The sequence below is a fragment of the Enterobacter cloacae complex sp. 2024EL-00227 genome (assembly GCF_043945315.1).
GTDB classification, from domain to species: Bacteria; Pseudomonadota; Gammaproteobacteria; order Enterobacterales; family Enterobacteriaceae; genus Enterobacter; species Enterobacter roggenkampii.
Map to the genome: position 1 here is coordinate 170287 of NZ_JBIMQP010000007.1, position 57523 is coordinate 227809.

Annotated in this window: 55 protein-coding genes and 1 pseudogene (2 of these 56 running past the window's edge); 27 read left to right on the plus strand and 29 right to left on the minus strand. The window is 55.2% G+C overall.

Annotated features, from left to right (window positions below; all coding sequences use genetic code 11):
* The 7 genes from murA to mlaF all read right to left on the minus strand — a co-directional run.
* A protein-coding gene (gene murA / locus ACHH0Z_RS14260) for a UDP-N-acetylglucosamine 1-carboxyvinyltransferase (protein WP_008501459.1) crosses the window boundary here: on the minus strand, nt 1-367 show its start. 893 nt of this gene lie to the left of the window's left edge; the window shows 367 of its 1260 coding nt (coding positions 1-367); it begins with the start codon at nt 365-367; its stop codon lies beyond the left edge, outside the window.
* A 50-nt stretch (nt 368-417) separates the two neighbouring features.
* Nucleotides 418-672 carry a BolA family iron metabolism protein IbaG gene (gene ibaG, locus ACHH0Z_RS14265; RefSeq protein ID WP_008501458.1) on the minus strand — a complete coding sequence of 85 codons (255 nt, stop codon included), beginning with the start codon at nt 670-672 and terminating at the stop codon, nt 418-420.
* A 126-nt stretch (nt 673-798) separates the two neighbouring features.
* The gene (gene mlaB / locus ACHH0Z_RS14270) at nt 799-1092 is read right to left on the minus strand and encodes a lipid asymmetry maintenance protein MlaB (RefSeq protein WP_021242262.1); all 294 of its coding nucleotides are present in this window, start codon (nt 1090-1092) and stop codon (nt 799-801) included.
* Nucleotides 1092-1727, minus strand: coding sequence for a phospholipid-binding protein MlaC (gene mlaC, locus ACHH0Z_RS14275; RefSeq protein WP_021242263.1), 636 nt, complete (start codon nt 1725-1727; stop codon nt 1092-1094). The genes mlaB and mlaC overlap by 1 nt, the downstream gene beginning before the upstream one ends.
* Before the next feature lie 18 nt (nt 1728-1745).
* Nucleotides 1746-2294, minus strand: a complete 549-nt coding sequence (mlaD, locus tag ACHH0Z_RS14280; RefSeq protein ID WP_008501455.1) for an outer membrane lipid asymmetry maintenance protein MlaD — start codon at nt 2292-2294, stop codon at nt 1746-1748.
* Between the two features lie 4 nt (nt 2295-2298).
* The gene (mlaE, locus tag ACHH0Z_RS14285; RefSeq protein ID WP_008501454.1) at nt 2299-3081 is read right to left on the minus strand and encodes a lipid asymmetry maintenance ABC transporter permease subunit MlaE; all 783 of its coding nucleotides are present in this window, start codon (nt 3079-3081) and stop codon (nt 2299-2301) included.
* A gap of 7 nt (nt 3082-3088) precedes the next feature.
* Nucleotides 3089-3901, minus strand: coding sequence for a phospholipid ABC transporter ATP-binding protein MlaF (mlaF, locus tag ACHH0Z_RS14290; RefSeq protein WP_045407065.1), 813 nt, complete (start codon nt 3899-3901; stop codon nt 3089-3091).
* Nucleotides 3902-4128: 227 nt separating this feature from the next.
* Here mlaF and ACHH0Z_RS14295 point away from each other — a divergent pair, with 227 nt between their 5' ends.
* The 11 genes from ACHH0Z_RS14295 (at nt 4129) to npr (ending at nt 12048) form a co-directional block, all read left to right on the plus strand.
* Nucleotides 4129-5106: a calcium/sodium antiporter gene (locus ACHH0Z_RS14295; RefSeq protein ID WP_008501451.1), complete on the plus strand. Its 978-nt coding sequence runs from the start codon at nt 4129-4131 to the stop codon at nt 5104-5106.
* A gap of 13 nt (nt 5107-5119) precedes the next feature.
* A complete protein-coding gene (gene kdsD, locus ACHH0Z_RS14300) occupies nt 5120-6106 on the plus strand; it encodes an arabinose-5-phosphate isomerase KdsD (RefSeq protein ID WP_008501450.1) in 987 nt (328 codons plus the stop codon).
* A gap of 14 nt (nt 6107-6120) precedes the next feature.
* Nucleotides 6121-6687, plus strand: coding sequence for a 3-deoxy-manno-octulosonate-8-phosphatase KdsC (gene kdsC / locus ACHH0Z_RS14305; protein WP_008501449.1), 567 nt, complete (start codon nt 6121-6123; stop codon nt 6685-6687).
* Entirely contained in the window at nt 6684-7259 is a 576-nt protein-coding gene (gene lptC, locus ACHH0Z_RS14310) for an LPS export ABC transporter periplasmic protein LptC (RefSeq protein ID WP_021242266.1), read from the plus strand. Before kdsC ends, lptC begins: the two co-directional genes overlap by 4 nt.
* Nucleotides 7228-7782, plus strand: coding sequence for a lipopolysaccharide ABC transporter substrate-binding protein LptA (gene lptA / locus ACHH0Z_RS14315; RefSeq protein WP_008501447.1), 555 nt, complete (start codon nt 7228-7230; stop codon nt 7780-7782). The genes lptC and lptA overlap by 32 nt, the downstream gene beginning before the upstream one ends.
* A gap of 6 nt (nt 7783-7788) precedes the next feature.
* A complete protein-coding gene (gene lptB, locus ACHH0Z_RS14320) occupies nt 7789-8514 on the plus strand; it encodes an LPS export ABC transporter ATP-binding protein (RefSeq protein WP_008501446.1) in 726 nt (241 codons plus the stop codon).
* 47 nt (nt 8515-8561) lie between these two features.
* Nucleotides 8562-9995, plus strand: coding sequence for an RNA polymerase factor sigma-54 (gene rpoN / locus ACHH0Z_RS14325; RefSeq protein WP_008501445.1), 1434 nt, complete (start codon nt 8562-8564; stop codon nt 9993-9995).
* Nucleotides 9996-10017: 22 nt separating this feature from the next.
* The gene (hpf, locus tag ACHH0Z_RS14330; protein ID WP_008501444.1) at nt 10018-10305 is read left to right on the plus strand and encodes a ribosome hibernation promoting factor; all 288 of its coding nucleotides are present in this window, start codon (nt 10018-10020) and stop codon (nt 10303-10305) included.
* Between the two features lie 82 nt (nt 10306-10387).
* Nucleotides 10388-10879: a PTS IIA-like nitrogen regulatory protein PtsN gene (ptsN, locus tag ACHH0Z_RS14335; RefSeq protein WP_008501443.1), complete on the plus strand. Its 492-nt coding sequence runs from the start codon at nt 10388-10390 to the stop codon at nt 10877-10879.
* A gap of 45 nt (nt 10880-10924) precedes the next feature.
* Nucleotides 10925-11779 (plus strand): RNase adapter RapZ, encoded by an 855-nt coding sequence (gene rapZ / locus ACHH0Z_RS14340; protein WP_008501442.1) that lies wholly within the window; start codon nt 10925-10927, stop codon nt 11777-11779.
* Nucleotides 11776-12048 carry a PTS phosphocarrier protein NPr gene (npr, locus tag ACHH0Z_RS14345; protein ID WP_003861872.1) on the plus strand — a complete coding sequence of 91 codons (273 nt, stop codon included), beginning with the start codon at nt 11776-11778 and terminating at the stop codon, nt 12046-12048. The genes rapZ and npr overlap by 4 nt, the downstream gene beginning before the upstream one ends.
* A 41-nt stretch (nt 12049-12089) precedes the next feature.
* On the opposite strand, the gene mtgA is transcribed toward npr, so the two are convergent.
* The 5 genes from mtgA to lptF all read right to left on the minus strand — a co-directional run bounded on the left by mtgA (nt 12090) and on the right by lptF (nt 18349).
* Nucleotides 12090-12815: a monofunctional biosynthetic peptidoglycan transglycosylase gene (gene mtgA / locus ACHH0Z_RS14350; RefSeq protein WP_008501440.1), complete on the minus strand. Its 726-nt coding sequence runs from the start codon at nt 12813-12815 to the stop codon at nt 12090-12092.
* Entirely contained in the window at nt 12812-13465 is a 654-nt protein-coding gene (gene elbB / locus ACHH0Z_RS14355; RefSeq protein ID WP_045407068.1) for an isoprenoid biosynthesis glyoxalase ElbB, read from the minus strand. Before elbB ends, mtgA begins: the two co-directional genes overlap by 4 nt.
* Before the next feature lie 232 nt (nt 13466-13697).
* Entirely contained in the window at nt 13698-16031 is a 2334-nt protein-coding gene (arcB, locus tag ACHH0Z_RS14360) for an aerobic respiration two-component sensor histidine kinase ArcB (RefSeq protein ID WP_008501438.1), read from the minus strand.
* Between the two features lie 135 nt (nt 16032-16166).
* Complete coding sequence (gene lptG, locus ACHH0Z_RS14365) at nt 16167-17249, minus strand: LPS export ABC transporter permease LptG (RefSeq protein WP_008501437.1); 1083 nt, start codon at nt 17247-17249, stop codon at nt 16167-16169.
* Nucleotides 17249-18349: an LPS export ABC transporter permease LptF gene (lptF, locus tag ACHH0Z_RS14370; protein ID WP_021242268.1), complete on the minus strand. Its 1101-nt coding sequence runs from the start codon at nt 18347-18349 to the stop codon at nt 17249-17251. Before lptF ends, lptG begins: the two co-directional genes overlap by 1 nt.
* A 266-nt stretch (nt 18350-18615) precedes the next feature.
* On the opposite strand from lptF, the gene pepA reads away from it, so the two are divergent.
* The 5 genes from pepA (at nt 18616) to ACHH0Z_RS14395 (ending at nt 25273) form a co-directional block, all read left to right on the plus strand.
* Nucleotides 18616-20127 (plus strand): leucyl aminopeptidase, encoded by a 1512-nt coding sequence (gene pepA, locus ACHH0Z_RS14375; RefSeq protein ID WP_008501434.1) that lies wholly within the window; start codon nt 18616-18618, stop codon nt 20125-20127.
* A 117-nt stretch (nt 20128-20244) separates the two neighbouring features.
* Nucleotides 20245-20688 carry a DNA polymerase III subunit chi gene (holC, locus tag ACHH0Z_RS14380; protein WP_008502815.1) on the plus strand — a complete coding sequence of 148 codons (444 nt, stop codon included), beginning with the start codon at nt 20245-20247 and terminating at the stop codon, nt 20686-20688.
* Nucleotides 20688-23543 carry a valine--tRNA ligase gene (locus tag ACHH0Z_RS14385; RefSeq protein WP_023294670.1) on the plus strand — a complete coding sequence of 952 codons (2856 nt, stop codon included), beginning with the start codon at nt 20688-20690 and terminating at the stop codon, nt 23541-23543. The genes holC and ACHH0Z_RS14385 overlap by 1 nt, the downstream gene beginning before the upstream one ends.
* A gap of 123 nt (nt 23544-23666) precedes the next feature.
* Nucleotides 23667-24170, plus strand: coding sequence for a GNAT family N-acetyltransferase (locus ACHH0Z_RS14390; protein WP_008502817.1), 504 nt, complete (start codon nt 23667-23669; stop codon nt 24168-24170).
* A gap of 83 nt (nt 24171-24253) precedes the next feature.
* Nucleotides 24254-25273, plus strand: a complete 1020-nt coding sequence (locus ACHH0Z_RS14395) for an NAD(P)-dependent alcohol dehydrogenase (RefSeq protein WP_008502818.1) — start codon at nt 24254-24256, stop codon at nt 25271-25273.
* A gap of 43 nt (nt 25274-25316) precedes the next feature.
* Here the strand turns inward: ACHH0Z_RS14395 and ACHH0Z_RS14400 are convergent, their stop codons facing one another.
* Complete coding sequence (locus tag ACHH0Z_RS14400; RefSeq protein WP_045407072.1) at nt 25317-26957, minus strand: dihydroxyacetone kinase subunit DhaK; 1641 nt, start codon at nt 26955-26957, stop codon at nt 25317-25319.
* A 137-nt stretch (nt 26958-27094) separates the two neighbouring features.
* Between ACHH0Z_RS14400 and ACHH0Z_RS14405 the strand changes: the two genes are divergently transcribed.
* Nucleotides 27095-28597: a helicase HerA-like C-terminal domain-containing protein gene (locus ACHH0Z_RS14405; protein ID WP_008502820.1), complete on the plus strand. Its 1503-nt coding sequence runs from the start codon at nt 27095-27097 to the stop codon at nt 28595-28597.
* Here ACHH0Z_RS14405 and ACHH0Z_RS14410 read toward each other — a convergent pair.
* Nucleotides 28577-29518, minus strand: a complete 942-nt coding sequence (locus ACHH0Z_RS14410) for a TIGR01212 family radical SAM protein (RefSeq protein ID WP_102046729.1) — start codon at nt 29516-29518, stop codon at nt 28577-28579. The genes ACHH0Z_RS14405 and ACHH0Z_RS14410 overlap by 21 nt on opposite strands.
* 687 nt (nt 29519-30205) lie before the next feature.
* Between ACHH0Z_RS14410 and gltB the strand changes: the two genes are divergently transcribed.
* Nucleotides 30206-34666 (plus strand): glutamate synthase large subunit, encoded by a 4461-nt coding sequence (gltB, locus tag ACHH0Z_RS14415; RefSeq protein WP_045407076.1) that lies wholly within the window; start codon nt 30206-30208, stop codon nt 34664-34666.
* A 9-nt stretch (nt 34667-34675) separates the two neighbouring features.
* Complete coding sequence (gene gltD, locus ACHH0Z_RS14420) at nt 34676-36094, plus strand: glutamate synthase subunit GltD (protein ID WP_021242274.1); 1419 nt, start codon at nt 34676-34678, stop codon at nt 36092-36094.
* A 181-nt stretch (nt 36095-36275) separates the two neighbouring features.
* Here the strand turns inward: gltD and ACHH0Z_RS14425 are convergent, their stop codons facing one another.
* From ACHH0Z_RS14425 to zapE, 9 genes and pseudogenes are all read right to left on the minus strand, one after another.
* On the minus strand, nt 36276-36836 hold the full coding sequence (locus tag ACHH0Z_RS14425; RefSeq protein ID WP_023294675.1) for an outer membrane protein: 561 nt from the start codon (nt 36834-36836) through the stop codon (nt 36276-36278).
* Nucleotides 36833-39247: pseudogene (locus ACHH0Z_RS14430) on the minus strand (fimbrial biogenesis usher protein). The gene ACHH0Z_RS14425 and the pseudogene ACHH0Z_RS14430 overlap by 4 nt, the downstream one beginning before the upstream one ends.
* A gap of 15 nt (nt 39248-39262) precedes the next feature.
* A complete protein-coding gene (locus ACHH0Z_RS14435) occupies nt 39263-39967 on the minus strand; it encodes a fimbria/pilus chaperone family protein (RefSeq protein WP_008502827.1) in 705 nt (234 codons plus the stop codon).
* Nucleotides 39968-40087: 120 nt separating this feature from the next.
* Complete coding sequence (locus ACHH0Z_RS14440; RefSeq protein ID WP_008502828.1) at nt 40088-40765, minus strand: DUF1120 domain-containing protein; 678 nt, start codon at nt 40763-40765, stop codon at nt 40088-40090.
* 450 nt (nt 40766-41215) lie between these two features.
* Nucleotides 41216-41713, minus strand: coding sequence for a ClpXP protease specificity-enhancing factor (gene sspB / locus ACHH0Z_RS14445; RefSeq protein WP_025912562.1), 498 nt, complete (start codon nt 41711-41713; stop codon nt 41216-41218).
* Between the two features lie 5 nt (nt 41714-41718).
* Complete coding sequence (gene sspA / locus ACHH0Z_RS14450; protein WP_008502830.1) at nt 41719-42357, minus strand: stringent starvation protein SspA; 639 nt, start codon at nt 42355-42357, stop codon at nt 41719-41721.
* Between the two features lie 308 nt (nt 42358-42665).
* Nucleotides 42666-43058, minus strand: coding sequence for a 30S ribosomal protein S9 (gene rpsI / locus ACHH0Z_RS14455; RefSeq protein WP_003860436.1), 393 nt, complete (start codon nt 43056-43058; stop codon nt 42666-42668).
* 15 nt (nt 43059-43073) lie between these two features.
* Nucleotides 43074-43502, minus strand: coding sequence for a 50S ribosomal protein L13 (gene rplM / locus ACHH0Z_RS14460; RefSeq protein ID WP_003860434.1), 429 nt, complete (start codon nt 43500-43502; stop codon nt 43074-43076).
* Between the two features lie 299 nt (nt 43503-43801).
* On the minus strand, nt 43802-44926 hold the full coding sequence (zapE, locus tag ACHH0Z_RS14465) for a cell division protein ZapE (protein ID WP_023326179.1): 1125 nt from the start codon (nt 44924-44926) through the stop codon (nt 43802-43804).
* A 189-nt stretch (nt 44927-45115) separates the two neighbouring features.
* Here zapE and zapG point away from each other — a divergent pair, with 189 nt between their 5' ends.
* From zapG to degS, 3 genes are all read left to right on the plus strand, one after another.
* A complete protein-coding gene (gene zapG, locus ACHH0Z_RS14470; RefSeq protein WP_008502832.1) occupies nt 45116-45514 on the plus strand; it encodes a Z-ring associated protein ZapG in 399 nt (132 codons plus the stop codon).
* A gap of 171 nt (nt 45515-45685) precedes the next feature.
* On the plus strand, nt 45686-47053 hold the full coding sequence (degQ, locus tag ACHH0Z_RS14475; RefSeq protein WP_045407079.1) for a serine endoprotease DegQ: 1368 nt from the start codon (nt 45686-45688) through the stop codon (nt 47051-47053).
* A 91-nt stretch (nt 47054-47144) separates the two neighbouring features.
* Entirely contained in the window at nt 47145-48212 is a 1068-nt protein-coding gene (gene degS / locus ACHH0Z_RS14480; protein WP_008502834.1) for an outer membrane-stress sensor serine endopeptidase DegS, read from the plus strand.
* Nucleotides 48213-48268: 56 nt separating this feature from the next.
* Here degS and mdh read toward each other — a convergent pair whose 3' ends face one another.
* The gene (mdh, locus tag ACHH0Z_RS14485; RefSeq protein WP_008502835.1) at nt 48269-49207 is read right to left on the minus strand and encodes a malate dehydrogenase; all 939 of its coding nucleotides are present in this window, start codon (nt 49205-49207) and stop codon (nt 48269-48271) included.
* Between the two features lie 397 nt (nt 49208-49604).
* Here mdh and argR point away from each other — a divergent pair, with 397 nt between their 5' ends.
* The 3 genes from argR (at nt 49605) to yhcN (ACHH0Z_RS14500) (ending at nt 51089) form a co-directional block, all read left to right on the plus strand.
* Nucleotides 49605-50075, plus strand: a complete 471-nt coding sequence (gene argR, locus ACHH0Z_RS14490; protein ID WP_008502836.1) for a transcriptional regulator ArgR — start codon at nt 49605-49607, stop codon at nt 50073-50075.
* Between the two features lie 373 nt (nt 50076-50448).
* Entirely contained in the window at nt 50449-50712 is a 264-nt protein-coding gene (yhcN, locus tag ACHH0Z_RS14495) for a peroxide/acid stress response protein YhcN (RefSeq protein WP_008502837.1), read from the plus strand.
* 110 nt (nt 50713-50822) lie between these two features.
* The gene (gene yhcN / locus ACHH0Z_RS14500) at nt 50823-51089 is read left to right on the plus strand and encodes a peroxide/acid stress response protein YhcN (RefSeq protein WP_008502838.1); all 267 of its coding nucleotides are present in this window, start codon (nt 50823-50825) and stop codon (nt 51087-51089) included.
* 61 nt (nt 51090-51150) lie between these two features.
* Here the strand turns inward: yhcN (ACHH0Z_RS14500) and ACHH0Z_RS14505 are convergent, their stop codons facing one another.
* The 5 genes from ACHH0Z_RS14505 to aaeX all read right to left on the minus strand — a co-directional run bounded on the left by ACHH0Z_RS14505 (nt 51151) and on the right by aaeX (nt 56130).
* Complete coding sequence (locus tag ACHH0Z_RS14505; protein WP_008502839.1) at nt 51151-51423, minus strand: barstar family protein; 273 nt, start codon at nt 51421-51423, stop codon at nt 51151-51153.
* Nucleotides 51424-51468: 45 nt separating this feature from the next.
* On the minus strand, nt 51469-52923 hold the full coding sequence (locus ACHH0Z_RS14510; protein WP_023326180.1) for an NAD-dependent succinate-semialdehyde dehydrogenase: 1455 nt from the start codon (nt 52921-52923) through the stop codon (nt 51469-51471).
* A gap of 90 nt (nt 52924-53013) precedes the next feature.
* Nucleotides 53014-54981, minus strand: a complete 1968-nt coding sequence (gene aaeB, locus ACHH0Z_RS14515) for a p-hydroxybenzoic acid efflux pump subunit AaeB (RefSeq protein ID WP_008502841.1) — start codon at nt 54979-54981, stop codon at nt 53014-53016.
* A gap of 5 nt (nt 54982-54986) precedes the next feature.
* Nucleotides 54987-55919, minus strand: a complete 933-nt coding sequence (gene aaeA / locus ACHH0Z_RS14520; RefSeq protein ID WP_045409578.1) for a p-hydroxybenzoic acid efflux pump subunit AaeA — start codon at nt 55917-55919, stop codon at nt 54987-54989.
* 7 nt (nt 55920-55926) lie between these two features.
* Nucleotides 55927-56130, minus strand: a complete 204-nt coding sequence (gene aaeX / locus ACHH0Z_RS14525) for a p-hydroxybenzoic acid efflux pump operon protein AaeX (protein ID WP_003860416.1) — start codon at nt 56128-56130, stop codon at nt 55927-55929.
* A 179-nt stretch (nt 56131-56309) separates the two neighbouring features.
* Here aaeX and aaeR point away from each other — a divergent pair, with 179 nt between their 5' ends.
* Together aaeR and ACHH0Z_RS14535 are read left to right on the plus strand one after the other, a co-directional pair.
* Complete coding sequence (aaeR, locus tag ACHH0Z_RS14530) at nt 56310-57236, plus strand: HTH-type transcriptional activator AaeR (RefSeq protein ID WP_008502843.1); 927 nt, start codon at nt 56310-56312, stop codon at nt 57234-57236.
* 219 nt (nt 57237-57455) lie between these two features.
* Nucleotides 57456-57523 carry the 5' end (the start) of a YagU family protein gene (locus ACHH0Z_RS14535; RefSeq protein ID WP_023326181.1) on the plus strand. It continues 547 nt past the right edge of the window, so 68 of the gene's 615 nt are visible here — the first part of the coding sequence; the start codon lies at nt 57456-57458; its stop codon lies beyond the right edge, outside the window.

Here is a 57523-nt window from a genome sequence, read left to right on the forward strand (position 1 = left end):
CAACCGGACGCGCACCGATAGCGCAACCGCCCGGCAGCGAAACCTGACCCTGACCGAAACGCGCCACCAGCGGGCCAAGCGCCCAGATGGAAGCACGCATGGTTTTCACCAGATCGTAAGGGGCAGAGAAGTTATTCACCTTGCTGGCGTCGATCCAGACGGAACCGTTACGCTCGACTTTCGTGCCCAACTGGGTGAGCAGCTTCATGGTGGTGTCGATATCTTTCAGCTTCGGTACGTTCTGAATCTCTACTGGCTCTTCCGCAAGCAGCGCAGCAAAGAGGATGGGCAGCGCGGCGTTTTTCGCGCCAGAAATTGTGACTTCGCCCTGGAGACGCGTTGGCCCCTGTACACGAAATTTATCCATGGTGTGCTCTCTTATAAATTCAACCGTGCTGCGGGCCTGTCGCCCTCAGCTCAAAAACCGTTTAGTTTGCGATCGCGTGCCCACTCTTGCGGGGTGAACGCTTTAATCGACAGGGCGTGGATGCGGTTATCCGCAATATATTCCATCAGCGGCGCGTACACAGCCTGCTGTTTCTTCACACGGCTCATACCGTCGAACATCTCACCCACAGCAATAACCTGGAAGTGACTGCCATCGCCTGTGACGTGGGCTTCCTGAAGGGAGAGTGCATTCATCAGCACTGTCTGGATTTCATGATTTTCCATGGGCTCTTAATCATCTGATAGTGAAAACAAGCCCAACATCTTAGAGCAAAGTGGCGTCGTCTTAAACAAGCAAAAAGCCCCGACGATGAAACTGTCAGGGCTTTCGGAAGTAACGCACTGAAAATATTAACGAGGCAGTACGTCCTGAGGCAGATTGTAGAGCTGCGCCAGGGTCACGACATTCTCGCTCGCGCCGCGAAGCGTGACGCTCGCCCCCTGCTTTTTCCCTACCGCAACCAGATGGGCAAGCAGTGCAACGCCTGCCGTATCTACCCGCGTGACGTCGGTTAAGTCAATAACCGTCACGCCCTGCATGGCCTCATGGCGTTTATCCCATAAGGGGTTCAGCAGATCCTGATCCAGCTCACCGGACAGCTTTAATGTCTCGCCTTCACGCGACCAGCTGAGTTGCTGTGACATTACTTCTTCTCGTCCAGACTAATTTTCTGACGAGCGATGGACTGCAGCTGCGCGGTCAGGCCATCAATCCCCTTGGTGCGCAGCAGGTCGCTCCACTCGTTCTGTTTGGTGGTGATCATGCTTACGCCTTCGGCGATCATGTCATACGCCTGCCAGTGGCCGGTCTGGCTGTTTTTGCGCCACTGGAAATCCAGACGCACCGGCGGACGACCATTAGGATCGTTGATCGTTACGCGAATAGGGACGATGGTCGCATCACCCAGCGGCTGCTCCGGGGCGATCTGATAGGTCTGACCGTGGTACATCGCCAGCGCCTGACCATACGCCTGCTTCAGGTATTCACGGAAAGCGGCAAAATAGGCCTCACGCTGCGCCGGGGTTGCGTCTTTGTAATAGCGGCCCAGCACCAGGGCTCCCGCATATTTGATCTGCACGTACGGCAGCAGCTCCTGGTCAACCACGTCACGCAGGTAATCAGGATTAGCACGAATCTTAGGCTGCTCGTTTTTAAGACGATCGAAGGTTTTCTTCGCGGCTTCGTCCATCAGTTTGTACGGGTTACTCTGATCCGCCGCGTGCACCGCGGTGAGAGGGGCAATAACCAGCATGGCAACCATTAACAGTCGTTTAAACATGAATGACTTCTCCTGATATTAATTCGCAGCACCTGGGGTCGGCGCAGCATTGGTATGGTCTTCACTCTGCGCAGGGGCATTGTCAGACTTTTTATCATCCCCTTTACTGTTGTAAAGGAACTGACCAATCATATCTTCCAGTACCATGGCGGACTTGGTGTCCTGGATCACGCTCCCGTCCTTAAGGATAGTCGTTCCCAGCTCGGGGTCTTCAAAACCGACGTTAAGCGCCAGATATTGTTCGCCCAGCAGACCGGAAGTCCGGATAGAAAGGGAGCTGGTGTCCGGAATGTGGTTGTAACGCTCTTCGATATCCATCGCGACACGTGGCAGATAGGTCTTCTCATCCAGCGTAATGTCAGATACGCGTCCGATCACCACGCCGCCAATACGGACCGGTGAACGCGCCTTCAGCCCGCCGATGTTATCGAAGGTGGCATAGATGCGATACGTCGGCTCGGTGCGCACAGACGTGATATCCGCCGCTCTGAGGCAGATAAACAGCGCGGCCAGCAGCGCCAGCAGCAGGAATACACCGACCCAAATTTCATTTTTTCTCGTTTGCATGAACTCAATTCCCAAACATCAGTGCGGTGAGCACAAAATCCAGACCCAGTACGGCCAGCGACGAATGAACGACTGTACGTGTAGTTGCGCGGCTAATGCCCGCCGACGTCGGGATGGCATCGTAACCATTGAACAATGCAATCCAGGTGACCGTAATGGCAAATACCACGCTCTTAATCAGGCAGTTAATCAGATCCATTCGCAGATCGATGGCGTCCTGCATGGCAGACCAGAAGAAACCGGCATCAATGCCTTTCCAGTGCACGCCGACCAGCGAACCGCCCCAGATCCCCACGGCGACAAACAGAATCGTCAGCAGCGGTAAAGAGATGACCCCGGCCCAGAAACGCGGCGAGATCACGCGACGCAGCGGATCGACCGCCATCATCTCCATGCTGGAGAGCTGCTCGGTCGCGCGCATCAGGCCAATTTCAGCCGTTAAGGCCGACCCCGCGCGCCCGGCGAAAAGCAGCGCCGCCACAACGGGCCCCAGTTCACGCAGCAGCGAGAGCGCCACCAGCATCCCGAGGCTGGTTTCCGCACTGTAGGTTGTCAGCACCAGGTAGCCCTGCAGACCCAGCACCATACCGATAAACAGACCGGAGACAATGATGATGAGCATCGACAGCACGCCGACGTTATAAAGCTGACGCACCAATAGCGGCGCGTGCTTACGGAATTCCGGCTTGCCGACCAGCGCGTTGAATAACATCAATCCGGCACGCCCGAACGTCCTGATGGTTTTTATGCCACGGTGTCCGAGAGCGGCCAACGCATTTAACAGCATGAGTGGCTTAACTCCCTATTCCCAGTAAATCGTCACGATAGTCGCCCGCCGTGTAGCGGAACGGCACAGGGCCATCGGCAATACCGTCGAGGAACTGCCGCACGCGCGGATCGCAATTTTCCTGCAGCGCCTGGGCGCTACCGTGTGCGACGATCTTTTTGTCCGCTACGATGTAGGCGTAATCGGCAATGCTCAACACTTCAGGTACATCGTGAGACACCACAATGCAGGTGACGCCAAGCGCGCTGTTCAGTTCAGAGATGAGCTTCACCAGCACGCCCATCGTGATGGGATCCTGCCCGACAAACGGTTCGTCGAACATAATTAAATCAGGTTCTAATGCGATGGCTCGCGCCAGCGCGGCACGACGCGCCATCCCGCCGGACAGCTCCGAAGGCATCAGCTTCGCGGCGCCCCGCAGCCCGACGGCTTCTAGCTTCATCATCACCGTGCTTTTCAGCAGCGCAGGCGGCAGGCTGGTATGCTCGCGCAGCGGATAGGCAACGTTATCAAAGACGTTCATGTCGGTGAACAAAGCCCCCGACTGAAAGAGCATGCTCATGCGTTTGCGAACAGTATACAGGCGCGAGCGCGACATCTCCGGGATGTTTTCGCCATCAAAGAGGATTTCACCGCTATCCGGTGGGATCTGCCCACCAATAAGGCGGAGCAGGGTCGTTTTACCGATCCCGGACGGCCCCATGATGGCAGTAATTTTGCCACGCGGCACGGTCAACGAAATATCATCAAATATCAATCTGTTGGCGCGAGAAAAACTCACCCCGCGGACATCGACTAAATTCGCCATGGTTTGGCTCATTTATGGTTCCTTTCTTATCCTGCTCACGTTAAGGCATGTAGCCTGAATCAGCCCTAAACTCCGCATTTTTACAGAATAATAACCGTAGAGGTTAGCGAAAGCTGGCATTTGTTTTACTTTTCCGGCGCATAAAGTCAAAATTAGGAATTCGTTACGCCTCAGACTGTATGCAGTCCAGCCATTCCCGAGCAATGGACCGACGAGTATACCTGAAGAAAGGACTTTTGATGCTTTTAGCAACAGCACTGTTAATAATTGGTTTACTGTTGGTGGTCTACAGTGCTGACCGTTTAGTGTTTGCTGCATCTATCCTGTGTCGCCTGAGTGGCGTACCACCTGTTGTCATCGGGATGACCGTGGTCAGCGTAGGAACGTCGCTTCCTGAAATCATCGTCTCTGTCTCTGCCTCGCTGCATGGTCAGGTAGACCTGGCAGTCGGCACCGCCATTGGCTCTAACATCGTCAATATTTTATTGATTTTAGGCCTGGCCGCGCTGCTCCATCCTTTTCGCGTGCATTCTGATGTTCTGCGCCGTGAATTGCCGCTAATGTTACTCGTAAGCCTGCTGGCAGGGTGCGTATTTTACGATGGCGTACTGAGCTACAGCGACGGCATTTTCCTGCTGGCGCTGGCCGTTATTTGGCTGCTGTATAGTGTTAAGATCGCCCGTCTGGCTGAAAAGCAGGGTCAGGATAGCCTCACGCGCGAGCAGGTCGCCGAGCTTCCGCGAGAAGGCACGCTGCCTGTTGCCCTGCTCTGGCTGGGCGTCGCGCTGATCATCATGCCGATGGCAACGCGCATGGTCGTGGATAACGCGACGGTGCTGGCGAACTATTTTGCCATCAGCGAGCTGACTATAGGCCTGACGGTGATTGCCATCGGCACCAGCCTGCCGGAGCTGGCCACCGCCATTGCGGGTGCACGTAAAGGTGAGGATGACATTGCCATTGGTAATATCATCGGTTCTAACATTTTTAATATCGCCATTGTGATGGGCCTGCCGGCCCTGATTTCGCCAGGGCCCTTTAATCCTCTGGCGTTCTCACGTGATTACGGCGTGATGTTGCTGGTCAGCGTGATTTTTGCCCTGCTCTGCTGGCGGCGGCAACGACAGATCGGCAAAGGCGCAGGCGCGCTGCTGACGGGTGGATTTATCGTATGGATGGCGATGCTGTACTGGCTCTCGCCTCTTCTCTCTGGGTAAACGGAAACGCATTATGTCGCAAATAGAATTGCAGCCGGGTTTTGACTTTCAGAAAGCAGGCAAAGACGTTCTGGAGATTGAACGTGAAGGTCTGGCGCAGTTAGATCAGTACATTAATCAGGATTTTAGTCTGGCATGTGAGAAGATATTCTACTGCGCCGGCAAAGTCGTGGTGATGGGGATGGGCAAGTCCGGCCACATTGGACGCAAAATGGCGGCAACCTTTGCCAGTACCGGCACCTCGTCCTTCTTTGTCCACCCGGGGGAAGCCGCGCACGGGGACTTGGGTATGGTCACGCCGCAGGATATCGTCATCGCGCTCTCCAACTCCGGTGAGTCCAATGAAATCCTGGCGCTCATCCCGGTTCTGAAGCGACTGCAGGTGCCGCTGATTTGCATGACCAGCCGCCCGGAAAGCAGCATGGCGCGTGCAGCCGATATTCACCTGTGCGTGAAGGTTCCTAAGGAGGCCTGTCCGCTCGGTCTGGCGCCGACCTCCAGCACCACCGCTGCACTGGTCATGGGCGATGCGCTTGCCGTGGCGCTGCTTGAAGCCCGTGGCTTTACGCCGGAAGATTTCGCGCTTTCCCACCCGGGCGGCGCGCTGGGGCGCAAGCTCCTGCTGCGGGTAAACGATATTATGCACACCGGGGATGAGATCCCTCACGTCAGTAAAGAAGCCTCCCTGCGTGATGCGCTGCTGGAAATCACCCGCAAGAATCTGGGGATGACGGTCGTGTGCGACGATCTGATGAAAATTCAGGGGATCTTCACCGATGGCGACCTGCGTCGCGTGTTCGACATGGGTGTCGATGTCCGCACGCTCGGTATTGCCGATGTGATGACGCCCGGCGGCATCCGCGTGCGTCCGGGTACGCTGGCCGTGGACGTGCTGAACCTGATGCAGTCCCGCCATATCACCTCCGTTATGGTTGCCGATGGCGACCAGTTGCTGGGTGTGGTACATATGCATGATCTGCTGCGCGCAGGCGTAGTGTAATGAAGGATAAGACAATGAGTAATGCGGGTGCATCCCTTGCAACCTGTTATGGTCCGGTCAGTACCCAGATGATGGCAAAGGCGGAAAACATTCGTCTGCTCATCCTCGATGTGGATGGGGTTCTCTCCGACGGCCTGATTTACATGGGCAATAATGGTGAAGAGCTGAAGGCGTTTAACGTTCGCGACGGCTACGGTATCCGCTGTGCGCTCACCTCGGGGATTGAGGTGGCGATCATCACCGGGCGAAACGCTAAACTGGTAGAAGACCGCTGTGAAACTTTAGGTATTACCCATCTGTATCAGGGTCAATCCGATAAGATGGCGGCGTTCAATGATTTACTGGGTAAACTGGCTATCGCACCGGAAAACGTGGCCTACGTCGGGGACGACCTGATTGACTGGCCGGTGATGGCTGAAGTTGGGCTGAGCATCGCCGTTGCCGATGCGCATCCGCTGCTGATCCCGCGCGCCGACTACGTTACCCACATCAACGGTGGCCGCGGCGCTGTCCGTGAAGTCTGCGATCTGCTTCTGCTGGCGCAGGGCAAGCTTGATGAGGCCAAAGGGCAATCGATATGAGTAAAACCAGACGTTGGATTATCATTTTGCTTTCGCTTGTCGCACTGGTATTGATTGGCGTGAACCTTGCCGATCGCGACGATACGCAAACGGAAGTGATCAACAATACCGATCCAACCTATAAAAGCGATCACAGCGACACCGTGGTCTACAGCCCGGAAGGCGCGCTGAACTATCGCCTGATTGCCCAGCATGTTGAATATTTTTCCGATGATGGCGTTTCATGGTTTACCCAACCTGTGATGACCACATTTGATAAAGACAAAGTGCCGACGTGGTCAATTAAGTCAGATCGGGCCAAACTGACAAATGACCGTATGCTTTATCTGTATGGCCACGTTGAAGTCAACGCCCTGACCGCTGACTCGCAACTGCGAAAAATTACGACGGATAATGCCCAGATCAACCTGGTAACCCAGGACGTGACGTCGCAGGATCTGGTCACACTGTATGGCACAACATTTAATTCCAGCGGTTTAAGAATGCGCGGGAACTTACGCAGCAAGAACGCCGAGCTGATAGAAAAGGTTAGAACCTCCTATGAAATTCAAAACAAACAAACTCAGCCTTAAAGTAATTATCGCCAGCGCGATGCTGGCGGCCAGTCTCCCCGCGCTTGCTGTAACGGGCGATACCGACCAGCCGATCCATATTGAGTCCGACACCCAGTCTCTCGATATGCAGGGTAACGTCGTCACCTTCACGGGTAACGTCGTCATGACCCAGGGCACCATCAAAATCAACGCCGACAAAGTGGTCGTGACCCGTCCGGGTGGCGAGCAGGGCAAAGAGATTATCGATGGCTATGGTAATCCGGCGACCTTCTACCAGATGCAGGACAACGGCAAGCCGGTGAAAGGCCGCGCTACGCACATGCACTATGAGCTGGCGAAGGATCTGGTCATCCTGACCGGAAACGCGTACCTGGAACAGCTGGACAGCAACATTACCGGCGACCAGATTACCTATCTGGTTAAAGAGCAAAAAATGCAGGCCTCCAGCGAGAAAGGCAAACGCGTGACCACCGTACTGGTTCCGTCGCAGCTGCAGGACAAAGGCAAGGGCCAGGCCCCGGCACAGAAGAAGAGTAACTAATTCGTTATGGCAACATTAACTGCAAAAAACCTCGCGAAGGCCTATAAGGGCCGCCGTGTCGTAGAAGATGTCAGTCTGACCGTCAACTCCGGCGAAATCGTGGGGCTGCTTGGCCCGAACGGTGCGGGTAAAACGACAACCTTCTACATGGTGGTGGGTATTGTGCCGCGCGATGCCGGCAACATTATCATTGACGATGAAGACATCAGTCTTCTGCCGCTGCACGCGCGCGCGCGTCGCGGGATCGGCTATCTGCCGCAGGAAGCCTCCATTTTCCGTCGTCTCAGCGTTTACGACAACCTGATGGCGGTCCTGCAAATTCGTAACGACCTGACCAACGAACAGCGTCAGGATCGTGCTAACGAGCTGATGGAAGAGTTCCACATTGAGCATCTGCGCGACAGCCTCGGTCAGGCACTCTCCGGGGGCGAACGCCGTCGCGTTGAAATTGCGCGTGCGCTGGCCGCAAACCCGAAATTTATCCTTCTGGATGAACCGTTTGCGGGCGTTGACCCCATCTCCGTTATCGACATTAAACGTATCATTGAGCACCTGCGCGACAGCGGGCTTGGCGTACTGATCACCGACCACAACGTGCGTGAAACGCTGGCCGTATGTGAACGCGCCTATATTGTCAGCCAGGGCAATCTGATCGCCCACGGTACGCCGCAGCAGATCCTCGAAGACGATCATGTTAAGCGCGTCTATCTTGGGGAAGACTTCAGACTCTGATAGGGTAGAGGTAACGTAACGCCGAACCGGAGAAAAATGCTCTGAACATGAAGCAAGGTTTGCAATTAAGGCTCAGCCAACAACTGGCGATGACGCCGCAGCTACAGCAGGCAATTCGCCTGTTGCAACTGTCTACGTTAGAACTTCAGCAGGAGCTCCAGCAGGCGCTGGACAGTAACCCCCTGCTGGAACAAACCGATCTTCATGACGAGGTAGATACCCAGCAATCGCAGGATACTGAAGCGCTCGATACCGCGGATGCACTCGAACAAAAAGAGATGCCCGACGAGCTTCCGCTTGATGCCAGCTGGGATGAAATCTACACCGCCGGAACCCCTTCCGGTACGCGTGCAGACTACCAGGACGATGAGCTACCGGTCTATCAGGGCGAAACCACCCAGTCGCTGCAGGATTACCTGATGTGGCAGGTGGAACTCACCCCCTTCTCCGATACCGACCGCGCGATTGCCACGTCGATTGTCGATGCCGTTGACGACACCGGCTATTTGACCGTCACCCTCGACGATATACTGGAAAGCATGGGCGACGACGAGATTGAGCTTGAGGAAGTCGAAGCCGTTCTGAAGCGCATCCAGCGTTTCGATCCGGTAGGCGTGGCCGCAAAAGATCTGCGCGACTGCCTGCTGATCCAGCTTTCTCAGTTCAGTAAAGAGACGCCATGGCTCGAGGAGGCGCGGGCGATCATCAGCGATCATCTGGATCTGCTGGCGAACCACGATTTCCGCACCCTGATGCGCGTCACGCGCCTGAAGGAAGAGGTGCTGAAAGAAGCGGTGAATCTGATCCAGTCGCTCGATCCGCGCCCCGGTCAGTCGATCCAGACCAGCGAGCCCGAGTACGTGATCCCGGACGTGCTGGTCAGAAAACACAACGGCCGCTGGGTCGTTGAACTGAATTCAGACAGCATCCCTCGCCTGCAAATCAACCAGCAGTATGCCTCCATGTGCACCAGCGTGCGTAACGACGCCGACAACCAATATATTCGTAGCAATTTGCAGGAAGCGCGATGGCTGATCAAAAGTCTGGAGAGCCGAAATGATACGCTGCTACGCGTCAGCCGCTGCATTGTCGAACAGCAGCAGGCTTTCTTTGAGCAGGGCGAAGAGTATATGAAACCGATGGTGCTGGCGGATATCGCCCAGGCCGTCGAGATGCATGAATCAACCATTTCCCGTGTCACCACGCAGAAGTATCTGCACAGTCCACGCGGTATTTTTGAGCTTAAGTATTTCTTCTCCAGCCATGTGAATACCGAGGGCGGCGGCGAAGCGTCGTCAACGGCCATTCGTGCTCTGGTGAAGAAGTTGATCGCCGCGGAGAATCCCGCGAAGCCACTAAGCGACAGTAAGTTAACCACCATGCTGTCCGATCAGGGTATTATGGTGGCACGTCGTACTGTTGCGAAGTATCGAGAGTCTTTATCCATTCCGCCGTCCAACCAGCGTAAACAGCTGGTCTGACACAACCGATAAGGAAGACACTATGCAGCTCAACATCACTGGACAAAACGTCGAAATTACTGAGGCTTTACGCGACTTTGTGAACGCGAAGTTTGCAAAACTCGAGCAGTATTTCGAAAGGATCAATCAGGTCTACATTGTGTTGAAAGTGGAGAAAGTGACTCATATCTCGGATGCCACCCTGCATGTTAACGGGGGGGAACTGCATGCCAGTGCGGAAGGGCAAGACATGTACGCTGCTATCGACGGCTTGATTGATAAGCTTGCGCGACAGCTCAATAAACATAAAGATAAACTGAAACAACACTAATTGTCCGGGCAGTTAACGGGTGCAGGACGGCCTGTTGTGAAACACAACAGGCCATTTGTACAGTTAGCGCTTAGGTGAAATTATGATGAACAACGATTCCGCTCTTCAACTGAGCAATGTCCTTAACCAGGAATGTACCCGCAGTGCGGTTCACTGCCAGAGCAAAAAACGTGCGCTGGAAATCATCAGTGAACTGGCCGCAAAACAGCTGGGCCTGCCGCCGCAGGTGGTGTTCGAAGCAATTCTGACCCGCGAAAAGATGGGCAGTACCGGTATCGGCAACGGCATCGCAATCCCGCACGGCAAGCTGGAAGAGGATACCCTGCGTGCCGTCGGTGTGTTTGTGCAGCTTGAAACACCGATCGCCTTTGATGCCATTGATAACCAGCCCGTCGATCTCCTCTTCGCGCTGCTGGTGCCTGCTGACCAGACGAAAACCCATCTGCATACGCTGTCGCTGGTCGCCAAACGTCTGGCTGATAAAACCATTTGCCGTCGACTGCGCTCGGCTCAAAGTGATGAAGAGCTTTATCAAATTATCACCGAAGCAGAAGGCAATCAGGATGATGCATAACCAGGAGATGGCCTTCACATCTGTTGTCCTGAGGAGAAACGGAACATGGTGCTGATGATTGTCAGCGGTCGTTCAGGGTCGGGGAAATCCGTGGCTCTGCGCGCGCTGGAAGACATGGGTTTTTACTGCGTCGATAACCTGCCGGTCGTGTTGTTGCCCGACCTGGCCCGTACGCTTGCGGAGAGACAGACCTCGGCCGCCGTCAGTATCGACGTTCGTAACATGCCGGAATCGCCAGAGATCTTCGAACAGGCAATGAGTAACCTGCCTGACACGTTCTCGCCTCAGCTGCTGTTCCTCGATGCAGACCGTAATACCCTGATTCGCCGCTACAGCGACACCCGTCGTTTGCACCCGCTTTCCAGTAAGAACCTCTCCCTGGAGAGCGCAATCGATGAAGAGAGCGATCTGCTGGAGCCGCTGCGTTCTCGCGCCGACCTGATTGTCGACACCTCTGAGATGTCCGTTCACGAGCTGGCAGAAATGCTGCGTACCCGCTTGCTGGGAAAACGCGAGCGCGAACTGACGATGGTGTTCGAATCCTTTGGCTTCAAGCACGGTATCCCGATTGATGCGGATTATGTTTTCGACGTGCGCTTCCTGCCGAACCCGCACTGGGATCCGAAACTGCGTCCCATGACCGGTCTGGATAAACCCGTTGCGGCCTTCCTCGACAGGCACACAGAAGTTCACAATTTTATCTACCAGACGCGAAGCTACCTTGAGCTATGGTTACCTATGCTGGAGACAAACAATCGTAGCTATCTAACGGTAGCGATTGGCTGTACCGGCGGTAAACATCGTTCGGTCTACATCGCCGAACAGCTGGCCGACTATTTCCGCTCGCGCGGGAAGAACGTTCAGTCCCGTCATCGCACGCTGGAAAAACGTAAAACATGACCGTAAAACAGACCGTTGAGATCACCAATAAGCTGGGCATGCATGCGCGCCCGGCGATGAAGCTGTTTGAGCTGATGCAGGGTTTCGATGCAGAAGTTCTGCTGCGGAATGACGAAGGTACCGAAGCGGAGGCGAACAGCGTCATTGCGCTGCTGATGCTGGATTCCGCCAAAGGGCGTCAGATTGAAGTCGAAGCCACCGGCCCCCAGGAAGAGGAAGCGCTGGCGGCGGTGATTGCGCTGTTTAACGCAGGGTTCGACGAAGATTAAGGTCTCTGCCCTTCAGGCGGGTGGCGCTGCGCTTACCCGCCCTACATAAGTTTGTTGCTCTCCATAAACCCTTCTCCTCCCAACTGACGCATCTGGCGCATAATCCACGCCTGACGGCTTCGCACGTACCCTGAGGGGGCACTGGCTTTAAAACGGAGGGGATTAGGCAGAACAGCCGCGAGCAGCGCCGCCTCCGACATGCTCAGCTTGCTGGCGGGTTTATTAAAATAGCGTTGTGATGCAGCTTCGACACCAAATACCCCGTCGCCAAACTCGGCAACGTTGAGATACACGGTCAGAATGCGCTTTTTGCTCCAGACCGTTTCCATGCCCAGGGTGAGCCCCGCTTCCAGCCCCTTTCGCACCCAGCTACGGCCGTCCCACAGAAACAGATTTTTGGCCGTCTGCTGCGACAACGTTGACGCGCCGCGCACGCGGTTTTCATGGCGTTCGTTATGGGCCAGCGCCTTCTCAATGGCCGCAACGTCGAACCCCCAGTGCTCAGGGAATTTCTGATCCTCCGCTGCGATGACCGCCAGCCCCATAAACGGAGAGATCTCGTCCATGCTTACCCAGTCAGAATGGGCAACATAGCCGAAATCGCCGCTGAGCCACGCGCCGAGCTGACGCTCAACCATCACGGCAGAGAACGGGACCGGCATAATGCTGAACACGGCCAGCCCGCCTCCCCAGAACACCGCCATGACGAGAACGATGCGTAGAAGAAGGCGTTTCACCCATGCGCCTGCGGAAAACGGACGCCTCATTCCGTCAGCACCAGCACGCGGGCGACCAGTTTTTCAATGCCCACGGCGGCTTCCGCGATATTCTTCGCCAGCATATACGCAGGCGTGGTGACAATCTTGTTATCTTCATCAACCACAATGTCATCCACCGGGCACGGAACGTGTTCGCCCCCCATTTCTTCGACAATCTCTGCGGTATCAATATCCGTCCCGATGGTCACGCGCAGCGGGAAATCAAAAATTTTAGGCAACATCGCCGGTGCGATACAGATAAAGCCCAACGGTTTCCCTGCCGCATGCATGGCCTGCGACAGCGCTTTGAGATGAGGATCGATCTGACACTCCGCGCCCTGCGCGGCAAAGGTACTGAGATTTTTGGCTGCGCCAAACCCACCTGGCACAATGAGCGCATCAAGCTCTGCAGGGTCTGCCTGAATAAGAGGATGGATGACACCTCGCGTAATGCGCGCGGCTTCAATCAGCACGTTACGGGTTTCCGCCATCGGCTCACCGGTCAGATGGTTAATCACATCCGCCTGATTTTTGTCCGGTGCAAAACAAATCACCTCGGCTCCCTGCTTAGCCAGGGCCAGCAGCGTGATGACGGCTTCATGTATCTCAGAGCCATCGTAAACACCGCATCCGCTTAGCACGACACCAATCTTTTTCATCATGACAATCCTTTTCTGCAACTTGCTGAAGCACATTAATAATTTTGATTAAAACGCTATGCTTCACACATTTCACTGATTCATGTAACAAACCATTTAAGATTTGCTATCTTATCTGCGTGCGGCCTAAATTTTTCAGGCAGCGCCCTTTCAAAAATAACGTTTAAAAACAGGCGCAGCCACGATTTCCCTGGTGTTGGCGCAGTATTCGCGCACCCCGGTTAATCCGGGGTCATTTTTTTCTGGCGTCAACCCAGGCTTTTAGCACCGCCACATCGTTTTGCCATTCCTGTTTCATCTCTTCAACCCAATCACCCACGTTATCTTCCCATGCAGGTAAATCAGGCGACTGAATCTGTTGCCCCAACTGCTGCAGATGGCGTAAGCCAACCGAGCCGGCGGCACCTTTGATTTTATGTCCTTCTTCCACGATCCCCTTCTGGTCACGGGCCGTCAGGTTGGATTCCAGCACGCTCAGATAGCCCGGCATCATTTTTTCGAACACCGCCAGACCGTCGGTAATCAGTTTCGGCCCCACCAGATCGATGTACTGCTCCAGCATCGCGGTATCGAGTATCGTTTGGGCTTTTGCGCTATCAACAGACGTCATGGTGCTCTCCTCTTCATCATGGGTATCCCAGAACTTTTTGATCATAGCGGTCAGAGCAGGCACCGCCAGCGGCTTGCTGAGTACATCGTCCATACCGGCATCGAGATACTCTTTTTTATCTTTCAGCACGTTCGCCGTCAGGGCAACCAGCGGCGGCAGTTCGTCGGCCGCGTACTGACGCGTCAACTCGCGCGAGATATCCAGCCCGGTCATATCCGGTAATTGAATATCCAGCAGAACAAGATCGTATTCGCCTGGTTTAAACATCTCCAGCGCGGCTTTACCGGTCATCGCGACATCCACGCTGTTGCCCAGTTTTTCCAGTACAGAGCGCGCCACAATTACGTTCAGCTCAATATCTTCCACCAGCAGGACGTGCAGGGCAGGCAGCGGCATATCGTCATTTTCAAAGGTATCCTCTACCTCTTCCGCCACCGCAGGGGCATGGACCGTCAGCGTGAAGGTTGACCCTTTGCCCGGCTGGCTGGCAACGGTGATATCGCCGCCCATACTCTTCGCCAGACGTTTAGACACCGCCAGGCCAATGCCCGTACCGGTGGCCGGTTTCCCACCGTTGCTGTCCTTCACCTGATAATACATGGCGAAGATTTTGTCCTGCTCCTCCAGCGGAATACCCATCCCGGAGTCTTCCACCTCGAAGTGCAGCATGTCACCTTCGTCATAGCGGATACGCACCGCCACCTTTCCTTTCTGGGTAAATTTCACCGCGTTGCTGATCAGGTTCCACAGGATCTGGCGCAGTCGCGTGCCGTCCGTCACCACTTTATGCGGCAGCGGCAGGGTTGGCTCCATGACAAAGCTCAATCCCTTCTGCTGCGCCTGCAGGCCAGACAGGTTTTCCAGATCGGCAAGGAAGCTGGTGAAATCCACAGGCTGGTTATCAAGCTGAACTTTACGGCGCTCCATCTTATCCATATCAATAATATCGTTGAAGATATTACCCAGCGTGACCGCTGAAACATGGATAGTCTTGAGGTATTTTTCCTGCTCTGCGGTCAGGTCGGTATCCAGCAGAATACGGCTCAAGCCGACGATGCCGTTAAGCGGCGTGCGCAGCTCGTGGCTGATGGTGGAGATAAAGGTGGTCTTGTCGCGGCTGGCGCGCTCCAGGGCATCCTGATAGCGCTTACGCTCGGTAATATCGCGGCCAAAGCCCATCAGGCCGTGGCGTTTCCCCACGCGGTCATAGTAGGGCACCTTACGGATCTCAAAGCAGGCTTTGCGCCCGTCCGGGTAATCCAGCCACTGTTCATAGGTCAGCGAGACGTTATGACGGAAGACTTTTTCGTCGGTCTCCATGACCTTGGCCGCCGCCTCTTCAGAGTAAACGTCCTGCGGCTTCAGGTGTATCAGCTGCTTCTCGCTTTTTCCGGTGAGCAACTCCATCGCCCGGTTACAGCCGGAAAACTCTTTATCTTCATTACGGTAGAACACCAGATCCGGCGACGCATCCAGGAACGATCGCAGGAAAGAAGATTGCTGCTCAAGCTGGATCTGCGTGACCTCGCGCTCTTTCATTTCGATTTTCAGCTGCTCCAGGGTGGCCTGACGCTCGGCCTCCGCTTTCTCACGATCTGAAATCTCCTGATTCAGCTGCGCAATGTTGTCTTTGAGCTGGACGTTGAGCTTCAGGTCACGCTCGCGCATCTCTTCCAGCTTATCCACCAGCTTAGACAAACGCTGACGGGACTCTTCCAGCTGTTCAACCACCACGGAAAGGAAATAGACCGCCCAGGGAGTAATAAGCAAGCCAAAGAAGATGGAGCGGATGACGTCGATACTCTCGACCTGACCATGCAGAACCATGGTAACCGCCATTTGCACGACAATGGCCAGAACGACCAGCGCCAGCGCAAGCAGCATGGAAAAACGCACCAGCCCAAGCTTCATCATCAGGTCGACGTAATACTGGGCAAGCATTCGAATTTGCTTCATAGAGGATCCCTTCACGACGTTATCGCTCAATAATACTCAAATTCGCGGCGGGACGTTGAAGGTTGTGAGAAAAAGTGCGGGGTGAAACAGGAGATTAGCCTCGCTCCCGGGTAACCGGAAGCGAGGCGAGGTCAATCAGGAGCGTTTCAACAGCAGCCAGAGACTGATCAGGAGGAAGCTGGCGCTTGGCAGCAGCGCACCGATAATCGGCGGAATGCCATAAACCAGCGTCAGCGGACCGAAGATCTGATCGAGCACGTAGAACACAAAGCCGAAGCTGATGCCGGTCACGACGCGGACCCCCATCGGCACGCTGCGCAACGGGCCGAAGATAAACGACAGCGCCATCAGCATCATTACCGCCACGGACATCGGCTGGAAGATTTTGCTCCACATGTTGAGCTGATAGCGTCCCGCATCCTGTCCGCTCGACTTCAGGTATTTCACATAGTTGTGTAAACCACTGATGGAGAGCGCGTCAGGATCCAGCGCCACGACGCCGAGCTTATCGGGCGTCAGGTTGGTTTTCCACGTACCGGTTACCGTCTGAGAACCCGTAATCTGTTTCGGATCGGTCAGGTCAGATTCATCAACCTGGGACAACCGCCACTGCTTATGTTCGGCGTCAAACTTCGCCGAAGAGGCGTGGCGAACGGACTGCAGACGGCGCTGGTCATCGAAAGCGTAGATGCTCACTCCGCCCAGTTCATCATTCCCCTTCACCCGTTCGATGTAGACGAAGTTTTTACCGTCTTTCGCCCATAAACCTTGCTGAGTCGAGAGCAGTGAGCCGCCGTACATCGCCTGAGCACGGTAGTTACGCGCCATCTGTTCGCCCTGCGGCGCGACCCACTCGCCAATCGCCATGGTCAACAGCACCAGGGGGATGGCGGTTTTCATCACCGACAGCGCGACCTGCATACGGGTAAAACCCGAAGCCTGCATAACGACCAGCTCACTGCGCTGCGCCAGCATCCCCAGCCCCAGCAGCGCCCCCAGCAGGGCCGCCATCGGGAAGAAGATCTGCACATCTTTCGGCACGCTGAGCAGGGTATACATCCCCGCGCCCAGCGCGTCATAGCTCCCCTGCCCGGCTTTTTTCAGCTGATCGACAAATTTGATAATGCCGGAGAGGGACACCAGCATGAACAACGTCATCATGATGGTGGTAAAAATGGTTTTACCGATATAGCGATCAAGAACGCCAAACGCCTGCATTAGATGGCTCCTTTACGCGAGAATCGGGCACGTATGCGGCGCACAGGCACCGTATCCCACAGGTTTAACCCCAGCGCCAGTAAGATGTACAGGCTGTTAACGAACCATGTCCAGACCATAGGGTCCAGCTTACCCTTCGCGCCGTTGGAACGAATCGAGGTTTGCAGCAGGAAATAGATCAGGTAAAGCAGCATCGCTGGCAGCATAGAGAGCACGCGTCCCTGACGCGGGTTCACCACGCTCAGCGGAACGACAATCAGCGCCATCATAAACACGGTGAAGACAAGCGTAATACGCCAGTGGAACTCAGCACGCGCTCGGTTGGTATCGGTATTCCAGAGGGTACGCATGTCCATTTGCTCGGTATCCGTTGGATCGAGCGCCACGGTCTGATGGCCGATAATGGCCTGATAGTTCTGGAAATCCGTAATGCGGAAGTCACGCAGCATCGCGGTGCCTTCGAAACGGGTGCCTTTGTTCAGCGTCACGACCTGAGAACCATCTTTGCGCTGAGCAAGCTGACCGGAGTCGGCAACCACCACAGAAGGACGCGCGTTACCTTTAGGACGCAGCTGCGCCAGGAAGACATCGTTGAATTTGCTGCCGTCAACGCTCTCAATAAACAGCACGGAGTTCCCGTCGGTTGCCTGCTGGAACTGCCCCTGGGCTAACGCCGCCATGCCGGGGTTGGCTTTCGCTTCGGCCAGCACTTCGTCCTGATGGCGAGAAGACAGAGGACCCGCCCACATCACATTCACCGCCGCAACGATACCCGTGAACAGCGCCAGTATCATGGCGGCTTTGACCAGCACCGCTTTGCTCAGGCCACAGGCATGCATCACCGTGATTTCACTCTCGGTGTAGAGTTTCCCAAGCGTCATGAGCAGGCCAAGGAAAAGACTTAGCGGCAGGATAAGCTGCGCCATTTCCGGGATCCCTAAACCAAGCAGGGAAAGCACCAGATTTGTTGGAATTTCGCCGTCAACGGCCGCACCGAGGATCTTAACCAGCTTCTGACAGAAAAAAATCAGCAGCAGGATGAAGAGGATCGCCAGTTGGCTTTTGAGCGTCTCCCGCACCAGATATCTTATGATTATCACTTTAAATACGCCCGTAAAAACCCGTCTCTTTGCTGGAAAATCGCTTGTTTCATGGCTTAAACGTCATTTATTCTCTTGAGTCGTCGAAATCATCGCTAAGATTAAAACATCCGGCGGATTCACGCTTCAGGACTTTTTCTGACGTGTCGAAACCGTAGTAACGTAAGATTAACACGAAGTCACCACAACAGCGGACATGAGTTACGAAAGGTTTCAATTCTATCCGTAGCCGCCGCCGTTGTCTTTAAGATTCAGGAGCGTAGTGCATGGAGTTCAGTGTAAAAAGCGGTAGCCCGGAGAAACAGCGGAGTGCCTGCATCGTTGTGGGCGTCTTTGAACCACGCCGACTCTCCCCGATCGCCGAACAACTCGATAAAATCAGTGACGGCTATATTAGCGCCCTGCTGCGCCGTGGCGAACTGGAAGGCAAACCTGGGCAGACGCTGTTACTGCACCATGTTCCGAACGTACTGTCAGAGCGCATCCTGCTGATTGGCTGCGGCAAAGAACGCGAGCTGGATGAACGTCAGTACAAGCAGGTGATTCAGAAAACCATCAATACGCTGAATGATACCGGTTCAATGGAAGCGGTATGCTTCCTGACCGAGCTGCACGTTAAAGGGCGTAACACCTACTGGAAAGTGCGTCAGGCAGTCGAAACGGCAAAAGAGAGCCTGTACAGTTTCGATCAGCTGAAGACCAATAAAAGCGAGCCGCGTCGTCCGCTGCGTAAAATGGTCTTTAACGTGCCAACCCGTCGCGAGCTGACCAGCGGCGAGCGCGCCATTCAGCACGGTCTGGCGATTGCCGCCGGTATTAAAGCGGCAAAAGATCTCGGCAACATGCCGCCGAACATCTGTAACGCCGCTTACCTCGCCTCTCAGGCGCGCCAGCTGGCCGACGCCTACAGCAAAAACGTGATTACCCGCGTCATCGGCGAACAGCAGATGAAAGAGCTGGGAATGCACTCTTACCTGGCGGTCGGTAACGGCTCGCAGAACGAATCCCTGATGTCGGTTATCGAGTACAAGGGCAACCCGGCCGAAGACGCGCGCCCTGTCGTGCTGGTCGGTAAAGGCCTGACCTTCGATTCCGGCGGTATCTCCATCAAGCCTGCCGAAGGCATGGATGAGATGAAATACGACATGTGCGGCGCGGCGGCGGTTTACGGCGTGATGCGCATGGTCGCGGAGCTTCAGCTGCCGATCAACGTGATCGGCGTCCTGGCGGGCTGCGAAAACATGCCCGGCGGTCGCGCGTATCGCCCGGGTGACGTCCTGACCACCATGTCTGGCCAGACGGTAGAAGTGCTGAACACCGACGCCGAAGGCCGTCTGGTACTCTGTGACGTGTTGACCTACGTTGAGCGCTTCGAGCCGGAAGCGGTCATTGACGTCGCCACGCTCACCGGTGCCTGCGTGATTGCCCTTGGCCACCACATTACCGGCCTGATGTCTAACCATAATCCGCTGGCGCACGAGCTGATTAGCGCCTCGGAGCAGGCCGGTGACCGCGCATGGCGTCTGCCGCTGGGTGACGAATATCAGGAGCAGCTGGAGTCTAACTTCGCGGATATGGCGAACATCGGCGGACGTCCTGGCGGGGCGATCACCGCGGGATGCTTCCTGGCGCGCTTCACCCGCAAGTACAACTGGGCGCACCTGGATATCGCGGGCACCGCATGGCGCTCCGGTAAGGCAAAGGGCGCAACCGGTCGTCCGGTGGCGCTGCTGTCGCAGTTCCTGCTCAATCGTGCGGGTTTTAACGGCGACGAGTGATATAAAGTGCCGGGTGGCGGCTTCGCCTTACCCGGCCTACACGCCACTCAACCGTAGGCCGGGTAAGCGAAGCGCCACCCGGCTTTGCATTTAAATCCACGACAAGAAGCCCCATATATGAAGAATGCAACGTTCTACCTTCTGGACAACGACACCCATCAGGATGGACTCAGCGCCGTCGAACAGCTGGTGTGTGAAATTGCCGCAGAACGTTGGCGCGCAGGCAAACGCGTGTTGATCGCCTGTGAAGATGAGCAGCAGGCGATTCGTCTCGATGAAGCGCTGTGGGCCCGCCCGCCTGAGAGCTTTGTTCCGCATAACCTATCAGGCGAAGGGCCACGCGGCGGGGCGCCGGTGGAAATTGCCTGGCCGCAAAAGCGCAACAGCAGCGCGCGCGACATTCTGATTAGCCTGCGGATAGATTTTGCAGATTTTGCCACCGCTTTCACAGAAGTGGTAGACTTTGTCCCTTACGAAGAATCCTTGAAACAACTGGCGCGCGAACGCTATAAAGCGTACCGCCTGGCTGGTTTTAACCTGAATACGGCAACCTGGAAATAATGGAAAAGACATATAACCCACGCGATATCGAACAGCCGCTTTACGAGCACTGGGAACAGCAGGGCTATTTCAAGCCTAACGGCGACGAAAGCAAAGAGTCCTTCTGCATCATGATCCCGCCGCCGAACGTCACCGGCAGTTTGCATATGGGTCATGCTTTCCAGCAGACCATCATGGACACCATGATCCGCTACCAGCGCATGCAGGGCAAAAACACCCTGTGGCAGGCGGGGACTGACCACGCGGGTATCGCGACCCAGATGGTGGTTGAGCGTAAAATTGCCGCTGAAGAAGGGAAAACCCGCCACGACTACGGTCGCGACGCGTTCATCGACAAAATCTGGCAGTGGAAAGCGGAATCTGGCGGCACCATTACCCGTCAGATGCGCCGTCTCGGCAACTCCGTGGACTGGGAGCGCGAGCGCTTCACCATGGATGAAGGCCTTTCCAACGCCGTGAAAGAAGTCTTCGTCCGCCTGTACAAAGAAGACCTGATTTACCGCGGCAAGCGCCTGGTTAACTGGGATCCAAAACTGCGCACCGCGATTTCCGATCTGGAAGTGGAAAACCGCGAGTCTAAAGGCTCCATGTGGCACATCCGCTATCCGCTGGCCGACGGCGCAAAAACCGCTGACGGTAAAGATTACCTGGTGGTCGCGACTACCCGTCCGGAAACCCTGCTGGGCGATACCGGCGTGGCCGTTAACCCGGAAGATCCGCGTTATAAAGATCTGATTGGCAAATTCGTGGTGCTGCCGCTGGTAAACCGCCGTATTCCGATTGTGGGCGACGAACACGCCGACATGGAAAAAGGCACCGGCTGCGTGAAAATCACCCCGGCGCACGACTTCAACGACTATGAAGTGGGTCGTCGTCACGCCCTGCCGATGATCAACATTCTGACCTTCGACGGCGATATCCGCGAAAGCGCAGAAGTGTACGACACCAAAGGCAACGAATCCGACGTCTATTCCAGCGACATCCCGGCCGAGTTCCAGAAGCTGGAACGCTTTGCCGCGCGTAAAGCCATCGTGGCTGCTGTTGACGCACTCGGCCTGCTGGAAGAGATCAAGCCTCACGATCTGACCGTGCCGTACGGCGACCGTGGCGGCGTGGTTATCGAGCCAATGCTGACCGACCAGTGGTACGTGCGTGCCGACGTGCTGGCGAAACCGGCTGTTGAAGCGGTTGAGAACGGCAGCATTCAGTTCGTGCCGAAGCAGTACGAAAACATGTACTTCTCCTGGATGCGCGATATTCAGGACTGGTGTATCTCCCGTCAGCTGTGGTGGGGTCACCGTATCCCGGCATGGTACGACAACGAAGGCAACGTGTACGTTGGCCGCAGCGAAGATGAAGTGCGCCAGGAAAACAACCTGAGCGCTGACGTTGCCCTGCGTCAGGACGAAGACGTGCTGGATACCTGGTTCTCCTCCGCGCTGTGGACCTTCTCCACCCTCGGCTGGCCAGAAAACACCGACGCGCTGCGTCAGTTCCACCCAACCAGCGTGATGGTGTCCGGCTTCGACATTATCTTCTTCTGGATTGCCCGCATGATCATGATGACCATGCACTTCATCAAAGACGAAGACGGCAAGCCGCAGGTTCCGTTCCATACCGTCTACATGACCGGTCTGATCCGCGACGATGAAGGCCAGAAGATGTCCAAATCCAAGGGTAACGTCATTGACCCGCTGGATATGGTTGACGGTATTTCTCTGGAAGAGCTGCTGGAAAAACGCACCGGCAACATGATGCAGCCTCAGCTGGCGGAGAAAATCCGCAAGCGCACCGAGAAGCAGTTCCCGAACGGGATTGAGGCTCACGGTACCGACGCCCTGCGCTTCACCCTGGCAGCGCTGGCCTCGACCGGCCGTGACATCAACTGGGACATGAAGCGTCTGGAAGGTTACCGTAACTTCTGTAACAAGCTGTGGAACGCCAGCCGCTTCGTGCTGATGAACACCGAAGATCAGGATTGCGGCTTCAACGGCGGCGAGATGACCCTCTCCCTGGCTGACCGCTGGATCCTGGCGGAATTCAACCAGACAGTGAAAGCGTTCCGCGAGGCGCTGGACAGCTACCGCTTCGATATCGCGGCGGGCATTCTATATGAATTCACCTGGAACCAGTTCTGTGACTGGTATCTGGAGCTGGCGAAGCCGGTCATGAACGGCGGCACTGAGGCGGAACTGCGCGGCACGCGCAACACGCTGATTACCGTTCTGGAAGGCCTGCTGCGCCTGGCGCATCCGGTTATTCCATTCATCACCGAGACCATCTGGCAGCGCGTGAAGGTGATTGCAGGCATCAACGCCGACACCATCATGCTGCAGCCGTTCCCGGCGTTCGATGCGGCTAAGGTTGATGAAGCGGCGTCTGCGGATACCGAGTGGCTGAAGCAGGCGATCGTGGCGGTACGTAACATTCGTGCTGAAATGAACATCGCGCCGGGCAAACCGCTGGAGCTGCTGCTGCGCGGCTGTAGCGAAGCGGCCGTTCGTCGCGTCACCGAGAACAACACCTTCCTGAAAACCATGGCGCGTCTGGAAAGCATCACCGTGCTGCCTGCTGATGACAAAGGTCCGGTTTCCGTGACCAAAATCATCGACGGCGCCGAGCTGCTGATCCCGATGGCAGGTCTGATCGACAAAGACGCTGAGCTGGCTCGTCTGGCGAAAGAAGTGGCGAAAGTCGACGTGGAAATTGGCAAAATCGAAAGCAAGCTGGCGAACGAAGGCTTTGTTGCCCGCGCGCCGGAAGCGGTCATCGCGAAAGAGCGTGAGCGTCTGGTTGCCTTCGCCGATGCGAAGACCAAGCTGATTGAGCAGCAGGCGGTTATCGCTGCCCTGTAATGCTTTTACCCCTTACGCTTCAGGGCGTAAGGGGTAACCTTCCTGAAAACTCCTCGCTTGCACTCCCCTTTCTGCGGTGCTATTAACAGCAGTTATGTGTCAATTTTTGTAATGAGTAATGCTATGAGCGTGATTACCCCCGTCGCGACGACGATGCGCCGGATCGCTGAGCAGGATAACCCGGCTATTGCCGCCGTTATTCGCACCGTTTCTGCCGAATATGGACTGACGGCTGACAAGGGCTACACGGTTGCCGACCCGAATCTGGACGCGCTTTTCCAGCTCTACAGCCAGCCTGGTCATGCCTACTGGGTCATCGAGCAGAACGGTCAGGTCGTGGGCGGCGGCGGCGTGGCCCCCCTCAGCTGCAGCGAGCCGGATATCTGCGAACTGCAGAAAATGTATTTCCTGCCAACGGCACGCGGACAAGGACTGGCAAAAAAGCTGGCGCTGATGGCGCTGGACCACGCGCGCAAACAGGGTTTTACCCGCTGCTACCTTGAAACGACCGCCTTCCTCAAAGAGGCCATCGGCCTGTATGAGCATCTGGGCTTTGAGCATATCGATGCGCCGCTGGGCTGTACCGGCCACGTTGATTGTGAAGTCAGAATGCTGAAAAGTCTGTAACTTTCGTTCCTGCCCTCTTCTGTTAAGCGGCTGTAAACTGAATGCTCTACACTCTCAGTTCACACCACAACGGGGGAAACACGATGTCGAAGATAAAAAGCTACGCCGCACCGCAGGCGGGTGCAGAACTTGAGCTGTACGAGTACGATGCGGGCGAACTAAAAGCAGAAGACGTCGAAGTACAGGTTGATTACTGCGGGATCTGCCACTCGGATCTCTCGATGATCGACAACGAATGGGGCTTCTCCAGCTATCCGCTGGTTGCCGGGCACGAAGTTATTGGTCGCGTCGTGGCGCTCGGTAGCGCCGCGCAGGACAAAGGGCTCAAAGTGGGCCAGCGCGTGGGCATTGGCTGGACGGCACGCAGCTGTGGTCACTGCGATGCCTGTATCAGCGGCAATCAAATCAACTGCCTCGAAGGCGCTGTTCCCACCATTCTCAACAAAGGTGGTTTTGCCGATAAACTGCGCGCCGACTGGCAATGGGTTATCCCGCTGCCGGACAGCATTGATATCGAATCCGCCGGTCCGCTGCTGTGTGGCGGCATCACCGTCTTCAAACCGCTGCTGATGCACCATATCACCGCCACCAGTCGCGTCGGCGTCATCGGTATCGGCGGACTGGGGCATATTGCCATTAAGCTGCTGCACGCGATGGGCTGTGAAGTCACGGCGTTCAGCTCGAACCCGGCGAAAGAGAAAGAAGTGCTGGCGATGGGGGCGGATAAAGTGGTGAACAGCCGCGATCCGGACGCGCTGAACGCGCTGGCGGGCCAGTTTGACCTGATCATCAACACCGTTAACGTGGATCTCGACTGGCAGCCGTACTTTGAAGCGCTGGCCTACGGCGGTAACTTCCACACCGTGGGTGCGGTAATGAAGCCGCTGCCGGTTCCGGCGTTTACCCTGATCGGCGGGGATCGCAGCATCTCCGGTTCTGCAACCGGTACGCCGTACGAGCTGCGCAAACTGATGAAATTCGCCGGACGCACCAAAGTGGCGCCGACCACCGAACTGTATCCGATGTCAAAAATCAACGAAGCGATCCAGCACGTGCGCGACGGCAAAGCCCGCTACCGCGTGGTGCTGAAAGCAGATTTCTGATGTGAGTTTGCCGGGTGGCGGCTTCGCCTTACCCGGCCTACTTTCACTGCTGCGCCAATACGTTAAATACTTCCGCTACCGCGACCGCTCCCGGATCCATCACCCCATCCAGGTTATCTTTATTGACATACGACGAGCGTCCCGCGCCGGCTTTCGCCATCTTCGACGTTGCTTCTGCGCCCTGCTGCGCGGCCTGCGCTGCCGCCTGAATATTGCCTTTCTGTAACGCCTCCAGCGCTGGTTGCAGCGCATCGATCAGCGTGCGATCGCCAAGATCCGCTCCGCCGTACTGCTTCATCTGCGCAAGTCCGCTGAGCAAGGCCTCCGGGAGCGTCTGACCATCGTGAAGCTTTTGCCCGGCCGCGGTGAAGAAGATCGACATCAGCACGCCGCTCGACCCGCCCATCACCGTGGCCAGCCGCTCGCCAACCAGCAGCAGCAGCTTAGGCACGTCATTAAGCGGGAGCGCGTTCTGCTCCAGGCGCTGCGCAATATCCCGCGCCCCTTGCGCAAAGGTAGAGCCGGTATCGCCATCCCCCACTTTAGCATCCAGCGCGTTCAGGCGGTTTTCCAGCTGGATCAGCGTTGTCGACACGGAGGAGACAAACGCACGCACCTGTGGATTGTCAGACGGAGTGTACTCCACACGGTCATGAATGGCGCTATGCGCCACGGTGCGCAGTGGCGCAAACGCGACGGGCTTCTGCCATCCCAGCGTCTCGACGTCGGCGTGAATCGCTTTTTCAAAGAAATCGTTGAGCTTCAGCAGCGTCAGAGAAAAGCCTTTCATATCCAGCGCGCTGACCAGCGGCGCAGGGCCAATCAGGTACGCGATATTCTCTTTCAGCGCCGAGTACGCCAGCTCTTTGGTCAGCAGCGCCATCTCCAGCGCCGATACGCCGCCAAGATTGTTAATCAGCACCGCAAAACAACCCTCCCCCGCCTGCGCGCGTAACGGCGTCACCAGGGTGTCGATAATGGCTTTGCTGTTTTGCGTATCCACCACGGAAGCCCCGGGCTCGCCGTGAATGCCCAGGCCCAGCTCGACATGGCCTTGCTTAATGCGCCCCTCTTCATCGTCGCTGCCCGGCAGGTTGCAGGTTTGCATCGCTACGCCCAGGCTCCAGAGGTTATCGCAGGCCTGTTGCGCAATATCCCGTACCTCGCTCAGCGATTTCCCCTGCTCCGCCGCATAGCCCGCAATCTTGTGCACCAGTGCCGTACCGGCAATACCGCGCGGCTGCTTATTATCCGGCAGCGCGATATCGTCTGCCACAATCACCATCTCCACCTTCAGGCCGTAGCGTTTGGCCTTCTCGGCCGCCAGGCCAAAGTTCAGGCGGTCGCCGGTGTAGTTTTTGACGATCAGCAGACAGCCGCGATCGCCCGTGACCGCCACAATGGCATTCAGCACCGCATCCACGCTCGGCGAGGCAAACAGATCGCCGCATACTGCCGCCGTCAGCATCCCTTTGCCGACAAACCCGGCGTGCGCGGGTTCGTGGCCTGAGCCGCCGCCGGAGATCACCGCCACGCGGCTTTTGTCCCAGTCGCCGCGTGCGACGATCCTGATGGCCGGATCGATATCAAGCTTGACGAGATTGGCATGTGGCGCAGAAAGCAGTATGCCTTCAATGGCATCGTTGACCAGCTGTTTGCGATCGTTAAAGAAGAATCTGGACATAGTTTCCCACTATTTTGTGAACCGTATGCAAAAGCATAGTCCGCGCTGGATAATGCGCCGCAAAGTCAGGAATTTACTCAACCAAATTGCTATCAGGTTGCCTATACTCCACCCAGGACTAAGAGAGGAAGCGCATCATGAGTACACCATTGTTAATTGCCCGGACGCTGGAAAAAGAGCTCTATTTACTGCCCGCGATGGCGAACCGCCACGGTCTGATCACCGGCGCGACCGGGACGGGGAAAACCGTCACCCTGCAAAAGCTGGCGGAGTCGCTTTCGGAGATTGGCGTACCGGTCTTTATGGCTGACGTAAAAGGCGATTTAACCGGTGTGGCTCAGGAAGGGACGGCCTCTGAAAAACTGCTCGAACGGCTGAAGAATATTGGCATCACGGACTGGACGCCCCATGGTAACCCGGTGGTGGTGTGGGACATCTTCGGTGAAAAAGGCCACCCGGTACGCGCCACCGTCTCCGATCTTGGCCCGCTGCTGCTGGCCCGTCTGCTTAACCTCAACGACGTGCAGTCCGGCGTGCTGAATATTATCTTCCGCATTGCCGATGACCAGGGGCTACTGCTGCTTGATTTCAAAGATCTGCGCGCCATTACGCAGTACATCGGCGATAACGCCAAATCCTTTCAGAACCAGTACGGCAACATCAGCAGCGCCTCGGTGGGCGCTATTCAGCGCGGGCTACTGACGCTTGAGCAACAGGGCGCTGAACATTTCTTTGGTGAACCCATGCTGGATATCAAAGACTGGATGCGCACCGACAGCAGTGGCAAAGGCATTATTAACATCCTGAGCTCAGAGAAGCTCTACCAGATGCCGAAACTCTACGCCGCCAGCCTGCTGTGGATGCTCTCTGAACTTTACGAACAGCTGCCAGAGGCGGGCGACCTTGAGAAGCCGAAGCTGGTGTTCTTCTTTGATGAAGCGCACCTGCTGTTTAACGATGCACCGCAGGTGCTGCTGGACAAGATCGAGCAGGTTATCCGCCTGATCCGTTCCAAAGGCGTCGGCGTCTGGTTTGTCTCGCAAAACCCGTCGGATATTCCGGACAACGTACTGGGACAACTCGGTAACCGCGTACAGCACGCCCTGCGCGCCTTCACGCCGAAAGATCAAAAAGCGGTAAAAGCTGCCGCGCAAACCATGCGCGCCAATCCGGCCTTTGATACCGAAGCCGCCATTCAGGCGCTGGGCACCGGTGAAGCGCTGATCTCGTTCCTGGATGCGAAGGGCAGCCCGTCCGTAGTGGAACGCGCCATGGTCATTGCGCCTTGCTCGCGCATGGGGCCGGTGACCGACGATGAACGCAACGGCCTGATTAACCACTCACCGGTTTACGGGAAGTACGAAGACGAGGTGGATCGCGAATCTGCTTTCGAGATGCTGCAAAAAGGAGTCCAGGCGACAACGGAATCGCAGGATGCGCCTGCCGCTAAAGGGCAGTCTGTCGCCGTGGATGACGGCATTCTTGGTGGACTCAAAGACATCCTGTTCGGCAGCACCGGGCCGCGCGGCGGCAAACGCGACGGCGTAGTGCAGACCATGGCGAAAAGCGCCGCGCGACAGGTCACCAATCAGATCGTGCGCGGCATGCTGGGGAGTTTGTTAGGCGGCCGTCGCCGCTAGACGCGGAACCCACGGGCGGCCCAGCGCCGAACCCTGTACGCCGTTCTCCTGCAGGTAGCGGTCAATTTCCACCATCCCCGTCCAGCGGTTCTCACACCACAGCGGTGCCAGAAGCGTTGGACGGCGGGCGCTGGCCGAGATGCGGTGGTAGACAATCTCCGCTGGCGTGTGGCGAATCATCTCCCCCGCCGTCACCGTATAGTCCTCAAGCTCGATACCGCTTAACCGCCCGGCCTCCCAGGCTTTCGCCATAATGCTGCCCTTCACGATATGCAGCGGATGAAGCTTGATGCCGTCCACGCCGGTTTCAACGACTTTTTCCAGGGTTTCAAGGCCATGCTGTTGACCTTCACCGGGCAGACCGACAATCAGATGTGAACAGACCTTCAGCCCGCGCTCGCGTGCCAGCCGCGTGGTGCGCTGGTAGCAGGCGAAATCATGGCCACGGTTGATACGGTGCAGCGTTTTGTCATGTGCGGTTTGCAAGCCCAGCTCCAGCCAGATCTCGTAGCCTTGTTCTTTGTACTCGCTGAGCAGGTCCAGCACCGCGTCCGGTACGCAGTCCGGGCGGGTTCCCACGCACAGCCCAACGATACTGGCCTGGCTGACGGCCTGCTGATACATCGATCGCAATACCTGCACCTCCGCCCACGTGCTGGTGTAAGCCTGAAAATAGGCCAGATACTGCTTCGCACGGTTCACCAGGCTGGCCTGGTGGGCAAGCTGCTCAGCGATAGAATGGTGCTGCTGCGCCTCATCGGCAAACGACGCGACGTTACAGAAGGTGCAGCCACCGCGCCCGATGGTGCCGTCGCGATTCGGGCAGCTAAACCCGCCGTGCAGCGTCAGCTTATGAACCTTTTGCCCGTACCGCTGCAAAAGATCCCCACCAAACATATTGACTAATTTCTGTAACTGCATAATCTGATAGACCGTCCCGGAGAAAGGGGACAAGCCTGCCATTTTTAGCCTCTGTCGGCGATGACCTGGATCAATCGCCCTGGACGGCCTTTATCTATATGAATAAATACTCAGGATTACTGCAATTTCATTCACGCCGTACGTGATTACTTTTCCTTATGTTCTGATTGTTTTTTTCATTTATAGCGCCAGCACTGAAAAACAGTGTGTTTATGCGGGTTTGCAGGCAATGCCAGATTATTATTCTGTTATAAAACCGCTATTCAGCACGCTACATGGATAATACCGCTTTCATATAGTGAGTCAGATCACACTCCGCTGCGCGCTCTCAGGGCATTCTATCAATGTAAAATTAGTTAAATAACCTTAAAATACAAACAGATAAACTCTCTTTAGCACATTTTTGTATAAATAAGATTGCCATTTGACCTGTGTACCAATTCCCGATAAGTTGGAAATCCGCTGGAAGCTTTCTGGATGAGCGGCCTGCTCATCATATTTATGCAGTAATTGAGATTCCCTCTGAAGCAAGTCCTCAAACTTGTTTACCTGCGCGAAAGGATGAAAAAGAGGGCGAATGCGAGGTCCGCGTATGAAACGCAAACCCCGTCGCCATGCTCTTTCTGTGCCTGTGCGCCACGGTAAAGTTCAGTGGGAAGCCCGACGAGCCTGGGGAGGTTCACTGATATGTTGTACGATAAATCCCTTGAGAAGGATAACTGTGGTTTCGGCCTGATCGCCCACATAGAAGGCGAACCTAGCCACAAGGTGGTGCGTACCGCTATTCACGCACTGGCCCGTATGCAGCACCGTGGCGCCATTCTTGCCGATGGTAAAACTGGCGACGGTTGCGGCCTGCTGCTGCAAAAACCGGATCGTTTCTTCCGCATCGTGGCGGAAGAGCGCGGCTGGCGTTTAGCCAAAAACTACGCTGTCGGCATGCTGTTCCTGAACCAGGATCCTGAAAAAGCTGCCGCCTCACGCCGCATCGTCGAAGAAGAACTTCAGCGTGAAACCCTGTCGATTGTCGGCTGGCGCGATGTGCCAACCAACGAAGGGGTGCTCGGTGAAATCGCCCTCTCCTCGCTGCCTCGTATTGAACAGATTTTCGTCAACGCGCCTGCGGGCTGGCGTCCGCGTGATATGGAACGCCGTCTGTTTATCGCCCGCCGCCGCATTGAAAAACGTCTCCAGGACGATAAAGAGTTCTACGTCTGTAGCCTCTCTAACCTGGTGAACATCTATAAAGGTCTGTGTATGCCGGCTGACCTGCCGCGCTTCTACCTGGACCTGGCGGACCTGCGTCTGGAATCGGCCATTTGCCTGTTCCACCAGCGCTTCTCCACCAACACCGTTCCACGCTGGCCGCTGGCGCAGCCGTTCCGCTACCTGGCGCACAACGGTGAGATCAACACCATCACCGGTAACCGCCAGTGGGCCCGCGCCCGTACCTACAAGTTCCAGACGCCATTGATCCCTGACCTGCATGATGCCGCGCCGTTCGTGAACGAAACCGGCTCGGACTCCAGCTCGATGGATAACATGCTGGAACTGCTGCTGGCGGGCGGGATGGATATCGTGCGCGCCATGCGTCTGCTCGTGCCGCCGGCCTGGCAGAACAACCCGGATATGGACCCTGAGCTGCGCGCGTTCTTCGACTTTAACTCCATGCACATGGAGCCGTGGGACGGCCCGGCGGGCATCGTCATGTCCGACGGTCGTTTCGCTGCGTGTAACCTGGACCGTAACGGCCTGCGTCCGGCGCGCTACGTCATCACCAAAGATAAGCTCATCACCTGCGCCTCTGAAGTCGGCATCTGGGATTACCAGCCTGACGAAGTGGTCGAGAAAGGCCGCGTCGGTCCGGGCGAGCTGATGGTGATCGACACCCGCAGTGGACGCATCCTGCACTCCGCCGAAACCGACAACGATCTGAAGAGCCGCCATCCGTACAAAGAGTGGATGGAGAAAAACGTGCGTCGTCTGGTGCCGTTTGAAGATCTGTCGGATGAAGAAGTGGGCAGCCGCGAGCTGGACGATGACACCCTCGCCAGCTACCAGAAGCAGTTTAACTACAGCGCGGAAGAGCTGGACTCCGTCATCCGCGTGCTCGGTGAGAACGGCCAGGAAGCGGTCGGCTCGATGGGTGACGATACCCCGTTTGCCGTGCTCTCCAGCCAGCCGCGCATCATTTACGACTACTTCCGCCAGCAGTTTGCGCAGGTCACCAACCCGCCAATCGATCCGCTGCGTGAAGCCCACGTGATGTCGCTGGCCACCAGCATCGGTCGCGAGATGAACGTCTTCTGCGAGGCCGAAGGCCAGGCGCACCGTCTGACCTTTAAATCGCCGATCCTGCTGTACTCCGATTTCAAACAGCTCACCACCATGAAAGAGGAGCACTATCGCGCCGACACGCTCGATATTACCTTCGACGTGAACGACGCGAGCCTCGAAGAGACGGTGAATGCGCTGTGCGACAAAGCCGAACAGATGGTGCGTAACGGTACCGTGCTGCTGGTATTGTCCGACCGCAACATCGCGAAAAACCGTCTGCCGGTGCCTGCACCCATGGCGGTGGGCGCTATCCAGACGCGTCTGGTGGATAAGAGCCTGCGCTGCGACGCCAACATCATTGTTGAAACCGCCAGCGCGCGCGACCCGCACCACTTTGCCGTGCTGTTAGGCTTTGGCGCGACGGCGATCTACCCGTACCTGGCCTATGAAACGCTGGCCCGTCTGGTGGATACCCGCGCGATCGACAAAGATTACCGCGCGGTGATGCTGAACTACCGTAACGGCATCAACAAAGGTCTGTACAAGATCATGTCCAAAATGGGCATCTCGACCATTGCCTCCTACCGCTGCTCGAAGCTGTTTGAAGCGGTTGGCCTGCACGATGAGGTCGCCAACCTTTGCTTCCAGGGCGTGGTCAGCCGCATCGGCGGCGCCGGTTTTGCTGACTTCCAGCAGGATCTGGTGAACCTGTCCAAGCGCGCCTGGCTGGCACGTAAGCCGCTGGATCAGGGCGGTCTGCTGAAATACGTTCACGGCGGCGAGTATCATGCCTACAACCCTGACGTGGTGCGCACGCTGCAGCAGGCGGTTCAGAGCGGCGAATACCGTGATTATCAGCAGTACGCTGAGCTGGTGAACAACCGTCCGGCGGCGACGCTGCGCGACCTCATTGCCCTGAATCCGGGTGATGAAGCGGTCAGCATTGACGAAGTCGAACCGGCATCCGAACTGTTCAAACGCTTCGATACCGCGGCGATGTCCATCGGCGCGCTGAGCCCGGAAGCCCACGAGGCGCTGGCGGAAGCCATGAACAGCATCGGTGGCAACTCTAACTCCGGCGAAGGCGGTGAAGATCCTGCCCGTTACGGCACCAACAAGGTGTCCCGTATCAAGCAGGTGGCATCCGGCCGCTTTGGCGTGACGCCAGCGTACCTGGTCAACGCCGACGTGATTCAGATTAAAGTCGCTCAGGGTGCGAAACCGGGCGAAGGCGGTCAGCTGCCGGGTGATAAAGTTACCCCGTACATCGCCAAACTGCGCTACTCGGTACCGGGCGTGACGCTGATCTCCCCGCCGCCGCACCACGATATCTACTCTATCGAGGATCTGGCGCAGCTGATTTTCGACCTGAAGCAGGTCAACCCGAAAGCGATGATCTCCGTGAAGCTGGTTTCCGAACCGGGCGTCGGCACCATTGCCACCGGCGTGGCGAAGGCCTATGCGGACCTTATCACCATCGCCGGTTATGACGGTGGTACCGGCGCAAGCCCGCTCTCCTCCGTGAAATATGCGGGCTGCCCGTGGGAACTTGGCCTGGTGGAAACCCAGCAGGCGCTGGTGGCTAACGGTCTGCGTCACAAGATCCGTCTGCAGGTGGACGGTGGCCTGAAAACCGGCCTCGACATCATCAAGGCGGCGATTCTGGGTGCGGAAAGCTTCGGCTTCGGTACCGGCCCAATGGTTGCGCTCGGCTGTAAATACCTGCGTATTTGCCACCTGAACAACTGCGCAACCGGTGTTGCGACCCAGGACGAGAAGCTGCGTAAGAACCACTACCACGGCCTGCCGTTCAAAGTGACCAACTACTTTGAGTTCATCGCCCGTGAAACCCGCGAGCTGATGGCGCAGCTGGGCGTGAAGCGTCTGGTGGACCTGATTGGCCGTACCGACCTGCTGAAAGAGCTGGAAGGCTTCACCGCCAAGCAGCAGAAGCTGGAGCTGTCTAAGCTGCTGGAAACCGCGCAGCCGCATCCTGGCAAAGCGGTCTACTGCACTGAGAACAACCCGCCGTTCGACAACGGCGTGCTGAACGCACAGCTGCTGCAGCAGGCGAAACCGTATGTGGACGAGAAGCAGAGCAAAACGTTCTGGTTTGATATCCGCAACACCGACCGTTCCGTGGGTGCCTCCCTCTCCGGCTACATCGCGCAGACGCACGGTGACCAGGGGCTGGCAGCCGATCCGATTACCGCACACTTCAGCGGTACTGCGGGTCAGAGCTTCGGCGTGTGGAACGCAGGCGGCGTTGAGCTGTACCTGACCGGCGATGCCAACGACTACGTCGGCAAAGGCATGGCGGGCGGTCTTCTGGCGGTACGTCCTCCGGTCGGCTCAGCCTTCCGCAGCCATGAAGCCAGCATTATCGGTAACACCTGCCTGTACGGCGCGACCGGCGGTCGTCTTTTTGCCGCGGGCCGTGCGGGCGAGCGTTTTGCGGTGCGTAACTCCGGTGCTATCACCGTGGTGGAAGGCATTGGCGATAACGGTTGTGAATACATGACGGGCGGGATTGTTTGCGTTCTGGGTAAAACCGGCGTGAACTTCGGCGCAGGCATGACGGGCGGTTTTGCCTACGTCCTGGATGAAGACGGTGAGTTCCGTAAACGCGTGAACCCTGAACTGGTAGAAGTGCTGGACGTTGACACGCTGGCCATTCACGAAGAACACCTGCGCGGTTTGATTACCGAACACGTGCAGCATACCGGTTCTTCGCGCGGCGAAGAGATCCTGGCGAACTGGCCGGCGTTCTCTGCGAAATTCGCGCTGGTTAAGCCGAAGTCCAGCGATGTTAAAGCCCTGTTGGGTCACCGTAGTCGTAGCGCAGCAGAGCTGCGCGTGCAGGCGCAGTAAGGAATTCAGATGAGCCAGAACGTATACCAGTTTATCGACCTGCAGCGTGTTGATCCGCCAAAGAAACCGCTGAAGATCCGCAAAATTGAATTTGTTGAAATCTACGAGCCGTTTTCAGAAGGCCAGGCCAAAGCACAGGCAGACCGCTGCCTGTCCTGCGGTAACCCTTACTGCGAATGGAAATGTCCGGTACACAACTACATCCCGAACTGGCTGAAGCTGGCCAACGAAGGACGTATTTTTGAAGCCGCCGAGCTATCTCACCAGACCAACACCCTGCCGGAAGTGTGCGGCCGAGTGTGCCCTCAGGATCGTCTGTGCGAAGGTTCCTGTACGCTGAACGACGAGTTTGGCGCGGTGACCATCGGCAACATCGAGCGCTATATCAACGATAAAGCGTTTGAGATGGGCTGGCGTCCGGATATGACCGGCGTGAAGCAAACCGACAAGCGCGTGGCGATCATCGGCGCGGGCCCGGCGGGCCTGGCCTGTGCGGACGTGCTGACCCGCAACGGCGTGAAGGCGGTGGTCTTTGACCGTCATCCGGAGATTGGTGGCCTGCTGACCTTTGGTATCCCGGCCTTTAAGCTGGAAAAAGAGGTCATGACCCGTCGCCGTGAAATCTTCACCGGCATGGGCATTGAGTTCAAACTGAACACAGAAGTGGGCCGCGACGTACAGCTCGACGATCTGCTGAAGGATTACGACGCCGTGTTCCTGGGCGTGGGTACCTATCAGTCCATGCGCGGTGGTCTGGAAAACGAAGACGCGCCGGGCGTTTATGACGCACTGCCGTTCCTGATTGCCAACACCAAGCAGATTATGGGTTACGGCGAAACCGCTGATGAGCCGTTCGTCAGCATGGAAGGCAAACGCGTGGTGGTGCTGGGCGGCGGTGATACCGCGATGGACTGCGTGCGAACCTCCATTCGTCAGAATGCGGCACACGTGATCTGCGCCTACCGTCGTGACGAAGAGAACATGCCGGGCTCTAAGCGTGAAGTGAAAAACGCACGTGAAGAGGGCGTAGAATTCCAGTTCAACATCCAGCCTCTGGGTATTGAAGTGAATGCCAACGGTAAAGTGAGCGGCGTGAAGATGGCGCGCACTGAGATGGGCGCACCGGATGCAAAAGGCCGTCGTCGCGCCGAGATCGTGGCCGGTTCTGAACACGTGATCCCGGCCGACGCCGTGGTGATGGCGTTCGGTTTCCGCCCTCACAGCATGGAATGGCTGGCGAAGCACAGCGTTGAGCTGGACTCGCAGGGCCGTATTATTGCGCCAGAAGGCAGCGATAATGCCTTCCAGACCAGCAACCCGAAAATCTTCGCCGGTGGCGATATCGTTCGCGGTTCCGACCTGGTGGTGACGGCGATTGCCGAAGGGCGCAAAGCGGCTGACGGGATACTGAACTACCTGGAAGTGTAATAAAAAAGGGAATAAACCTTCCGGTTTATTCCCTTTGTTACCTACAGCGTAATCAAAAAAATTTCAGATATTTCAGCATGAAGGTTGCCAGCCTATCAATGCTTGAGTCAGCTGCAAGAAAAAAACAGGCATTTCATTGGCGATAGAAATAATGAAGAGCTATTTTTTACTCCCCGAAATGCTACCTCGTCAGCAGAGTCCAGGTTAAGTCACTTTCCAGTACGGTTTGATCGGTGATGCGGCTAAACGCATTGTCATCCAGCACAGGTGATAGCGTGACCCGGAAATTCATCTGCTGGCCTGAAGGCACCTGATTATTATCAACCGCAATAACCGCTTCATTATTACGCACATAAAACGGCGAAGGCGTGCCGCTTTGCGGAGTAAAACCGAGCTGATCGACCGTTTTGCCGACGGTGTAATTTTTACCGTCGATGGTCATATCATCGATTTTAACCGCCATCCCGCCAGACTGGCCGAATGTGAAGCGCCCTTTATCGCCTGCCGTCCCCTGTAACAACACCGCCATTTGCTGCGGCTGCGGACAGTAAACATTAACGTTGAGGGTACGGTCCGCCATTTTGTGCCAGTTCTGCTGGGTTTTATCGATATTATCTCGACGCATTTCATGGTAATCCACCACCGGCTGCGAAAGCGATATTTGGCAATCTTCCGCATTTGCAGTCGCCACGAAGAAAAGTATCCCCAGCGCTGTTAATCCTACTGTTTGTTGATAATTCATCGGCATACTCCGTTTACTTCTTCATAGAAGGCGTCTTCATTGCGTTTCTCAGGAAGAGCGAAATCGAGTTTGCACAAACGATTGTTGTTGGCGTCCATGGCGTACAGCGCCGGTAACTAATCCGCATCGTTGATAAAGACATGACCATCATCAACGACCGTCACAATGTAGTTGTCCTTCTCATCCACGATTGCAAGCCCTTTTCTCAGCGGCTGACCATCGGTTTGCTTCATACGCAGCATCACACGTCGGCTGTTCAGCACCTTGAAATCAAGCTCGCTGACTGAAGCGTGACCTGCGGCGATATATCGGGTGCCGTTTGCCAGCGTCATATTCTGCGGCAGCTTGTTGGCATCCACTTCTATACGCGAATTGCGCCACTCGTTTAGCGAAGGTACAACCGCCTGTCCCCAGGCATCGGTCCAGACCGTACCCTGTGGCGTAGCGATTTCTACCCCGCTTTTCTTCTCGCTCAGTCTGGCAATCGCAAAGGTATCGCGAATCGCATACGGCGAGAACGTCACGCCATTTTTGTGCATAGCGATGCCGCCCGCCAGGGTGGCGTTATAGTTACGCTGGTGATCACCGTTGCTGCCACCACCCACGCTCAGCTGGGTATAATGCAGGTTGGTGTTAAGGTTACCGTTGAAGCTATTATCGCTGGACGACTGGTCACGATCGGCGGCGATATAGTAGTGTGTGTTTTCGCCCAGCGAACCGCTGTTGGCTACACCGTAAGTGGTATTGTCGCCCTGTTTGCGCATGTAAGTGCTGACAGACTGCCCCGGACTCAGCGGAATGCTGACGTTGATGTACAGCATTTCATCATCCTGGTCGTCATCGACGTTGCCCACAGCGCTTTGCCAGTTGGCGGTAACGCTGGCATATTTAAATGTCTTACCCCACGACAGAAGCAGATAGCGGGAATCCTCAGAGTTCCCGCTGCTCTGGTTATAGTTGAAGCCTGCTGAGAAAACGCCTGCCAGACCGGATGAGAAACGTATGCTGCCGGAGTAGGCGTTATCGTACCCCTGATAGTCATCGTCCATCGCTTCTGCCATCTCACGGTAGCCGCCGCTGTAGTGCGTCGCGCTGGTGGAAAGCGATACATGGGAGGAAAGCGTAAGATCGCTTCCTAGCTCGGTTTTAAGTCCACTGTTGCTGTCACCAAAAGACTCTTTGCTTGCCGCAACCGTCGTGTAAACAGACCAAAGATCGCTGATAAGAAAATCGGTACGACCGCCAGCTGCCTGGTAATCTTGAGCGGCAGTACCGGAGGCCAGAAGGTTCATCCACGGGAAAATGCGCCAGCCGTCGGAAACGTTCATCACCAGCGGATCGCTGTAGTCGCTATCGATGCTGCGTACCTGACCGGCAGACACGGTAAGCCCCTGCGGGCGAGAAAGATTTCGCTGCTTCACTGCGGCAGCAGGAACAATAAAGTGATTCGTGGAGCCGTCCGACTCTACGACGGAAACGTCTAAATCGACGTTGTTACGCGCAACCGGCACGTCATCCAGCGTAAATGGTCCCGCGGGCACGAGCGTACTGAAGATCAGCTGATTGTTCTGGCGAATCTCCACGCGAGCCTGGGAGGAACGGGCAATGCCTGACACGCTGACGCCGCTGCCGTCTTTTGTCAGCCCACTAGTCGGCATAAGCTGGATACCGGTAATGGGTATGCCGCTCAGCACATTAGACATGGCATTAATTTCACCGACCTGCATGGTTAACTTCTGCGGGACAAAAACATGCTCTGCGTAGGTGTAAATGCTGTCGGCATTTTTCTTGCCATTGTCATCCGTCAGGATGTAATTACTGCGAAGCGACCAGTCAAATGCGTTAAAACCCGCTTCCAGATTGGCCTGCGAATAGCGGGTTTTGTCGCTACCGCCATATTCGTTACGGGTGCTGAAAAGCGAATAGTTGAGCATCCCGGCGGCACCGCCGTGCTGGAAGTTTCGGATATCCGACGACAGGCTGTTTACCGCTTCAGGCGGCAGATACAACTCAACGGCTTCCTGGTTTGGCAACGCGTTGATTACCGCTTTCGGGTAGTCGTCGCGGATGTTGTGGCACGCCTCGCCTGCCTTCAGGGGGACTGGCATGAGGCCTGCGAAATCAAGCAGATCGTTATCAAAACACAGCACGCCGTCCTTATTGAAACGGACGGCGGCCATTCCGCGATCTTCACCATTCACTTTAACGTTCACGGAATGGGTTCCGGGCAGAAAACGCGGTGCTTCAGCGAAATAATGGTTCAAGTCGCTCGATAACCCCAGCGTTTTCATTACCCCCGTATCAAACGTCACTTCCCTTGCGAGTACGGAGGCGGAGTCAAACATCATCAGAGGCAAGGTGCCGCAGAGAACTGCGCGGACACAAAGTGCAATACGGCTTTTTTTATTCACCGTTTGATCCCTATATTATTTATTTAATTCTGAGGTAAAACTCGGCACTTCAATGCCATAACGGCTGGCCGGGAAAAATTTAACGTGGCTATCACCGCTGCTCGTTTTGTTCAACGCAGCCGTCATCGTCTCACCTGGCAGAAGGTAAGTTTTGGAAAGCGTGGCGTTTGCGCCTGAAGGTTGTAATACGACTTTTTGTGCCAGACGAACAACGTACTTACTTGGGTTGGTTACTTTTACAGAAGATCCGACCGTAGACCATTTGAGGTATTTCCACGCATCCGTCACGACCCCCAGCGTAGCCGGGCGTATTAGCACTGGAATATCCTGGCGAATATTAATGCCAATTTTAATTTTTTTATCGTCATTTTTTGGTGGAATACCGTCAAATGTGACGCGTTTTAAATGCTCAACATCCAGCGGCTGCTTGCTTTGCAAAATAAAACGAAGCTGCTGCGTTTGGCCCGGCTCAAGGCGAACCACAGGCTGCGTGACGATCAACTTAAGCCCCTGGTCGTCCGGCAGGTCTACAACGTTCGTATATAATAAGGATGGGTGTGAATCCGTATTTTTTACGTTAATGGTACCGCTGTGTGTGGCTTCATCAATAATTAGCAGGCTGGTTTCTGGCACCATACCTTCTGCATGCACCGCAAAATTGGCGGAAAATAAAGCGACAGTAAAAAGTGTTTTAAATATATTCGACCTTATGCATTGCATAATATTATCTCCTTGATAGCCCAACAGAACATTCCATGTTTATCGTGCTGTTAAAAAGAGAGTAAATGCAGAACATTCACTCTCTGGATTATTTTAAAATTACTTTTACTCAATAAAGTCTTACAGATAACGCAGGCTGATGGTCAACTGACCGTCAAGCTGAGTATCGTCCGTAATCGCCAGAGTTGTGGTGTCCTGAAGAGCCAGTGAAGTTGCCAGCGGGAAGGTCGCGGTCTGGAAGGCCAGCGGATCCAGAGAACCTGCAGACGCAACGGTGAAGTCACGAATATGGCTGCCCTGAGAAGAACCGTTGGTGGATTTGGTCCAGGTACCCGTCGCGTTCTGCTGATAGATTGGATCTACCGCAGCACCATCAGCCGTTACGCTGTCTACTTTAACTAGCAGAGCGTAAGAGCCAATGTTAACGCCACCCGCGGTTTTGCCCACACCGTAAGTTTGGCTAGCGCCTTTAATAATACCACCACCAAACATACCGTTTTCTACGGTCAGACCCGCGTTAGTATCAGCGCGATCGTCAACCATATTCCAGGACACTTTTGTTGCTGCGGTGCAGTTAATGGTCAGATCGATATTCTTCTGTCCCAACTGGTTGACAGCAGAAGCGTTCAGACTGCCCAAATTAATTGTACCGTAGTCAACAGTACCGCCGTTGCTTAATACTGGCGTACATGCTGCATTCGTCAGCGTACCTTTAACCTTCAGTACAGCTGAAGGGTCTGCAGCAAATGCTGAAGTCACACACAGAGAAAGCGCAGTAGCGAGTAAAACTTTTTTCACTTGTTAATCCTTAACATATGAGTAATTGCAATATTTAACCCAGTAATGATAAATACCTTTACCAGTTACTGATTGTCGTCATGCTTGTCAGCATGTGCACATAGTATTGTTTTTATAAATACATGCAATTTAGCAAAATTAACTATTCTATTAAGGATAACCACAAAATGATTTTTTCCTTATTTTATTAAGGAATTACCCAATCAAAAAAGAGATCAACATCAAAAAAATAATATTACTCAGAATTTCTCTTTACTTTTCTCATCGTTTTGATATTAGTTCACACCTCATTTATTCATGGGGTTTATAAATCTATTTAATTATTAATCAAGCAATGAAGAAACAAGAGATATAAACAATGCTTATTTAAAAATATTACAACGGTAGATTGATACAGAAATAAAAAAAGCCAGTGATATCACTGGCTTTTTACAAACGGCGCAAGCGGATTTATTTCACAACGCGTAGCGCTGGGCGACCACCGCGCGGAGGCGGATCGTCATCAGGGTCATTGTCATCTTGATGATCGGGTTTGTCGCCATCGATAATTGACATCACCGTGTCGCTTTCACGCTCATCAGATGCATTGTCATCATTCAGGCTGGCAACGTCTTCATCATATGCCGCTTCCGGCTCGAACATGGTACCCGCACCGTTTTCACGCGCGTAGATAGCCAGCACAGCAGCCAGCGGTACGGAAACCTGGCGCGGTACGCCGCCGAAACGCGCGTTGAAGCGCACTTCATCGTTTGCCAGCTCCAGGTTACCCACCGCGCGCGGGGCGATGTTCAGTACAATCTGTCCGTCACGTGCGTATTCCATTGGAACCAGCACGCCCGGCAACGTCACATCCACAACCAGGTGCGGCGTGAGCTGGTTATCCAGCAGCCATTCATAGAAGGCGCGCAGCAGATACGGACGGCGTGGGGTAAGTTGTGACATTTCCACAGTCATTAGCCTCGGCCGAGACGCATTTCACGTTCCGGTTCAGTTAAAGATGCCAGGAAAGAGTCGCGCTCAAAGACGCGAGTCATGTAGCCCTTCAGCTCTTTCGCGCCAGGACCGCTGAACTCTACGCCCAGGATTGGCAGACGCCACAGCAGCGGTGCCAGGTAGCAATCCACCAGGCTGAATTCATCGCTCAGGAAGAAAGGTTTCTGACCAAACACCGGGGCGATTGCCAGCAGCTCTTCACGCAGTTGCTTACGCGCAGCGTCGGCTTCCGCAGCGGATCCGCTGGTGATCACGTTCATCAGCGAATACCAGTCTTTTTCGATACGCTGCATGTACAGGCGGCTTTCACCACGCGCAACAGGGTAAACAGGCATCAGCGGCGGATGCGGGAAACGCTCATCCAGGTATTCCATAATGATACGGGATTCCCACAGGGTCAGCTCGCGATCCACCAGCGTCGGTACGCTTTGGCTCGGGTTGAGATCGATCAGATCCTGAGGCGGGTTATCCTTTTCCACATGCTCGATCTCAAAACTGACACCCTTCTCGGCCAGCACGATACGAACCTGATGGCTATAAATGTCAGTAGGACCAGAAAACAGCGTCATTACCGAACGTTTGTTGGCAGCGACAGCCATGAAAACCTCCAGGTATATTCAGAATTTTTACTGCTACCAGCCCAACAGGGGCCAGCCAGATGTTGTATCGCCCATCCCAGAGAAGACACATTGTTCAAGAATCGAACAAAAATCGAGTATTCACCGATATTTGGGCAGAAAATTGGATGATAGTTTACCAGATTTTGATGGCTTTGTGGTGAGGGGATTCTGGAAATGTGGAAAAAGAGAAGATATATGCATGGATATTGTGGATAACCTGCGCATTATCCATAAAAAAACCCGCCGAAGCGGGTTTTTCGCCAATCGTTCTGCGTAAGCAGAATGGATTAACGTTTGGAGAACTGTGGACGACGACGTGCTTTACGCAGACCCACTTTCTTACGTTCAACCTGACGCGCGTCACGAGTAACGAAGCCAGCTTTACGCAGTTCAGAACGCAGGGATTCGTCGTACTCCATCAGAGCGCGGGTGATACCGTGACGGATCGCACCTGCCTGACCGGAGATACCACCACCTTTAACGGTGATGTACAGATCCAGTTTTTCTACCATATCAACCAGTTCCAGCGGCTGGCGAACTACCATGCGGGCAGTTTCGCGACCGAAGTACTGTTCCAGAGAACGCTGGTTGATTACGATTTTACCACTGCCCGGTTTGATGAAAACGCGAGCTGCGGAACTTTTGCGGCGACCAGTGCCGTAGTATTGATTTTCAGCCATTGCCTATAATCCCGATTAGATGTCAAGAACTTGCGGTTGCTGTGCCGCGTGGTTGTGCTCGTTGCCTGCGTAAACTTTCAGTTTACGGAACATAGCACGACCCAGCGGGCCTTTTGGCAGCATGCCTTTAACCGCGATTTCAATCACACGCTCAGGACGGCGAGCAATCATCTCTTCAAAGGTCGCTTCTTTGATACCACCGATGTGGCCGGTGTGGTGGTAGTACATTTTGTCAGTACGCTTGTTGCCGGTAACAGCAACTTTGTCAGCGTTCAGAACGATGATGTAATCACCGGTATCAACGTGCGGAGTGTATTCCGCTTTGTGCTTACCGCGCAGGCGACGAGCCAGTTCAGTAGCCAGACGGCCCAGAGTTTTACCGGTCGCGTCAACAACATACCAGTCGCGCTGTACGGTTTCTGGTTTAGCTGTAAAAGTTTTCATTAAAAGCTTACCCAAATAATAAGTTACACGTTGGTGAACACCCAAACGTTTAGTCAGTTGAGGTTCACACGACAAAGTCCGGCAAACCTACCCCTTCGAATAGCACATGCCGACACATAGAAAGTTTCGGGAAAAAAACCTTCTCGTAACGTGGGGTCGCAAGATTATAGAGAAGTTGAGGTCAAAGATCGACCCTTAAATGTGATTCAAATTGGGTTTTTCGAGGCGGTGGAAAATGCCGGGTGGCGGCTGCGCCTTACCCGGCCGACAAGTCCCCCTTCACAGGGAGAGGGTGGCGTTTATGGCATATGCTCCAGCTTCAGGTATTCCTCGCTCTGCATCTCCTGCAGGCGAGACAGGCAGCGCTGGAACTCAAACTTTAGCCGCTCTCCCTGGTAGATCTCATATAAAGGAACCTCGGCGCTAATCACCAGCTTGACGTGGCGCTCGTAAAACTCGTCCACCATCGCGATGAAGCGCCGCGCCTCGCTCTCCATCAGTCGCGTCATCACCGGCACATCCAGCACCATCACGGTGTGGAACAGACGTGAAAGCGCAATGTAGTCGTGCTGGCTGCGGGCATCAACGCACAGCGTCGTAAAGGAGACCGCCAGCGTTTGGTTTTCAACGCCGAGCGTTGGCAGCGGGCGATGGTTAATCTCGAGTTCCGGGGCGTGCTCGCGTTTTGCCCCCGCCAGCGCCAGCCAGAGTTTATCCATCTCGCGGGTGGTCTTCGCATTTAACGGCGAGAGCCACAGGTGCGCCTGGGTTAAGGTGCGCAGGCGATAATCGACACCGGCATCAACGTTCATAATGTCACAATGCTGCTTAATGGCGTCGATGGCAGGCAGGAAGCGTGCCCGCTGCAGGCCGTTGCGGTAAAGCTCATCCGGCGGAATATTCGACGTGGCCACCAGCGTGATCCCGCGGGCAAAAAGCGCTTTCATCAGGCCGCCTAACAGCATGGCATCGGTGATGTCAGACACAAAAAATTCATCGAAGCAGAGCACGTCCGTTTCTGCCTTGAACCTGTCGGCCACAATCTCCAGCGGATCGCTTTTACCCTGCAGCGCAGTCAGCTCTTCATGCACACGCAGCATAAAGCGGTGGAAGTGCAGACGCTGTTTACGCGCCCCCGGCAGGCTCTGGTAGAACATGTCCATCAGCCAGGTTTTTCCGCGACCGACCCCGCCCCACATATAAAGACCGCGCACCGGCGCGTGGGCCTGTGGCGCTTTTTTTCCGAGCAACCGTCCAAATGCCGCCTTTAGCCCACCATTCTGTTCGGTTTCAGCGGGTTTGGCCGTGAGTTCCTGATAAATCATCTCCAGACGACTTACCGCCTCACGCTGTACGTCATCCGGCTGATGAGTGCCCTCGTTTAGGGCCAGTTGATATCGCGATGCAGGGGACAGGTTTTGCATAATCTTATTGTTATTCCTTCAATTAACGCTCACCAGCAGACGTGACTGATGAAAAAAAGGCCGTTCTACACTACGCGATGATACGTCAGGATTCCACTTCTACGGAAATAGCGGTTATAGTGGCATTATCAGGCACAGGCAGGAGCCGAGCCAACACCCTACGGAACAACAAGACAACGGGAGAAGTTCATGACCTGGGAATATGCGCTAATCGGTTTAGTCGTCGGCATCGTCATCGGTGCTGTGGCCATGCGTTTCGGTAATCGCAAATTGCGTCAGCAGCAGTCACTGCAGTACGAACTGGAAAAGAACAAAGCCGAGCTGGAAGAGTATCGTGAAGAGCTGGTCAGCCATTTTGCTCGTAGCGCCGAGCTGCTGGACAACATGGCGACCGACTATCGTCAGCTGTATCAGCATATGGCAAAAAGCTCCAGCAGCCTGCTGCCGGAAATGACGGCGGAAACCAATCCGTTCCGCAACCGTCTGGCAGACTCTGAAGCCGGTAACGACCAGGCGCCTGTTCAGATGCCTCGCGACTATTCAGACGGCGCGTCCGGCCTGCTGCGCGGCGGTGTAAAACGCGATTAATCGCACAACCTGAATTTATTTTACGGGCGCAGCGATTGCGCCCGTCCTTTCTTCCTGACCCCAGCTATCATTTAGTTAAACACCTCATTGTTCAGCGGTTTAAAATTCAATAACATCAACGTGTTTTTGGGGCCGTTTTTCCTTTATTCCAGGTTACGAGAGTCAACATCGATGAAGAAAAAAAACCAGCTGTTGAGCGCTATCGCGTTAAGTGTCGGGTTATCTCTCTCGGCGTCCGTCCCTGTATTTGCCGCCCTTCCCTCCCAGGTGCCTGGCCAGGCGGCCATTCCAAGCCTCGCACCCATGCTGGAAAAAGTGTTGCCTGCGGTGGTCAGCGTTCAGGTTGAGGGCACTGCGGTACAAAGCCAACGCGTCCCTGAAGAACTGAAAAAATATTTTGGCGATGAGTCTCCCGACCAGCAGGCCCAGCCTTTTGAAGGCCTGGGTTCCGGCGTCATTATTGATGCGGCAAAAGGCTACATTCTGACTAACAATCATGTCATCAGCCAGGCCGATAAAATCAGCGTCCAGCTAAACGATGGCCGCGAATTTGATGCCAAACTGATTGGCGGTGATGACCAGAGCGACATTGCGCTGTTGCAGGTACAAAACCCGAGTAACCTGACCCAGATTGCCATCGCGGACTCCGACAAACTGCGCGTCGGTGATTTTGCCGTCGCCGTGGGCAACCCCTTTGGCTTAGGGCAAACCGCCACATCCGGGATCGTCTCCGCGCTGGGACGCAGCGGCCTCAATCTGGAAGGGCTGGAAAACTTTATCCAGACCGATGCCTCAATCAACCGTGGGAACTCCGGCGGGGCATTGCTTAACCTTAACGGTGAGCTGATTGGGATCAACACAGCCATTCTGGCCCCGGGTGGCGGCAGCATCGGGATCGGTTTTGCGATTCCCAGCAATATGGCCAAAACCCTGGCGCAGCAGCTCATTCAGTTCGGCGAAATCAAACGCGGGCTGCTGGGTATTAAAGGTATGGAGATGAGCGCCGATATCGCCAAAGTATTCAACATCAACGTACAGCGCGGGGCGTTTGTCAGTGAAGTGCTGCCTAACTCCGGCTCGGCAAAAGCAGGCATCAAATCGGGCGATGTGATCGTCAGCCTCAACGACAAGCCGCTGAGCAGCTTTGCCGAGCTGCGCTCGCGGATAGCGACCACCGAACCCGGCGCCAAAGTGAAGCTGGGTCTGATCCGTGACGGTAAGCCGCTGGACGTTGAAGTGACGCTGGATAAGAGCACCTCCTCCTCTGCCAGTGCGGAGCTGATCGCCCCGGCGCTGCAGGGTGCGACGCTGAGCGATGGACAGCTGAAAGACGGTACGAAAGGCATTCGCATCGACACCGTTGAGAAGAGCAGCCCTGCCGCACAGGCCGGATTGCATCAGGAAGATGTGATCATTGGGGTAAACCGCAATCGCGTGCAGTCCATTGCCGAACTGCGCAAGGTGATGGAGAGTAAACCGGCGGTTATTGCCCTGCAGGTCATGCGCGGCAATGAGTCTATCTATATTCTGTTGCGCTAAGCATTTGCGACCCGGACATCACCGCTGCGTGTGATGTCCGGATAACTCATGTTATGCTGCAAATCGTTCCTTTTTTAACGACACGCGCATCATGCTTTTAAAGCTCTTACGTTCTATTGTCATCGGTTTGATTGTCGCTGGCCTGCTGCTGCTGGCGCTGCCGTCTTTACGTCAGTTCAATAAACTGTCGGCCCCTCAGTTCGATAGCACGGATGAAACGCCGGCCACCTATAACCAGGCCGTTCGCCGTGCCGCACCTGCCGTAGTTAACGTCTATAACCGTGGCCTGAATACCTCAGCCCACAACCAGCTGGAGATCCGCACTCTCGGCTCCGGGGTAATCATGGACGAGCGCGGCTACATTATTACCAACAAGCACGTGATAAACGATGCCGACCAGATCATCGTCGCCCTACAGGATGGCCGCGTGTTTGAGGCATTACTCGTTGGCTCTGACAGCCTGACTGACCTTGCCGTCCTGAAGATTAACGCCACGGGCGGTTTGCCGGTCATCCCGATCAACCGTAAACGTACCCCGCATATTGGTGACGTCGTCCTGGCGATTGGTAACCCTTACAACCTGGGCCAGACCATCACCCAGGGGATTATCAGCGCGACCGGGCGTATTGGCCTCAACCCATCCGGACGGCAGAACTTCCTGCAAACCGATGCCTCCATCAACCACGGTAACTCCGGCGGTGCGCTGGTCAACTCGCTGGGCGAACTGATGGGCATCAACACCCTCTCGTTCGATAAGAGTAACGACGGCGAGACGCCGGAAGGCATCGGCTTTGCCATTCCGTTCCAACTGGCGACCAAAATTATGGATAAGCTGATCCGCGACGGACGCGTGATCCGCGGCTATATCGGTATCGGTGGCCGTGAAATTGCGCCGATGCATACCCAGGGTGGCGGGATCGATCAGATCCAGGGCATCGTGGTGAACGAGGTGGCGCCAGGGGGTCCGGCGGCCAACGCGGGGATTCAGGTCAATGACGTCATTGTGTCGGTTAACGGCACACCGGCGGTTTCTGCGCTGGAGACGATGGATCAGGTGGCAGAAATTCGCCCGGGCTCTATCATCCCTGTTGAAGTCATGCGCAACGATAAGAAACTGACGCTGCAGGTCACCATTCAGGAATACCCGGCAACGAACTGACAGGCATAAAAAAACGGAGCGATAAGCTCCGTTTTTTTGCCGGGAGACGGTTCGTATTACTTGTTAACGAACTCTTCACCCAGGGTGATATCTTTCTTCAGCGTATCCAGCATGCCTTCCATCGCGTGTTGTTCAAACGCGCTCAGCGTACCAATGGATTTACGCTCTTCGATACCATTTTTGCCCAGCAGCAGCGGCTGAGAGAAGAAGCGAGCGTGTTCGCCATCGCCTTCAACGTAAGCGCATTCAACAACGCCTTTCTCGCCCTGCAGAGCGCGAACCAGCGACAGACCGAAACGTGCAGCCGCCTGGCCCATAGACAGGGTTGCAGAACCGCCACCCGCCTTCGCTTCCACCACTTCGGTGCCCGCGTTCTGGATGCGTTTAGTCAGGTCAGCCACTTCCTGCTCGGTGAAGCTCACGCCTGGGATCTGCGACAGCAGAGGCAGGATGGTAACGCCAGAGTGACCGCCGATGACCGGCACTTCCACTTCTGTAGGCTGTTTGCCCTTCAGCTCAGCAACAAAGGTGTTGGAGCGAATAATATCCAGCGTGGTTACGCCGAACAGTTTGTTTTTGTCGTAAACACCTGCTTTCTTCAGCACTTCTGCCGCGATAGCAACGGTGGTGTTCACCGGGTTAGTGATGATACCGATGCACGCTTTCGGGCACACTTCAGCAATCTGCTGCACCAGGTTTTTCACGATGCCCGCGTTGACGTTGAACAGGTCTGAACGATCCATGCCTGGCTTACGCGCCACGCCTGCAGAAATCAGCACCACGTCGGCACCCTGCAGAGCAGGACGCGCATCTTCACCGGAGAAGCCTTTGATTTTTACAGCAGTTGGGATGTGGCTCAGGTCAACCGCCACACCTGGGGTTACCGGAGCAATATCGTACAGGGAGAGTTCTGAGCCTGAAGGCAGTTGGGTTTTCAGTAGTAGGGCAAGCGCCTGGCCGATACCACCAGCAGCGCCGAGGACTGCGACTTTCATCCTAAACTCCTTATTATGGTTAACTTAAGTATCTGTAAATCCGTTGCGGCGACCATAATTCAGCAAGTGTTTAATTACAATTTTCGTAGCTAAAGAATTTGAGGTCGCGCGACTTTATCTCTCTTCAGAAGGCTATCTGACGACAGACGGCAACGAATTAAGAGGTGGTTACAATACACCCTGCCCCGCCACCAAAACAACATCATTTTGATAACATTTAATTTACTTTTAAGCTTATTTGCGCGGCGTGACCCAGGCATGTTTTCTGATAACGAATTCTGATAAAATCACTCCCTTTCATAACATTATTTCAGCCTCGCGCTGAGTAGATAATTTGCATAAAAATTCATCCACATGCATAATAATGTTGTTTCTATCGTCATATTCCGGGTGACTTATGCGAAGCTCGTCTAAGCAAGAAGAATTAGTAAAGGCGTTTAAAGCGCTACTTAAAGAAGAGAAATTCAGTTCTCAGGGAGAAATTGTTCAGGCGCTGCAGGAACAGGGCTTCGACAACATCAATCAGTCGAAGGTCTCCCGCATGTTAACGAAATTTGGCGCGGTACGTACCCGTAACGCCAAGATGGAGATGGTCTATTGCCTGCCGGCTGAACTTGGCGTGCCGACCACCTCCAGCCCGCTCAAGAATCTGGTTCTGGATATCGACTACAACGATGCCGTTGTGGTGATCCACACAAGCCCAGGTGCCGCACAGCTGATTGCCCGCATGCTGGACTCATTGGGTAAAACGGAAGGTATCCTCGGGACTATCGCCGGTGATGACACCATCTTTACCACGCCAGCCAGCGGTTTCTCCGTTAAAGATCTCCACGAAGCGATTCTGGTTCTGTTCGAACAGGAACTCTAATCCCCTTTCCCCGTAGCGCCGCTGCGGGGATCGTTCTGCCTCCACACCGTTTCCCCCTCTTTTTCACTGCCTCTGCCTTTGACAAATAGTGCTTTTTACCACCCATTAACATTCATCAGGTGAATGCTAAATCAAAAAATCGCACAAAAAATCAAAAGCTGATATCCATATGATTTCATTAGATATAACCAACTAAAATGTGCAAAAAACACCCAATATTATGCAATTTGGTTATAAAAAAGACTGGTTAACACGTAATAACAATAGAAACCATTAGTCTGGTATTAATTTTTTCCGTTATTAGTGTATACTTGATTTTGTGATGAGGGTCACGAAACAAGACCCCATTAAAAAATTCGACGAGGTAAAAATCATGAAAATCAAATCAACTGTAGCGGCGCTGAGCGTCCTGTCTGTCCTGTCATTCGGTGCCTTCGCGGCTGACGCTATCAATGCTGACCAGGCGCAATCCCGCCAGGCCATCGGTACGGTTTCTGTCGGCGCGGTCGGCACATCGCCAATGGACATGCATGAGATGCTGAACAAAAAAGCGGAAGAAAAGGGTGCGTCATCCTATCGCATCATCGAAGCGCGCTCTGGTGCACACTGGCACGCCACCGCTGAGCTGTACAAATAAGTTTGAGCAATAACTGAACACGTAAATCTCCACTCAACGGCACCAGGCATAAAAATAGCTTTTCAACCCTTCTCGCCGTTGAGCAAAAACCCTATTCAGGAGTAAAGACTATGAAAACCAAATTGATCATCGCAACCCTCGGTCTGGCATCTGTTCTCTCTTTCGGCGCAAGCGCAGCCGTACAGCAGGTGAATGCCGACCAGGCACAAAATCTGCAGCCTATGGGCAGCATCTCCGTGACGTCTGTTACCGGCTCTCCGATGGATATCCGTCACGAACTGGCTGCCAAAGCTGAAAAAGCAGGTGCCAGCAGCTATCGCGTCACCGAACTGAATCAGGGTGACCACTGGCATGCAACTGCAGAACTGTATAAATAAACCCTCGTCGTATCTCATCATACGACTTGCCCCTGGCCTGATGGTCAGGGGCTTTTTTCATTCAGTGCCGCGCGTTAAAACGCAGCTGCCCTTCCAGCTCTTCTTCCGCTTCATCGAACAGTAATATCAGTGCGCCAAAACGTCTGCGCAGCTTATCGGGCAAATGGATGAACTCAATTTCCAGCGGTAGCGGCAGCAGGCTACCGGTCACCACGTCCCACAGCGTATCCAGATTCGTCACGCTTTCCCGTTCAAGATCAAACACCCGGATAAATTCACGGTAGAAGTCTTCCTGACTGTCGATCTCGTCAAAATCAAAGGTATAGGTTTTCATTGCCAGCCACCCAGTCCAGGCGAGCGGCAGATGCCGCCCTGTCTATTATAATCCCCCAATGTGAAGGGTTTTCACTTCAAGATACTCTTCCAGGCCCAGCACGGAGCCCTCACGACCCAGGCCTGACTCTTTTACGCCGCCAAAGGGCCCCAGCTCCGTGGAGACGGCACACTCGTTAATACCAATCATCCCGCTCTCGATCGCCTGCGAAACGCGGAAAACACGTGAGAGATTCTGGGTATAGAAGTAAGCCGCCAGACCGTAGGGTGTGTTGTTGGCACGCTGGATCACTTCATCTTCCGAGGTGAAACGGAAACACGCCGCAACCGGGCCAAATGTCTCTTCTTCTGCCAGCTTCATGCCTTCATGGCAGTCGCCCAGCACGGTTGGCATCCAGAAATTCCCGCCAAGCGGATGGGGCTTACCCCCTGCCAGTACGGTTGCCCCCCGTGAGACGGCATCGTCGACATGCTCACGCACCTTGTCGACCGCAGCAGATTCAATCAGCGGCCCGACAACAACGCCCTCGTCAAGGCCATTCCCCACCTTGAGCGCCTTCACGGCATCGGCAAGTTTATTCACAAACTTGTCGTAGACGGTTTCCTGAATATAAAAACGGTTCACGCTGACGCAGACCTGCCCGGCATTGCGGAACTTGTTGGCAATCGCCCCCTTCACCGCCGCGTCGATATCTGCATCCTCAAAAACGATATACGGGGCATTTCCCCCCAGCTCCATCGAGACTTTTTTCATGGTTTCGGCAGCATTACGCACCAGCGTTTTGCCGACGGAGGTCGAGCCGGTAAAGGAGATTTTACGCACGTCTCGGCTTGCCATAATCGCATCGCTGATTTCATGGGTATTCCCGGCCACGGCGTTGAGCACGCCGTCGGGTACGCCGGCCTGTTTTGCCAGGGTGAGCAGCGCAAAGGCACTGAGCGGCGTGTTATTGGCCGGTTTGATCACTCCGGTGCACCCCGCAGCCAGCGCCGGGCCTAATTTGCGGGTGAGCATGGCCATTGGGAAGTTCCACGGCGTTATCGCCGCCACCACGCCTATGGGTTCGCGGGTCGCCAGAATGCGCGAGCCGGGTTTGATCGGCGGAATAATTTCCCCGTTGGCGCGCTTGGCCTCTTCGGCAAACCACTGGATAAAGCTGGCAGCGTACTCCACCTCACCTTCCGCTTCTTTCAGCGGCTTGCCCTGCTCGGTGGTCATTAGCTGCCCGAGCCAGCTTTTATTCTCAATAATCAGTTCGTACCAGCGATAAAGAATCGCCGAGCGCTCTTTCGCGGTTTTGGCACGCCAGGCCGGGAAGGCTTTGGTGGCCGCTGCGATAGCCTCTTCGGTTTGTGTTTTACCCGCTTTCGCGACTTTCGCGATGACTTCCCCGGTAGCGGGGTTAAGCACATCGAAGGTCGTGTCCAGCGTTTTCCAGATCCCGTTGACCAGATAACCGGTCTGAAAAAGGATGTGATCCTGAAGCGCCTGGGTCGTCATGTGTCCTCCCTTCCTGAAATGTAAGAACGTGCTGGAATAAGTATAGCCACAAAAAAACCGACGCTTTTGGCGTCGGTTTTTTTACTTCAGTCAGCTATCCGTGAGGGCATTCTGGTAGCGATGCAGCATCAACACCAGCCGTCCTACCGGCTCGGTCACCTGAGGCGGCGCTTCCCAGGTTTTAAGCTTCTCCTGGTAAATATCAAGCTCTGCAAGCAGCTGCGTAAAGTAGCGGCGTCGTTTGTCATCACTGCTGGCGGAAAGCACGTGGTCCGCGGTACGACGCAGCTGGCGGTGCCAGGCCGACAGATCGTCGTTGATCGGCACCGGCGCATTGCGCAGACGCTGGTGTGCAATGATCATGGTCAGCGCCAGGCGGAACTTGGCGATGTCGCCCGGGAACTTGTTCAGCAGTAAAAACAGCTGCTGGTAGAGCGCGGGCAGGTGGTTCTCTTTACGACGCGCGGTGTTGGTTGTCATCGACGACACGGCGGCCGACACAAACTGGTTCAACAGCACGCGGCCCGTTCTTGCCTGCGAATTATCGCGGACCAGCAGAATCACCATCATCGCCAGGAAACAGCCCACCAGCTGACCTAACGCGCTGTCGAGGAACTGGCTGAAATGGAAGGTCATCGGGTTATCCAGCACGATGATATTAATCGTACTCGCCAACGCCCCCAGCGATCCCAGACGCCGCTTTTGCACTTCTATACCGATAAAGAACGCCATCACTGCCAGGCTAATACAGAGCAGCAGCATGCTCTGCTGCGTCGACGGGATGATGACCAGAAAATAGAGCGCGCCGATCGGCAGGGCGGCAAGGGTGCCGTACAGGAAATCGATGGCGACCATACGCGGGTTAGGCAGACGCATCGCCAGTGCGGTCACGACGGCAATCATCACCATCGCGCCGCTGCCAGACGTCCAGCCCGTCCACAGCCAGAACAGCGTGCCGAGCATACAGGCAAGCGTCGTACGCCAGAAGTTGACCATCGCGTGATGGCGCTCGGCGGATTCCGGCTTGATCACCACTTCGCCCTGCAGTACCTCTTCTTCCGCCGCGCTGATTTTGGTATTCCCGATCACGCCGCGTTTCAGCAGCAGGTAGCGCGTCGCGGCGCCGACCCAGGTGTAGATCGTTACCGGCGTGTCACGTTCCCCTGTCCAGGCAATAACCCTGCGCATACGCTTAAGCTGCTTGTGCACGTCCTGCACCGTTTCCACTGGCTCAGCGAACAGTTCGCGGAACGTATCGGTGACCACTTCCGGGCGCGTGTTCTGAATCAGGTAGGTTTCACATGCCTGGGTAATCAGCGTTAACGAGACCGTATTAAGGGCTTTCAGACGACGGTTAGCGCGAGCCCAGCGTGACGACTCCATATTGAGATTGCTGCGCATCCCTTCCAGCGCCTGCGTGCGGCGAACCAGCCCGCTCCAGGCTTTATCCACCTCTTCGCTATCGCCGTGCTTAATGCAGAGCTGCATCAGCTGGTACTGGGCGACAATCAGCGCATCAAGCTCACGGTCGACTTCCTGCTTGATGGAGCGCGGGGAGAACAGCAGGTCCGCGACAATTGCACTCACGATACCAATGACAATCTCACTGCATCGCTCCACCGCAAACTGCGGAGCCAGCAGCGGCTCGGACTGGATGGTGATGATAATAATCAGCGCGGTATAGCCCGCCAGACCCCAGGCATAGGAGTTCTCCACTTTCACCAGGGATGAGATCCAGGTGCAGAAGCCCGCCCAGATACAGCACACCATCAGCATCAGCAGCGGCGTGCGGATCATCAGGATAATAATGGTGAGCGCCGCGATACAGCCGATGAACGTCCCGATGATACGCAGCATTCCGCGATAGCGGATCGCGCCTGAATAGGGTTCCCCACCCGCGGCAAAGGCGGGACCCGCCGCGACAATCGCGGCCGTCAGCACTGCCCAGCGCGGGGTTTCAAGCTGGAAGTGAAAGCCAACAAACAGCGCCAGCACAATGGCACACGCCAGCTTCACGGCGAAGCGAATGTGCTGGCTGGCGATGGAAAAGATGCCCATAGCGATTAACCAAACTCGCGCAGACGGTGGGCGATTTTACGGAAGAACGAGTCCTGGCTGGCATCCCGATCTTTTTCACCAGTAATCACCACCGTCGCCGTGGTACCGGCAGGCCACAGATTGCCCTGCTGTTCGTCCAGGTGGATACGGACCGGCACGCGCTGGGCCAGACGCACCCACTCGAGGTTGGAATCCACCGTTGCCATCCCTTTTGCATCACGCGAACTGCTGGAGTTGGTGACCCCTGCGGCGACGCTGTCGACGGTACCTTTAAAGACGCGGTTGCTGCCCAGCGGCGTGATTTCTGCCCGATAGCCGGGACGTACGCCTTCCAGCTTGGTCTCTTCCATATAGGCGAGTACATAGAAAGAGTTCTGTTTCACCAGCGCCACGGCGGTTGAGCCACGGGTAATGAATTCCCCGGCATAGACGTTAAGGTTGGTCACCCAGCCATCAGACGGCGCGCGGATCACGGTACGCTCCAGATCGAGCTTCGCCAGATCGCTCGTTGCTTCTGCTTTCGCCAGCTGGTGCAGCACGGTTTGCAGCACGTTGTTGGACTGGTCAATCTCTTCACGGGACATTGCCTGAACGCCAAGCTGATTACGGCGGCCCGCCTCACGGCGTTTCTCCGCAGCCAGCGCCTGGTAATAGGCCACGTCCGCTTCCGCCTCTTCCAGCGCTTTCTGGTATCGAGGCTGGTCGATGGTGAACAGAACCTGATCTTTTTTCACCAGCTGGTTATCGTGAACGTTAACCGCCGTGATAAGACCGGCCACGTCAGGGGCGATGGCCACCACATCGGCGCTGAAGCGTGCATCACGCGTCCACGGTGATTCGGTGTAATAGACCCAGGCGCGGAAAATGGCAATGAAGGCGAGGATAACCAGCGCCATGGTGATGGCAGTGCGGGAGATTTTTCTTGTTAGCGTTTTCACATCAACCTCAGACAAACATGCGCGATATCAGGTAAAACAGGCAGCAATACAGCGCGGTATTGAACAATGCAGGGTGCCAGACGAAATCGTAGATCCCGGTAGGGACCAGCACCTTGCGCACCAGCCAGAAGATCGCCAGTGATAAAAGAAGCTCGAAAAATATCGGTGGGAACGACAGACCGAACACCACGATAACGGGAAACAGACTCATGTTGACCTTGATAAGAGAGAGTGCAGGCTTCAGAATTTTTTAGCGCACGCCACCGCAGGAGAGCAAGAAACGCCGGGCGAGAATGGCGCAGCCGTTATGTAATTAATAATATATTAACGTAACTGTTATGCTGTTATCTATAATATGTGATCTAAATCACTTTTAAGCCAGAGTGAACAATGGAACGTTTAAAACGCATGTCAGTCTTCGCCAAAGTGGTTGAACTGGGCTCCTTTACCGCCGCTGCACGCCAGCTTCAGATGAGCGTCTCCTCTATCAGCCAGACGGTGTCCAAACTGGAAGATGAGCTTCAGGTCAAGCTGCTCAACCGCAGTACCCGCAGCATTGGCCTGACGGAAGCGGGTAAAATTTACTATCAGGGCTGTCGTCGCATGCTTCTGGAAGTGCGGGATGTTCACGAACAGCTCTACGCCTTCAACAACACCCCCATCGGCACGCTGCGCATCGGGTGTTCTTCAACTATGGCACAAAATGTTCTCGCTGCCATGACGGCGGATATGCTGAAAGAGTACCCCGGGCTTACCGTCAATCTGGTGACGGGTATCCCGGCGCCGGATCTGATTGCCGACGGCCTGGACGTGGTGATCCGCGTCGGCGCGCTGCAGGATTCCAGCCTGTTCTCGCGTCGGCTGGGCAGCATGCCGATGGTCGTCTGCGCTTCGAAGAGCTATCTGGCCCAGTACGGTGTGCCGGAGAAACCCGCCGATCTCACCAACCACTCGTGGCTGGAGTACAGCGTGCGGCCCGACAATGAATTTGAGCTGATTGCCCCGGAAGGGATCTCCACCAAACTGCTGCCGGAGGGGCGGTTTGTCACTAACGACCCCATGACCATTTCGCGCTGGCTGGTGGCTGGCGCCGGGATCGCCTACGTGCCGCTGATGTGGGTGATCAACGAAATTAACAGCGGCGTGCTGGAGATCCTCTTCCCGCGCTACCAATCCGATCCGCGTCCGGTGTACGCCCTGTATACCGAAAAAGACAAGCTCCCGCTGAAAGTCCAGGTGTGTATTAACTATCTGACCGAGTATTTTGTGGACGTGGCGGAGCTGTTTCAGGGGATGCGGGGAAGACGAAAGGAATAATCCATTTATTCCTGAACGTATAGGACCGATGAATATTCCCAGGATGAATCCCGTATTCATTCAGGAATATTCCTTCGCCACTATCAGGAATAGCTAATTGACACTACCGCCATCAGCCCATTACTTTATATGCAGTCTGCTCGTCAGACTGTTATTAATTTGTTGCTGATATGAATAATAAAATGTATTTCGCAGGATGACGTTAAACAAGGAAAAGAAATGAATCTATTTGAACAAACACCGCCTTCACGCAGGCGCTATGGACTCGCCGCGTTCATCGGTTTAAT

Coding starts and splice junctions, on each gene's coding strand:
- degQ (WP_045407079.1), top strand. CDS start 45,686: ATGAAGAAAAAAAACCAGCTGTTGAGCGCTATCGCGTTAAGTGTCGGG.
- mlaC (WP_021242263.1), bottom strand. CDS start 1,727: ATGTTTAAACGACTGTTAATGGTTGCCATGCTGGTTATTGCCCCTCTC.
- yhcN (WP_008502837.1), top strand. CDS start 50,449: ATGAAAATCAAATCAACTGTAGCGGCGCTGAGCGTCCTGTCTGTCCTG.
- ACHH0Z_RS14425 (WP_023294675.1), bottom strand. CDS start 36,836: ATGAATTATCAACAAACAGTAGGATTAACAGCGCTGGGGATACTTTTC.
- mlaB (WP_021242262.1), bottom strand. CDS start 1,092: ATGTCACAGCAACTCAGCTGGTCGCGTGAAGGCGAGACATTAAAGCTG.
- sspA (WP_008502830.1), bottom strand. CDS start 42,357: ATGGCTGTCGCTGCCAACAAACGTTCGGTAATGACGCTGTTTTCTGGT.
- elbB (WP_045407068.1), bottom strand. CDS start 13,465: ATGAAAAAGATTGGTGTCGTGCTAAGCGGATGCGGTGTTTACGATGGC.
- holC (WP_008502815.1), top strand. CDS start 20,245: ATGAAGAATGCAACGTTCTACCTTCTGGACAACGACACCCATCAGGAT.
- rpoN (WP_008501445.1), top strand. CDS start 8,562: ATGAAGCAAGGTTTGCAATTAAGGCTCAGCCAACAACTGGCGATGACG.
- rapZ (WP_008501442.1), top strand. CDS start 10,925: ATGGTGCTGATGATTGTCAGCGGTCGTTCAGGGTCGGGGAAATCCGTG.
- rplM (WP_003860434.1), bottom strand. CDS start 43,502: ATGAAAACTTTTACAGCTAAACCAGAAACCGTACAGCGCGACTGGTAT.
- pepA (WP_008501434.1), top strand. CDS start 18,616: ATGGAGTTCAGTGTAAAAAGCGGTAGCCCGGAGAAACAGCGGAGTGCC.
- gltD (WP_021242274.1), top strand. CDS start 34,676: ATGAGCCAGAACGTATACCAGTTTATCGACCTGCAGCGTGTTGATCCG.
- ACHH0Z_RS14505 (WP_008502839.1), bottom strand. CDS start 51,423: ATGAAAACCTATACCTTTGATTTTGACGAGATCGACAGTCAGGAAGAC.
- ACHH0Z_RS14295 (WP_008501451.1), top strand. CDS start 4,129: ATGCTTTTAGCAACAGCACTGTTAATAATTGGTTTACTGTTGGTGGTC.
- gltB (WP_045407076.1), top strand. CDS start 30,206: ATGTTGTACGATAAATCCCTTGAGAAGGATAACTGTGGTTTCGGCCTG.
- mlaD (WP_008501455.1), bottom strand. CDS start 2,294: ATGCAAACGAGAAAAAATGAAATTTGGGTCGGTGTATTCCTGCTGCTG.
- mtgA (WP_008501440.1), bottom strand. CDS start 12,815: ATGAGGCGTCCGTTTTCCGCAGGCGCATGGGTGAAACGCCTTCTTCTA.
- mlaF (WP_045407065.1), bottom strand. CDS start 3,901: ATGAGCCAAACCATGGCGAATTTAGTCGATGTCCGCGGGGTGAGTTTT.
- ACHH0Z_RS14395 (WP_008502818.1), top strand. CDS start 24,254: ATGTCGAAGATAAAAAGCTACGCCGCACCGCAGGCGGGTGCAGAACTT.
- zapE (WP_023326179.1), bottom strand. CDS start 44,926: ATGCAAAACCTGTCCCCTGCATCGCGATATCAACTGGCCCTAAACGAG.
- lptA (WP_008501447.1), top strand. CDS start 7,228: ATGAAATTCAAAACAAACAAACTCAGCCTTAAAGTAATTATCGCCAGC.
- ibaG (WP_008501458.1), bottom strand. CDS start 672: ATGGAAAATCATGAAATCCAGACAGTGCTGATGAATGCACTCTCCCTT.
- lptG (WP_008501437.1), bottom strand. CDS start 17,249: ATGCAGGCGTTTGGCGTTCTTGATCGCTATATCGGTAAAACCATTTTT.
- kdsC (WP_008501449.1), top strand. CDS start 6,121: ATGAGTAATGCGGGTGCATCCCTTGCAACCTGTTATGGTCCGGTCAGT.
- npr (WP_003861872.1), top strand. CDS start 11,776: ATGACCGTAAAACAGACCGTTGAGATCACCAATAAGCTGGGCATGCAT.
- yhcN (WP_008502838.1), top strand. CDS start 50,823: ATGAAAACCAAATTGATCATCGCAACCCTCGGTCTGGCATCTGTTCTC.
- lptC (WP_021242266.1), top strand. CDS start 6,684: ATGAGTAAAACCAGACGTTGGATTATCATTTTGCTTTCGCTTGTCGCA.
- ACHH0Z_RS14385 (WP_023294670.1), top strand. CDS start 20,688: ATGGAAAAGACATATAACCCACGCGATATCGAACAGCCGCTTTACGAG.
- lptB (WP_008501446.1), top strand. CDS start 7,789: ATGGCAACATTAACTGCAAAAAACCTCGCGAAGGCCTATAAGGGCCGC.
- aaeR (WP_008502843.1), top strand. CDS start 56,310: ATGGAACGTTTAAAACGCATGTCAGTCTTCGCCAAAGTGGTTGAACTG.
- ACHH0Z_RS14410 (WP_102046729.1), bottom strand. CDS start 29,518: ATGCAGTTACAGAAATTAGTCAATATGTTTGGTGGGGATCTTTTGCAG.
- ACHH0Z_RS14390 (WP_008502817.1), top strand. CDS start 23,667: ATGAGCGTGATTACCCCCGTCGCGACGACGATGCGCCGGATCGCTGAG.
- hpf (WP_008501444.1), top strand. CDS start 10,018: ATGCAGCTCAACATCACTGGACAAAACGTCGAAATTACTGAGGCTTTA.
- ACHH0Z_RS14435 (WP_008502827.1), bottom strand. CDS start 39,967: ATGCAATGCATAAGGTCGAATATATTTAAAACACTTTTTACTGTCGCT.
- mdh (WP_008502835.1), bottom strand. CDS start 49,207: ATGAAAGTCGCAGTCCTCGGCGCTGCTGGTGGTATCGGCCAGGCGCTT.
- ACHH0Z_RS14405 (WP_008502820.1), top strand. CDS start 27,095: ATGAGTACACCATTGTTAATTGCCCGGACGCTGGAAAAAGAGCTCTAT.
- ptsN (WP_008501443.1), top strand. CDS start 10,388: ATGATGAACAACGATTCCGCTCTTCAACTGAGCAATGTCCTTAACCAG.
- ACHH0Z_RS14400 (WP_045407072.1), bottom strand. CDS start 26,957: ATGTCCAGATTCTTCTTTAACGATCGCAAACAGCTGGTCAACGATGCC.
- zapG (WP_008502832.1), top strand. CDS start 45,116: ATGACCTGGGAATATGCGCTAATCGGTTTAGTCGTCGGCATCGTCATC.
- ACHH0Z_RS14510 (WP_023326180.1), bottom strand. CDS start 52,923: ATGACGACCCAGGCGCTTCAGGATCACATCCTTTTTCAGACCGGTTAT.
- aaeX (WP_003860416.1), bottom strand. CDS start 56,130: ATGAGTCTGTTTCCCGTTATCGTGGTGTTCGGTCTGTCGTTCCCACCG.
- degS (WP_008502834.1), top strand. CDS start 47,145: ATGCTTTTAAAGCTCTTACGTTCTATTGTCATCGGTTTGATTGTCGCT.
- arcB (WP_008501438.1), bottom strand. CDS start 16,031: ATGAAGCAAATTCGAATGCTTGCCCAGTATTACGTCGACCTGATGATG.
- aaeB (WP_008502841.1), bottom strand. CDS start 54,981: ATGGGCATCTTTTCCATCGCCAGCCAGCACATTCGCTTCGCCGTGAAG.
- kdsD (WP_008501450.1), top strand. CDS start 5,120: ATGTCGCAAATAGAATTGCAGCCGGGTTTTGACTTTCAGAAAGCAGGC.
- argR (WP_008502836.1), top strand. CDS start 49,605: ATGCGAAGCTCGTCTAAGCAAGAAGAATTAGTAAAGGCGTTTAAAGCG.
- mlaE (WP_008501454.1), bottom strand. CDS start 3,081: ATGCTGTTAAATGCGTTGGCCGCTCTCGGACACCGTGGCATAAAAACC.
- rpsI (WP_003860436.1), bottom strand. CDS start 43,058: ATGGCTGAAAATCAATACTACGGCACTGGTCGCCGCAAAAGTTCCGCA.